Raw genomic sequence first — 57,671 nt, 5'->3', positions numbered from 1 at the left:
ATAGTGAATACAATGATGCGGGTGTAGTTTAGTGGTAAAACCTCAGCCTTCCAAGCTGATGTCGTGGGTTCGATTCCCATCACCCGCTCCATACATACGGGGACAACGCAGTGTTTCGTTTCGAAGATGAACGGGGCATTGCGTTTTTTTATTTCGCTTCGCCCCGTATTTGTTATATGATGAGTTGTGTATGAGCTGTACCCCCATGGATTTGAATAAACATCTCTTTCATCGCTTGCAATATTTGTTCACATTGCGTTTCTGTAAATGAGGGCAGAAAATATACGATTTGAATTGCATTTGTTGTTTGCTCTGTAACCATTGTTCGTTTCGAATCAACGATTGGACTGCCGAACGGGCCTTGAGCGTCTTTTGTGACGAGTTTTCGATCAAAATTTGTCGTCCGATCATTGATGCCGATATATTCATCTGCTTGTGTACCGATCGTGACGGCTATATCTCCTGTTAGATGATCTCGATCATAAATGCCGATCGGTAGTTTATAATATAAGGAAAAAAAGTTATTCACATCGGCCGCCGAGTGAATGGATGGAATAAAACTTTGCTTCTGTACGCGACGAAGCAAACTTTCCGATGAAGGACGATATCGGCTCGGATCTGTGCCAATTTGTTTAAATACAGACCGCCATTCTTTTACTTCTGGCCATTCAGCCAACGGAGTTTGTTCCATATCAAAATATAGCAACTCTTGAAATTGGCGAAGTTTCCCTTTCAGCATGTTGGGGGATGGACCGACGACGATTTGATCGTATGTAAGGACGCCGATTTTAAAATGAGGTACGCGCTGTTTTATTGTGTCACAAATGGTTAACATATCGTTCACTCCTTTTTCTTTACATTGTAACATAAACAACAAAGAAAGGAGGGATTCGGGGATGGACGTTGAAGCATTAAAGGAAGAAATCATTCAATATAGCCGAACGATCGGCATTGATAAAATCGGTTTTGCTCATGCGGATCCGTTTAGCGAATTAAAAGAACGACTGCGTCACCAGCAACAACTCGGATATGAATCAGGATTTGAGGAGCCTGATATTGAAAAGCGGACAACCCCATCTTTATTGCTTCCAGAAGCACGTTCTATTATTGCAATTGCCCTCGCGTATCCGTCGAAGCTAAAAAACGCACCGCGAAGCACGAAAACAGAACGAAGAGGCATTTTTTGTCGCGCATCCTGGGGACAAGATTATCATGTTGTTTTACGCGATCGCTTACAAAAATTAGAACAATTTATTTTAGAACGTGTACCAGATGCAAAAGTAAAATCAATGGTAGATACAGGAGAATTATCGGATCGGGCAGTAGCCGAGCGTGCAGGTATCGGATGGAGTGGGAAAAACTGCTCAATTATTACGCCAGAGTTTGGATCGTACGTATATTTAGGAGAAATGATTACAAATATCCCGTTTCCTCCGGATGCGCCAATTGAAGATCAATGCGGGACATGCACGCGCTGCATTGATGCTTGTCCGACAGGCGCACTTGTGCAAGGGGGACAGTTGAATGCGAAGCGATGTATTGCTTTTTTAACGCAAACGAAAACGTTTATTCCTGATGAGTTTCGCGATAAAATTGGTAATCGATTGTACGGATGTGATACGTGTCAACTTGTTTGTCCGAAAAATAAAGGAAAAGACTTTCATTTCCATCCAGAGATGGAGCCGGATCCAGAAGTGGTGAAACCGCTATTAAAACCAATTCTTCATATGACGAATCGCCAATTTAAAGAGACGTTTGGGCATTTATCGGGGGCATGGCGTGGGAAAAAACCGATTCAACGGAATGCCATTATCGCATTAGCTCATTATAAAGATGAAAGTGCCATCGACGATTTATTGATATTGCTTCAAAAAGATTCACGTCCAGTCATTCGTGGAACCGCGGCGTGGGCGCTTGGGAAAATCGGAAACAGGAAAGTTGTGCCGATGCTCCAGCAAGCAAAAGAAAAAGAACAAGATGAGGACGTTATTCGAGAAATTGATAACGCGTTAGCGATGCTTGAAAATGTGTAGTTGTTTTTCTTTCATCTCTGACATAACGTATTAAAAAACGAAAAAGTGGTGAGCGAGATGAGAAAACAGCTACACGCCCTTCTCGATCAGCGTATTCGTTCCTTTTTTGCGGCTAATGTGACGGATGAGGAAATGGAACGAAAAAAGCAACTGCTGGCGAAGCGACAGGCGAAGCTTGTGAAATGCGAAGGAAAAGGAGTCGTAATAGAAAAGAAACATATTGCCTCTCACACGTTCGTCCGCTACATCGTTCATTTCCGTTTTTTTATTTGGCAAGACGGGTGGATGTATGTTGAAGAGGAACAAGAGATGCGTGAAGCAATATTTGAACGACGTGAGCTTGTGAGTGATCGCCCGCTTTTGCCTAACATGGAGACGGAACAAGTTGAAAAAAAACAAGAACGTCATGAAGATGAACGAGTTCGTTATACGTATGATCGATTAGCCGCAGTACGATATGCTGAAGTATGGTGGAATGATTATAACCCCGCGTTTCATCAATTCCATGTTGATTGCACAAATTTCGTTTCTCAATGTTTGCATGCGGGCGGTATTCCGATGATCGGATATCCAAATAAAACGAAAGGATGGTGGATGCGAGAAAACGATTGGAGCTATACGTGGACGGTTGCACATGCATTTCGTTGGTATTTAAGTGGAACGAAAACAGGTATTCAAGCAGTTGAAAAAAAATCGCCGGAACAGTTGTCTCTTGGTGACGTCATTTGTTATGATTTTCAAGGGGACGGACGATTCGATCACACGACGATCGTTGTCGCGAAAGATAAACAAGGGATGCCTCTCGTCAATGCCCATACGTCCAATAGTAGAATGCGTTATTGGTCATACGAGGATTCAACCGCTTATACGCCGAATATTCAATATAAGTTTTTTCATATTATTGATCGAATATAGGAGTGAAGAATGTGGCTTTACATGTCGTTTTATATCAACCAGAAATTCCAGCAAACACAGGAAATATCGCGCGTACGTGCGCGGCGACAGGAACGTCATTACATTTAATTCGACCGCTCGGATTTTCAACTGATGACAAAATGTTAAAGCGTGCCGGATTAGATTATTGGGAGTATGTTAACGTTCATTATTACGATTCATTACAAGAGCTTTTCGAAAAATATAAGGAAGGTCAATTTTTCTTTATTACGAAGTTTGGAGAAAAATATTACACCTCTTTTGACTATAGCGATCAAACGAAAGACTACTTTTTCGTTTTTGGTCGCGAAACAAGCGGATTGCCGAAAGATTTAATTGAAAATAACATGGAACGTTGTTTGCGTATTCCGATGAATGAATACGTCCGTTCGCTCAATTTATCGAACACAGCTGCTATCCTCGTGTATGAAGCGTTAAGACAACAAAACTTTCCAAACGTATTTTAAGCGACTTTCGAATGAAAGTCGCTTAATTTTTTACTTCTGGCTTATCATTATATCCTGCGGTGAAGATCGCCACCAAAAAGGCAGCGATTACGCCAAGAATGAGAAGCGTCTTCATATACAATCTCCTCCCTTGATGAAGTGACAACAAATGTCCACGTTTTCATTATAGCTTAATTGCATGTCGGGATGAAAGTCATTCTTTCACGAATGATCCCGGACATCCTTGCATACATATGGTATTAATCACAATGCTAGATCACAACGGTGGAGGAGGTCCGTGTATGGACATTTTAAAAAAAATACAAAAATATAGAGAAGAAGAACAGAAGTTAAAGTGGGAAGGGACATTTGCGGAATATTTAGAAATCGTAAAAGAAAAGCCATGGGTAGCTCAGTCTGCTCATTCTCGCGTTTACAATATGATCAAAGATGCGGGCGTAGAAGAAGTGGATGGGAAGAAAAAATACAACTTTTTTAGCGGCCAGTTGTTTGGACTTGAGGAAGCGCTAGAGCGTCTTGTAGAAGAATATTTTCATCCAGCTGCGAAACGATTAGATGTTCGAAAACGTATTTTGTTGTTAATGGGGCCAGTAAGCGGCGGAAAATCGACGCTTGTGACGATGTTAAAGAGAGGGCTTGAGGCGTACTCATATACCGATCGTGGTGCTGTATATGCCATTAAAGGATGTCCGATGCACGAAGATCCGCTTCATTTAATCCCGCACCATTTACGCGACGAGTTTTATAAAGAGTACGGTATTCGTATCGAAGGAAATTTGTCGCCATTAAATATGATGCGGCTTGAAAAAGAATACGGTGGGCGCATTGAAGATGTGATGGTTGAACGCATCTTTTTCTCAGAAGATAAACGTGTCGGAATCGGGACGTTCAGCCCATCCGATCCGAAGTCCCAAGATATTGCTGATTTAACAGGAAGCATTGATTTTTCTACGATTGCTCAATATGGGTCCGAATCGGATCCGCGCGCATATCGCTTTGATGGGGAGTTAAACAAAGCAAATCGCGGCATTATGGAATTTCAAGAGATGCTGAAATGTGATGAAAAATTTTTATGGCATTTACTTTCTTTGACGCAAGAAGGAAATTTTAAAGCGGGACGTTTTGCACTTATTAGTGCTGATGAGCTCATTGTTGCTCATACGAATGAAACAGAGTATCGTTCGTTTATTGCTAATAAGAAAAATGAGGCGCTTCATTCGCGAATTATCGTCATGCCGATTCCATATAACTTAAAAGTGTCAGAAGAAGAGCGTATTTATGAAAAAATGATTCGCGAAAGTGACGTAGAAGATGTGCATATTGCACCGCATACGCTGCGGGTAGCAGCGATGTTTACCATTTTAACGCGATTGAAAGAGCCGAAGCGCGGTGATATCGACCTTGTGAAAAAAATGCGCTTGTATGACGGTGAGTTAGTTGAAGGATTTAATGAAGTGGATGTCGAAGAGCTGAAAAAAGAATATCCAGATGAAGGAATGAGTGGTATTGATCCACGTTATGTTATTAATCGTATTTCGTCTTGTATCATTCGAAAAGAAGTGCCGTCCATTAATGCATTAGATGTATTGCGAGCATTAAAAGAAGGGCTAGAGCATCATCCGTCTATTTCAAAAGAAGATCGGGAACGTTATTTAAATTTCATTTCGATTGCAAGAAAAGAATACGATGAAATTGCAAAACGTGAAGTACAAAAAGCGTTCGTCTATTCGTATGAAGAATCAGCAAAAACGTTAATGGATAACTATTTAGATAATGTAGAAGCGTATTGTAACAGAGCGAAAATTCGGGACCCGCTCACAGGAGAAGAAATGAATCCAGATGAAAAGCTGATGCGTTCGATTGAAGAGCAAATTGGCATTTCGGAGAATGCGAAAAAAGCATTTCGTGAAGAAATTTTAATTCGTATCTCAGCATATGCCCGCAAAGGTCAACGATTCGATTACAATTCGCACGAACGGTTGCGTGAAGCGATCCAGAAAAAGTTGTTTGCAGACTTAAAAGATATTGTCAAAATTACGACGTCTACAAAAACACCTGATGAACAACAACTCAAGAAAATTAATGAAGTTGTTGCGCGGTTAATTGATGAGTATGGTTATAACTCCACTTCAGCAAATGAATTGCTTCGTTACGTCGGAAGCTTGTTAAACCGATAAAGCATGCCGCACTTGGCATGCTTTGTTTTATCATCGTACTGTAGTTGAGCAATTTTCGTTACAATAATTACCATTTAAAAAGAGACAAACAGGGTACCCCTTATGCCACGTGGAGCTGTTTTTTCACGGTATCAATGGGAATATTTTGTTTCGCTGCACGGTAAATGAACTCCACGAGGCTATGTCCTTTTCTCTTGCGCAGGAGATCGAGCCCATCCGAAAAATCACTGTTCGACTCGAACATGCTGTACATATACGCAAGTTGCACCAAGATCCAATACCGTTTCACCGCCCGACGCCCGCGAACGCGGTATCCATCGAGTTTCAGCTGGTCTTTCGCTTGACGGAAAAAACATTCGATCGACCAACGTGCAGCATAGTAGCGCAAGATCTCTTCATCGCTTAGCTCGCGATCGGTGCTCAAGACGCAATGAAGATGTTTCGGCGTCATCGGCTGATCGGCTTTCCATGCGAGCAGCACCACGGCATCCTTGAGACCGTTCAGAGCACCTTCGTAGCGATACACCCGATAACGCTCTTTTCCCACCGTGACGAGGCGGGTATCCCGTGGCTCCATAGATTTGGCAAATTCCTTTGCTTGAATGGCCGTCCCTTTTGGATAGAGAATCCGATTCGTCTTCAGCATCGCGATGACGTGGAACCCTTTTTTCAAGCAGGCTCCCACGAGGGTTTTCGATGGATACCAAGAGTCCATGAGCACATAAACGGGGCGACTCACATCCAACGAAGAAAGCATCTCGATCGCGAGTTCCCCTTTGCTTTTCCCCGCCGTCTTGTCGTAGAGGCGAAAGGCAAAAGGAAACGCTTGGGTCATCGTATGAACCATGAGCCAAACGAGAGAATGTCCCCAGATCGACTTTTTCTCTGCGTGAGAATAGTGCCAATCACACCCTTGAATGGCGTGTGTTGCCCGTGACGAGGGCTTCGTTTTTTGGCAAATCGTATCATCGATCGAAACAAAAATGGGTTGATTCTCTCGTTTCGAGCTGCGTTCGACACGATGAAGCACCCACTGTTGGAGTTTGCGAAGCAGCGTCTCTTCCTCCCATGGGCTTTTCGTGAAAAAATGGCTCAGTGTCGTGCGATGGTTCGGATGAAAACTCCCATGATGTAGATCGGTCAGCGTTCCCGAAAAGCCCTTTGTAATCATCGCATCCACGATATGAACGAGATGCTTCATGACAGGTTTCGAGAAATAAAGGGCCAACCCCAACATCGTCAAAAACTTGTGGATTCCTTGGTGATGTGCTAATCTATTCATGAGACATGAACCTCCTTGTGAATGGTTTGTTGGCACATCTATTCTAACCAAGGAATCGGGTTCATGTCTTCTTTTTTGTTTGGTTGTAAATTTATGTTAGTAAATTTGCTCATCTACAGCATCGTATAAAACAGGCTTGTCCTTCAGAAAGGGATTTGAACAATTTTCGCAATCATTTGTCAATTTTTTTCGGTCGTCGCATAGGATAAAGTAACTAGCCATTCATTTATGATTTTTTATTAGCCAACATAGTGTATGCGAGGAAAAAGAATTTGTGCATGATTATTTCATATGTAGGAGGGGAAAAAATGAGTAGAAACTTCATTGTGTCAAAGGAAGATTGGTCCCTCCATCGAAAAGGCCACGATGATCAAAAACGGCACGAAGAAAAAGTGAAAGAGGCAATTAAAAATAATCTCGGTGACTTAATTACAGAAGAAAGCATCATTATGTCCAACGGTCGCGATGTCATTAAGATTCCGATTCGTTCGTTAGATGAATATAAAATTCGTTACAACTATGACAAAAATAAGCACGTCGGCCAAGGCGATGGGGACAGTCAAGTTGGTGATGTTATTGCGCGCGACGGTTCTGGTGACGGTCAAAAAGGACCCGGAAAAGGGCAAGGGGCAGGTGATTTGGCAGGGCAAGATTATTATGAAGCAGAAGTATCTCTAATGGAACTTGAAGAAGCGTTATTCAGTCAATTAGAACTTCCAGACTTAAGGAAAAAACAACACGCTGATCATGTTGTGCAACATATTGAGTTTAACGATATTCGCCGAACGGGATTGATGGGGAACATCGACAAGAAAAAAACAATGATGGCTGCGTTTAAACGAAATGCATTAAGTGGCAATCCGAGTTTTTATCCAATTTATCCCGAAGATTTAAAATTTAAAACGTGGAATGAAGTCATTAAGCCGGATTCGAAAGCGGTTGTCATCGCAATGATGGACACGAGCGGATCAATGGGCGTATGGGAAAAGTATATGGCTAGAAGCTTCTTCTTTTGGATGACGCGATTTTTACGGACGAAATACGAAACGGTCGATATTGTTTTTATCGCGCATCATACTGAAGCGAAAATTGTAACGGAAGAAGAATTTTTTACAAAAGGGGAAAGTGGCGGGACGATATGTTCATCAGCGTATCGAAAGGCACTTGAAGTCATTGAAACGACCTATTCACCGACGAAGTATAACATTTATCCATTTCACTTTTCCGATGGCGATAATTTAACGTCCGATAACGCCCGCTGTGTCAAGCTTGTGCAAGAATTAATGAAAGTATCGAATATGTTTGGATATGGAGAAGTGAATCAGTACAATCGTCACTCTACCCTTATGTCAGCATATAAACATATTAAGGATGAAAAATTCCGTTACTACATTTTAAAACAAAAATCAGACGTGTTACAGGCAATGAAAAGTTTCTTCCGAAAAGAAGAAAATAAGGCATTTGTATAATGGCACATCTTAAAATAGACGCGGTTTTCTATTCATGACGAGATCGGTTGAAAACTCAGTTCTATGGGTTAGGAAAATATCATGCAAAAGCCAGCCGTATAACCGGCTGGCTTCAGACTGTTGGCAAAATGGTTGTAAGGCAACTGCCTCACAACCATTTTGTTCTATTTTGATATTTGTTTTCCTCGATGAACCGACGAAAATAACGACATACATAAGTGAAAAAGAGGGGAGATGCCCCATACCCGTCAAGTTTAGTGTTAAGGGTCGTTGTGTCCATACGCAATGTTTGTGATCATTAGCTGAAGAAAAAGAATACCACATGTTTTAGGCATGCCAAATAACCCTCTTGGAGAGGGTTATTTGGCGTTTTTATGAATCTAATCAATAAATACCCAATTTAACCAAGAGATCCGATGCCGTTTCTTTTCCTTTCCTTCGATCCTTTCTTCCATGTTTTCTCAATAGAAGGAGGGGAGAAGAAAGGCTGATTTCTTCCTTGGATAGGCGCAAAAGCAGTTGTTGCCAATAGGATTGGAGAACATCTAGTGCTTTCCGTTCGCTGATTTGAATCCCTTCTGTTTGTTGCCAATACGTTCGAGCTTGAAACAGAAAGGTTTGAGTCACCAAAATGGCAATCAACGTCCCATATACATGGCATTCGAACCGTTCTTTCTTCATCTTCTTCACTTTCTCCAAATCAAAAACGGACTTCCACGCTTTAAACAGCAGTTCAATTTGCCACCGCAAAGAATAAAGCCCATAAACCTGTTGCCCATCAAACGACTCTTGTGGTAAATTAGTCAGTAAGATGTGGTATTTCTTTTGTTCGAGGGTTTGGCGTGTCAGCGCCTTCCCTTTTCTTTTTTCCCTTTTTCGCACATACGCCATCCGTTTTTGCCATTCTTCTTCCGTCAAACGTCGAAAAATCAAGCGTGGGATATACAAACGCTCATGCCCGATGTATACATGTTCCATTTCTACTGATTCCCCTTCCTTTAATTGATTCCCAAGAGATTCCCAATCCCATTCCTTCCACTGGCTATTCTCTTTGATATACACTTTCATATCGGAACGGAGCCGAGTAATATAATACGCTCCTCGGGCGTCGATCTCGGTTAGTGCGGCAACGGAGAAAAAGCCCAAATCCCGAATACATAGGTCATTCGGCAAAATCGTGTGCTGGGCATGATAGGCAAAACGGGCGTCCGAGTCATTGGCCGATTGAACGCATAGTTGAAGACAGGCACCAGACAACAAGTCATATTCAAACTGAATTTTCGCTCCTGATGAGACGGAACCTCGGTAGTCCTCCCCGTAGTCGGCAGGAACCAAAAAACTGGTCGAATCCAAAATCCGCAAGCGAGTAAAACACGTCCGGTAGGTTTGGATGGTGGACCAAAGCAATGGGCGTTGTCGTTGGAGGAGAAGGAAAAACACTTCTCGCAAAAACGCCACGGCTCGCTCGGTAAAGCGCTGATTCAATCCTTCGCTGGACAGGGAACAGTCATGGCGGAGCGTGAGAGACGTACATAACCGTTGGAGTGATTGTTGTGCCAGTGAGCCATCTCCCCATGCACAAAGAGTCAAAAATGCTTCTGCCGTTAATGCTCGTTTTCGTTGGATAAATCCTGTTTCTTGAGCAAGATGAGTCAATGTCTCAGGCGAGAAAAGTTGGCGGATGGTTTTCATCCATGCTTGCATTTGATTTTCCATAGAAAAAATCCTTTCTAACGAAGAGTATTCGCTAGAAAGGATACCATGTTTTTAACGGTGTACAAAGGCCCAAATGCTTAACTTGATGGCTATGGGGAGATGCCCATTCTCCATAGGCAGTTTGCTAATTTCTTTAAATTCATCGCAGCACAAACAAGCATCGCCTGCATCTGGTTTCTTTCCAATCCACGGTAATTCGTCCAGCGCAGACCATGCTTCCCTTTCAAATCTGCAAAATTTCGTTCGATTGTCTCTTTTCTCCGCTCATACAATTCTCGATGCTCCGGCACATATCGTAAGTGCTCGGCTTCTTCGTAGTAATCTTGCCAAACATGGCGTGTGACCACTTTCGTGTGGCTTTTGCTTTCTGTGCATTTTTCTAGATAAGGACACGTCTTGCACACAGATGGATTGGATTTATATTCCCGATAGCCTTCCCGATTCGTTGTTGAATAAGATAACACTTGGTTATTGGGACAAAGGTAACAGTCAAAATGTTCGTCATATGCAAATTCAGATTTCCGAAAGAACCCCTCTTTCGTCTTTGGACGCGTATATGGCCAAATCGGATCAATCCCTTGTTCTAATAGGTATTTCGCAATGGCTGGCGTCTTGTATCCTGCATCGATGCACAGCTTCACTTCCTTTTTGACTCGTTCAAACAGTTCAAAAAAGGCTTGACTATCATGCACGTTTGCCGCCGTGACATAGGATTGGAGGATCCAGCCATGGCGATCGCAAGCCGTGTGATAAGAGTAAGCAAATACTCGTTCGCGTTCATTTTTCACAAACATCCCACTCTCGGGATCCGTCTTACTGATCTTTACTTCTCGTTTTTTTTATCTGTTTCTGGCGGTAATGGAGATTTTCCGTGTGCGATCCGGTCTCGTTCAATCTCTTTTTCCAATTCCTCTTGATACGCTTTCGCTTCGACTTCTGCCACTTCGGTGTTGAATTTTCTTTTGTTTGCACTCGCCTTTACATGGGTAGAGTCAACAAATACGACACTTGGATCCACCAGCCCGTGTTGAAAGGCTTCTTCGAGAATTCTTGAAAAAATCTTTTGAAAGACGTCTGTACCTGCAAAACGTCGTGCATAATTTTTGCTTGGAGTCGAATGATGTGGGACAGGATCATGAAGACTCAACCCTAAAAACCACCGATATGCCACGTTGGTTCGAATTTGTTCCACCGTTTCACGCATCGAACGAATGCCGAAGATATAACGGATCAAGTACATTTTGAACAACACAACCGGATCAATACTTGGTCGTCCATGATCGGGTGAGTATGGGTCTTTGACAATGTCGTAAATAAAAGAGAAGTCAATCGCTTTTTCTAGCTTACGCACAAGGTGATCCTCAGGAACAAGGTCATCAATCAGTAGCTACACAATACTATACTCATCCTGCTCTACTTAAAGAATAGGCTTACTCCATGGGAACCCTGCCTTTTGGCAGGGGGTTTTTTTGTTTTTTGCGACATGTTTCGACATTTTTCATGATGGTTGTCTGATATGATAATAAACAAAAAATAACTAGGAGGATCAAAAATGTACGTTGTGGATAGTGTTGGTAGAGTCACTTATCCATCTAACTTTGCAAATAATTTATGGAGTGGGCAAACGCTAAAAAGAGGTGATCGAAATGATTATGTGAAAACGCTGCAATCTTGGCTTTACAAAGCCGGATTTAACCCTGGGGGAATTGATGGAGTTTATGGAGCAAATACAGAGAAGGCTGTGAAGGAATTTCAGAAGAAGGTGGGAATTACAGCCGATGGTATTGCAGGAAAGCAAACATATAATGCCTTGATTCAAATTAAAAATAATGATATCACAGGACAGAAAGATAGAGTGGAAATTTCTCAAGAATCTAGGCAACGTTTTGAGAATCAGTATAATATATATAATACATCAAAAACCTTGTTTACTAGTGCAACTAGTTGGACTAAATCAGCAGTTAGCTGGTTACAGAAAGCTGGAGAGTTTTTGCTTGATGCGGCTAAAGAAGGCCTCGATTTTTTAGTACTTGATGATATCCGTACGCTTTTTGATCCGAATTCAAGCAATCCCGAGAAAATTATCTCCCTCATAGGACTTTTTCCTGCAGGAAAAGTAGTGAAAGCGGGAAAGGTTTTTGATTTACTAAAAAGTAACTATTCAGCCACATCATAAAGTGAGCTGAATATTTTTTGCTTTTCCTGTCCATGATGTGAATATTGATAGACAAGGAGGTGAATCGCATGTTGACGGTACAACAAGCTGTATTTACAGTTGAAAGCTTAATCAGCAAAGTCCAACAACAAAAGCAGCTCATTACTCACCAACAACAAGTCATTGAGCAACTGTTGAAAGAAAACAAACAGCTACGCAAAGAAAATGAACAACTGAAGTACCGTGTTCAAGAGCTGGAAGCACGCACGAAAAAAAACAGCTCCAATAGCCATTTGCCCCCATCTTCTGACCGTTTTGCCAACACACGTTCTTCTCGTCAACCATCTGGCAACAAGCCAGGCGGACAAGAAGGACATCAAGGAACGACGCTCCGTCAAGTGGAACATCCACATCATCGTGTCGTCCACCGTGTGCATACGTGTCAAGGATGTGGGGTTTCTTTGCGTGACGTCAAACCGTTCAAAGTCGATATCCGTCAAGTGTTTGATGTCCCTCCTGTGGCGATCGAGGTGACACAACATGAACGTGAAGTGAAATCGTGTCCGCATTGTCGATGCGTGCAACAAGCCGAATTCCCATCCCATGTCACGAATCATGTGCAATACGGTCCACGCCTTACTGCGCTCGTTGTTTATTTACATCATATCCAATTGATCCCGTACAAGCGTTTAAGTGATACAATCGAAGCGTTATATCAACACTCGATTAGTACAGGAACCCTTGCCAATATGGTGAAACGAGGACGCGAAGCGCTGGAATCAAATATGGACATCATCGAAGACGCCTTACTTGAATCCAACATCCTGCATGTCGATGAAACGAGTTTGCGCATCAATGGGAAACTCGCATGGGTGCATGTCGCGTGTACATCGAGATATACATACTTGGCTTCTCACGCTTCTCGTGGAAAGAAAGCAACGGATGAGATCGGGATTCTTCCACAATACAAAGGGACGATGATGCACGATGGGTTCGGTACGTATCCGAAATACACACATGCCACCCATGCCCTTTGTCATGCCCACCATTTGCGTGAGTTAAAAGGATTCATCGAACAAGGGCATACGTGGGCGATGCGCATGACCACGTTTCTGTTAGCCGCCAAGCAAGCCGTCGAAGCCCATCACGGTGCACTTTCCGAAGAAGAAGCGAGACGGTGGGAACGAGTGTATGATCGCATCCTAGAAAGAGCACAACATCGATTGGAAACGATGACACCTCTTCCGAAAAAAGCACTCGCTTTTGTTCGACGGCTTCAGAAACGAAAGGAAGAAGCGTTGCGTTTCTTACGTGAAGTACATGTTCCCTTTGACAACAACCAAGCCGAACGCGATCTTCGCATGGTTAAAGTCAAAGAGAACATTTCGGGTACGTTTCGCGTAGAAACATTCGCCCAGTCTTTTTGTATCACAAGAAGCATCGTTTCCACACTGACGAAACACGAAAAAAACGTGTGGGATTCGTTATGTCTTCTGTTGACGGGTGACACGCTTGATCGCGTTCTTTCTACCACTTAGGGCATTTTCTATTACGGGGATGCCCTATTTGTGTTGCGCTTCTTTACATACTACTATCGGAGTGAATAGTTACACTAAAAAAATACGGTAAAGGTGAAATAGTAGATGTTGTAGCTGGAATGGGAAAGGTTTTAAAGTACAATAGCAGGGCTATTTTAATGGAAGGGAACTCGAAAGAAGGTTGGAAGCATATTGTTGATGGTCATGTAATTGGAAAGAAAGGAAAGACGTTATTTCCAAAGCATATGGGTGAAGGGGAAATTAAAAACTTAATAATGGAGAGTGTAGAAAAAGGAGGAATTCGGACAAAACATCCAGATGGGACAATGGAATATGTATATAATCCCAATAAATATGGTATTAGTGAAATGATTACCATTGTAAGTAAGGATGGAATCATTCGAACTTCCTATCCAACAAAAGGAATAAGTGTAGTTACGAAACAGTAAAAAACGAGGAGGATATATTATGGGTATCAAAATCTCATTAGAGGACTGGGAAGGAGATTGGAGAGAAACACTCAAAAGTGAAAATCTCAATAGTTTTTTTAGTTGTGAAATGTATATGACTGTTCATAACGGTATCGAACAAATGACGATCAATATTGCGACCCTCTATGGCACAGCTTTGCTAAGTATGGCTGTTGGTATTATGGAGATGATAGCCAACAAAGAGAATAAGCCGTTCCGCATCTCTGGATTTGGTTCTGTTTATGATTATTTTTTCATAGTGAAAGGACAACAAATCAAAATCGAAGCCGTAAATGTTACAAATGATGAGGTGGAATCCTTTCTTTTTTATGATAAAACAAAATTTGCTCATGATTTTGTGAAAGCGCTGAAAAACCATTTACAGGAGATTGCACAAATTAACATACGAATTAAGGAACAAGAAACATATAAGCTTCTAGAACAAAAAATGTATACTCTCAATTCCGTGCTTGAGAGTCATTAATAAGATTTTTGTAACTATTCAGCCACATCATAAAGTGAGCTGAATATTTTCTTCTTTCCTTGTCTATGATGTGAATACTGATAGACAAGGAGGTGAATCGCATGTTGACGGTACAACAAGCTGTATTTACAGTTGAAAGCTTAATCGGCAAAGTTCAACAACAAAAACAGCTCATTCATCAACTCGTTCAAGAAAATGAACATTTGCGTCACGAAAACAAACAACTACGCAAAGAAAATGAACAACTGAAGTACCGTGTTCAAGAGCTGGAAGCACGCACGAAAAAAAACAGCTCTAATAGCCATTTGCCCCCATCTTCTGACCGTTTTGCCAACACACGTTCTTCTCGTCAACCATCTGGCAACAAGCCAGGCGGACAAGAAGGACATCAAGGAACGACGCTCCGTCAAGTGGAACATCCACATCATCGTGTCGTCCACCGTGTGCATACGTGTCAAGGATGTGGGGTTTCTTTGCGTGACGTCAAACCGTTCAAAGTCGATATCCGTCAAGTGTTTGATGTCCCTCCTGTGGCGATCGAGGTGACACAACATGAACGTGAAGTGAAATCGTGTCCGCATTGTCGATGCGTGCAACAAGCCGAATTCCCATCCCATGTCACGAATCATGTGCAATACGGTCCACGCCTTACTGCGCTCGTTGTTTATTTACATCATATCCAATTGATCCCGTACAAGCGTTTAAGTGATACAATCGAAGCGTTATATCAACACTCGATTAGTACGGGAACTCTTGCCAATATGGTGAAACGAGGACGCGAAGCGCTGGAATCAAATATGGACGTCATCGAAGACGCCTTACTTGAATCCAACATCCTGCATGTCGATGAAACGAGTTTGCGCATCAATGGAAAACTCGCATGGGTGCATGTCGCGTGTACATCGAAATATACGTACTTGGCTCCTCACGTTTCTCATGGAAAGAAAGCGACCGATGACATCGGGATTCTTCCGCGATATCAAGGGACGATGATGCACGATGGGTTCGTTACGTATACGAAATACACACAAGCCATCCATGCCCTTTGTCACGCCCATCATTTGCGTGAATTGAAGGGTTTCATCGAACAAGGGCATATATGGGCATCGCGCATGACGACGTTTCTGTTAGCCGCCAAACAGGCCGTCGAAGCTCATCACGGTGCGCTTTCCGAAGAAGAAGCGAAACGATGGGAACGAGTGTATGATCGCATCCTAGAAAGAGCACAACACCGATTGGAAACGGCGACGCCTCTTCCGAAAAAAGCACTCGCTTTTGTTCGACGGCTTCAGAAACGAAAGGAAGAAGCGTTGCGTTTCTTACGTGAAGTGCATGTTCCCTTTGACAACAACCAAGCCGAACGCGATCTTCGCATGGTCAAAGTGAAAGAGAACATTTCGGGTACATTTCGCGAAGAAACATTCGCCCAGTCTTTTTGTATCACAAGAAGTATCGTTTCCACACTGACGAAACACGAAAAAAACGTGTGGGATTCGTTATGTCTTCTGTTGACAGGCGACACGCTCGATCGTGTTCTTTCTACCACTTAGGGCATTTTCTATTACGGGGATGCCCTATTTGTGTTGCGCTTCTTTACATACTACTATCGGGGTGAATAGTTACTATAATAGAAGTGGAGGGCACTCATTCTATTAATAGGGAGGTTAAAATCACTTGAAAAATAACTTACTTAAAAAATACCAACAATTAAATATGCCTCATAAGTTTTTAGTAACTGAGGGATGATGTATAAAATTTTGTGTAAAGCATTTTGCTAGACCAAAAGAAAAAAGGTAGGGTATTCTCTGATTGAACCCAAATATTCCAGAGAAAGGAGAACCCTACCTATGTCCAAAAGTATACCGAATGTCGACTGGGCAAATCAACTGGAAAGTGTCATTCGTCAGTTTGTAAAGGAAAAATTAGAACTGATCATGCGGGAAGAAATCAAACATTTCCTCGAAATCGAACAGGCCGGAACATCGAATATGAGAAACGGCTACTATCAACGAAATCTAGATACGCAATATGGCCGAATTGAAGGCCTTTTGGTCCCAAGGGATCGAAATGGGGAATTTCAAACGCAGCTGTTTGCCCCTTACCAACGTCATACTGGTTGGCTCGAGGAAGCCGTCATCAAAATGTATCAAAGTGGCATGAGTACGAGGGAAATTGGCAAGTTTATCGAACGAATTTTAGGAAATGCCTATTCTCCAACGACAATCAGTCGTATTACCGATGTAGTGAAGGAAGACATCGAGAAATGGCACAATCGTCCTCTACATCAGCGTTATTCGGTTTTATATTTGGATGGTTTATACGTAAAACTTCGTCGCGAAACCGTGGAGAAAGAAGTCATTTATGTGGTGTTAGGGGTGAACGAAGAAGGATATCGCGAAATTCTTGATTTCTTTGTGGGAGGACAAGAAAGCGCCTATGTATGGCAGGAAATCCTTCAACACCTCTATCAAAGAGGCGTCAAGGAAGTGCTTCTGGGCGTATTCGATGGACTACCGGGGTTGGAGGAAGCCTTTAAGGCGGTTTATCCGAAAGCCGATGTGCAGCGTTGTGTCGTTCACAAAGTCCGTAACACCCTCAGCCGTGTTCGAAAAAAAGATCAATTTGAAGTGGCAGAGGATCTCAAACTGATTTATCGCGCGCCGAATAAGGAGATGGCGTTACAAATGTTTCAACAGTTTGAGTCGAAATGGTCAAGCAAGTATCCGAGAGAAGTTCAATCTTGGGCCAATGAGTTGGATGTTCTCCTTACATTTATGGATTATCCAAGCAGTATTCGAAGTGTGATTTATACGACCAATGCCATCGAACGAACGATCAAGGAAATTCGGAAACGCCTAAAACCGATGAACAGTTTGAATAGTTTAGAAGCCGCTGAAAAAATCGTGTATTTGACCATTCAAGATTTTAATGAGAAATGGGCAGGGCGAAAGTTGCGAGGATTTGCCGAAGCGCATGAAGCCCTTCAACGAATGTTTGAAGAACGTTACAATTAACCAAATATTGTAAATAAACAAAATAAGGGGATTCTCCCTTTCCACACAAGAGACTGAATATTCAGTCTCTTGTGTGGAGGAAACCAGTCTCCCCTCTATTCTAAATCTATTTCAGAGATACCCTATCTATTTTACATTACACAAAATTCTTGACGGTACCAACTGAGGTAGACAATATATTAAAAAAGAAATATAAAGCGGTTGAAGTTCCTGTCAATGAGTTTATAGAGTTTAAAAAAGATCCTTTTGTTGATTATTCAACATTTGTGAAAAGTTACTTTATTCAAAATGAGGAGATTTTGAATAGTTTGTATAGTGAGAAAGAGAAAGCGGACATTGATAGAATGAGAGAGTGTATTCAAGAGATGAGGGCGGCTGGTGAACTTCTTCTTCCGCAACCGAGTGATGAAGATTATGATTTGCAGGTTAGATATACTAATTTTGCAGAGGGAAGACTAATAGCAGTTATTTTAGAAAGTATAGATAGACAATATGTCAGTGGTTTTCAAATGCAAGGTGCAATGTGTGAGAAATTATATCATGAACTAAAGGTATTTAAAGGAATTGATCCAGCAGATTGTGTAGAAGGGAACCCTATTTTGGATGAGTATTTGGAAGCTTTGGTGAAAGCAGGTTATTTACAGGAATAAAAAATGGTAAGAAACTTCGCTCATCTAGAAAAATTACGAAGAGCAGGTTATATTACATGGGAACTCGGTAAACCAAGAACACTAAGAATCTTAAAATTACAAGGCATCAATTAATATGATGCCTTTTTTAAATGCTTCCTAAAGATCAATCTGTATTACAGTAGAGGATACATCTCCCACAGTGTATAATATTTATTAGATATTATAAATTAAACCTCACATTTCGCACCCTCTCGACAAAAATCGGGAGGATTTTTTTATCTTCCTGTCGAATAAAACCTTGTAATACAAGGAAAGCAAAGGAGTTTGCTCATCATGGACGTTCAAATTCGGGCCATTTATGAAAGTTCTTATTTGAATATAATAAGCGCCCTGTTCAAAGATCTTGACCTTCCTCAGTTGATTGATCGTCTCGTTCCCGTGGATCCGCAATGCCAAACTCGAGCCAGCGATATCGTCAAACTAATCGTTCTGGATATCTTGAGCGGCCGGCAAGCGCTCGTTCATTTGGAACAATGGGCGCATGACATCGATTTGCCGAAGCTGATTCGGCCAGGGCTGGAGCCGTCTTGGTTCAACGACGATGCCATCGCGCGTCATTTGGATCGCCTGTATGAGGCGAATATCCATCAAGTCCTTTCGTCTTGCCTCGTGCAGATCTACAAGAAAGAAGGCCTCTCTCTTCGCGTCTTCCACGCCGATACGACGGACAAGACCGTTTATGGCGCGTATGAATCGGCCTCGCCGGATGCCTTGCAGATTACGCATGGCTACAACCGGCATCATCGTTGGCAAAAGCAGATCGGATTTGGGCTGATTGGCAACGAGGATGGCATCCCGTTTTATGGCGATGTACACGACGGCAACCTGCCGGATAAGACGTGGAATCCCGAGGTGTTGTCCCGTGTGCAGAAACAGCTGAAGCAGGCGAAGATCGAAGATGAATGGATTTATGTTGCCGATTCTGCCGCCATGACGAAAGACACACTGGCGCAAACGAAGGCCGCCAACGCCTTTTTGATCACAAGAGGCCCTTCTTCGCTCCGGATCGTCAAAACCGCGCTGGCTAAAGCTGATGCCCAAGACACGCCGTGGAGCGATCCGTTCTCCTTAGCGGAGAAAAACGGAGCCACCTACCGGGTGTGGGAAACGACATCGACGTACGAAGGTCATTCGGTCCGGTTGATCGTCGTTGAATCCAGCGCGCTCGACCAACGAAAAGGAAAGACGCTCGAAAAAGAGCGAAACCAAGAAGCAGAGCTTCTTCGGCAGAAACAAACCCAGTGGGAAAGCCGTCTGTTTTCGTGCCGGGAAGACGCCGAACAAGCCCTAGCGTCTCTAAAGGCGTCCCTTCGTCTCCGGTTCCATCGCGTCGAGGCGTCGGTCGAAGCGATCGTGCGTCCGAAAAAACGGCGCGGACGTCCGAAAAAAGGGGCGGAACCGGACATGGAAACGCTGTACGCCCTTCGCTTGAACGTGGAATTCGACCAAGATGCGTGGGAACAGGCGAGACGGAAAGCGTCCCGGTTTGTCCTTGTCACGACAGTTCCGGAGGAATGGAAAGGTCAACCGATGGATGCGAAAGAGATCTTGAAGTTGTATAAAGGCCAAATCTCGGTGGAAATGAACTTCTCTTTCTTGAAAGACCCGTTCTTTACGGATGAGATTTACGTAAAAAAACCGGAACGGGTCGCGGTATTGGGCTATTTGTTTCTGTTGGCCTTGGCGATTTACCGCGTCTTCCAGCGCCGGGTGCGTCAGTTCATCACCCCGGAACACCCATTAAAGGGCGCGGGAGGCCGGAAACTGACCCGACCGACCGGACAAGCGATTTTTCAATTGTTTTGGTATGTCAGAGTCGTCCTGTTGGAACTGCCGGATGGACGAATTCAACGCGCGTTAGGTCAACCGCTCACGTACGAGCAGCGAAGGATTCTGCAAGGATTAGGGATGGACGAGAGCATTTACGTCTAATGGGATAAAGAACGACCAACGATGGTAAAAAAAGGATACCATCGCTTTTGGTGTTGGTTTAAAAGTTATTCTAAAAAACTGAATAAAAAATCCTTTTGTTCCGCCCTACCAAGGTGCGAAATATGAGTTAAACTTTAATACGCAGAAGTGTACAGCGTTTATAGTTGTATCAGTACAATCGGCATTCGACTCTCATGTCCGCATATAAGCATATTAAAGATGAAAAGTTTCGCTACTACATTTTGAAACAAAAGTCGGATGTGTTACAGGCAATGAGGTCGTTTTTCCGGAAAGAAGAATTGAAAACACTCGTTTAAATCCTTGTGTCATGCAAGGTTTTTTTTTGGAGAAAAAACAGTTGACAAACGGGTGGGGGTTTTTGTAATATACTCATAGAGGTAATGGTAATAAATTATTTTTTTGAGATTAAAAATACCCTTATGAGTATAGAGAGGTGATAAAAATGAAGCATATATTGCCACAGGAAGTAGATCAACAGTTAAAAGAAGGGCGTGCGCTAAGCATTATTGATGTCCGCGAGGATGAAGAAGTGGCTCAAGGGAAAATTCCTGGTGCTTGTCACATCCCGCTCGGTCAATTACTTGAGCGGATGAACGAAGTGAATAAAGATCAAGAACATATTCTTGTCTGCCGCTCAGGAAATCGAAGCGGTATGGCTTGCCAATTGTTAGAGAGTTACGGATACCGCGTCGTAAATATGACGGGCGGGATGCTCGAATGGACAGGAGAAGTTGAAAAAGGGGAGGGAGTAAAGTGACAATTCACGTAGATTATGTCGTTGATGCGCGTGGACTAGCGTGTCCGATGCCGATTGTTCGTACGAAAAAGGCGATGGAGCAATTACAACCTGGTCAAGTGCTTGAGGTGCAAGCAACGGATAAAGGATCGCTTGCCGATATTCAAGGTTGGGCAAAAAATACAGGCCATCAATACATCGGAACGATCGAAGAAGGGGAGGTATTGAAGCATTACCTTCGTAAGGCGAATCCTACCGAAGTGAAAGTAGAAACAAAATACCCTCATGTCGTCGCTTTAGATGAATTGCAAAGAAAAGTAGAAAACAATGAACAACCGTTTATTTTAGATGTGCGTGAAGAAGCAGAATATGCGTTTGGTCATATACCAGGGGCGTATCATATTCCGCTTGGACAATTAGAAATACGTATGAATGAATTAAACAAAAATGAGACGATTTACGTCATTTGTCGAACAGGCAATCGCAGTGACCTTGCAGCCCAACAATTAGCTGAAAAAGGATTTGCGCATGTATTTAATGTCATTCCAGGTATGACAGAATGGAAAGGAACAATGGTTAAAGGGGGAAATGAATAATGAAAAAACGTGTAGCAATTATTGCAGCAAACGGCGGTTTATTTGATGCATATAAAGTATTTAACATTGCAACAGCAGCTGCGGCAACAGAAGCGGAAGTAGCGATTTTCTTTACGTTTGAAGGACTGAATTTAATTCATAAGGAAGCGTATAAACAACTGCCGTTGCCAGAAGGAAAAGAACAAATTCAACAAGGATTTGCACAAGCGAACGTCCCATCCATTCCAGAACTTGTGGGAATGGCGCAAGAAATGGGCGTGAAGTTTATCGCATGCCAAATGACGATGGATGTTATGGGATTAACAAAAGAACATTTTGTAGACGGCATTGATGTTGGTGGAGCCGTTACATTCCTTGATTTTGCGAAAGACGCTGACATTACATTGACATTTTAAGGAGGGAAAAACATGAAAGCGGATCTTGTTGTTGATGCAAAAGGGTTAGCGTGTCCAATGCCGATTGTTCGGACAAAAAAAGCGATGGATACGTTACAATCAGGTCAAGTGCTAGAAATTCATGTCACGGATAAAGGAGCAAAAAACGATTTATCTGCATGGGCGAAATCGGCTGGTCATGAGGTGATCGACATGATTGAAGAAGGAGATGTACTAAAATTTTGGGTTCGTAAAGCGTAGTGAACATCGGGAATGTTTCCCGATGTTCAATGTAAGGAGTGAGCTAGCATGAGCATAGGTTTTATCGTGACGATTTTTCTCATCGGCTTCATCGGTTCGTTCATTTCCGGCATGGTTGGGATTGGTGGTTCAATTATTAAATATCCGATGTTGCTATATATCCCTCCATTGTTAGGCTATGCGGCATTCAGCGCACATGAAGTATCAGGTATTAGCGCCATTCAAGTATTATTTGCGACGATTGGCGGTGTTTGGGCGTACCGTAAAGGTGGGTATTTAAACAAGACGTTAATTATTTACATGGGAACGAGCATTTTGATCGGTAGTTTCATTGGCGGTTACGGCTCGAAATTAATGAGCGAAGGCGGCATCAATATCGTTTATGCGGTGTTAGCTACTATCGCGGCAATGATGATGTTCGTTCCGAAAAAAGGAATTGACAACATTTCACTTGATCAAGTAACATTCAACAAATGGCTTGCTGCGGCATTAGCATTCATTGTCGGTGTGAGCGCTGGAATTGTTGGTGCTGCTGGTGCGTTTATTCTCGTACCAATTATGCTCGTCGTATTAAAAATTCCAACGCGCATGACAATTGCGACTTCACTAGCTATTACGTTTATTTCATCGATTGGGGCAACAGTAGGAAAAATTACGACAGGTCAATTTGATTTTTGGACGGCGTTCATTATGGTTGTTGCAAGTTTAATTGCTTCCCCGATTGGAGCGAACGTTGGTAAAAAGGTAAATACAAAAATATTACAGTTTATTTTATCAGCACTTATCGTAGCAACAGCTATTAAAATTTGGTTGGATATTTTGTAAAAAATGTTGAAAAGTTCATCCTTCATGTTATAATACTAGTAGGGGTATATAGAATACCGTAACACAAAGGAGGAGTAGTGAGATGAAACAAGTAACTGTATATACAACAACAACATGTCCATATTGTACATTATTGAAAAACTTTTTAGCTGAACGCGGCATCCCATTTAAAGAAGTGAATTTGCATCAACATCCTGAGGCTATTGATTATGTTGTTCGCTCAACTGGACAAATGGGTGTGCCACAAACTGAAATTAATGGACGTTGGGTGATTGGATTTGATCCGCAACGCATTATGCAATTGTTACAACAATAATTTTTTATCTATAAAAATACCCTATAAGGTATAAAAGAGAGGTGGAGAGTATATGGCAGTACATGCATTAACGGCACAGCAAATAAACGAGATGATTGTAAATAAAGAACCGTTTTTCTTATTTGATGTTCGCAATGAGTCAGACTTTGCGGATTGGAAAATTGAAGGGGAACAAATTGAATATTTAAATATCCCTTATTTTGAACTCATTGATGGTGTGGAGCCTGTGTTAGAGCGTTTACCGAAAGATAAAAAAATCGTCGTCGTTTGTGCAAAAGAAGGGTCTTCTATGATGGTTGCGGAAATGCTCGCCGAAAAAGGATTAGAAGTATTTTATTTAAAAGGCGGCATGAAAGCATGGAGTGAATATTTATATCCGGTTGTCGTATATCAAAATGAAGATATGAAAGTATATCAATTCATCCGAGTCGGCAAAGGTTGTCTTTCTTACATGGTCGTATCAGGAAAAGAAGCTCTTATCATTGACCCTTCTCGTTTTATCGATGTGTATAAACAAGTGGCAGAAAAAGAAAATGTAACGATTACTCATATCGTTGACTCGCATCTGCATGCAGACCATATTTCAGGCGGATATGAATTGGCGAAACAAACAGGAGCAAAGTACTACTTAATGAAAAGTGAAGGAGCCGTATTTGAATTCGAGCCGCTTGAAAACCATGATCGCATTGAATTTGAAAAAGTCAGCTTAGAAGTATTAGCGATTAAAACACCAGGTCATACTCCGGGAAGTGTATCGTTCTTCGTAAACAATAAATTGTTATTCTCAGGCGATACCATTTTCGTCAGCGGTCTTGGTCGACCAGACCTTGGTGGAAAAGCGCGCGAGTGGGCAAAAGACTTATACGACACAGTATATAACAAAGTCGCACAAATTGCAGATGATGTCATTGTCCTGCCAGCACACTATGCAAACTTCGATCAAGAAGTGAATGAGCAAGGATATATTGGCAATACGTTAGGAAACATTCGTCAAATGAATGAAATTATGCAAGGGAAAACGAAAGAGGAGTTCGTTGAACATGTGGCACAATCGGCATCTTCTGAAACACCGCCAAACTTTGAAGACATTATTGCTATTAACCGTGGCGTAAAAGATGCTACACAAGAGCAACAACAAGAACTTGAAATTGGTCCAAACCGTTGTGCTGTTCACCATACACACTAAAACAAAATACCCCAATTTGTTGGGGTATTTTGTTTCTAGAATGAAAGGAGATGAACAAATGGAAAAGAAGGAGAAAACAACAATTATTTTATTTAGTGGTGATTTAGATAAAGCGATGGCAGCGTTTATTATTGCCAACGGTGCTGCGGCTTATGATCATGATGTGACGATTTTCTTTACCTTTTGGGGATTAAATACGTTACGAAAAGAAGAAAGCGTGTCTGTAAAAAAAGGATGGCTTGAAAAAATGTTTGGCTGGATGATGCCAAAAGGAGCGAATCGACTAGGATTATCGAAAATGAACATGGGCGGACTCGGTCCAAAAATGATTAAACATGTGATGAAAAAACATAACGCGATGACGCTTCCGCAATTAATTGAAATGGCACAAGAGCAAGGAGTGAAACTTGTCGCTTGCACGATGACAATGGATTTATTAGGCATTAAGAAAGAAGAATTAATTGATGGTGTTGAACTTGGAGGGGTCGCTGCTTATTTAGGAGATGCGACAGAAGGAAAAGTAAATTTATTTATTTAACCTCGCTTATGGTGAGGTTTTTTTTCGGTTTTATGAAACTTTTTGGACACAATAGTCGTATATAACATATGTAAAGGGTATTCTCTTTCATTTTCGATCATTTTTCACTAAAATAAATGTATGGAGGGATGATGTGATGTTTTTTCATCCAATGGATTTTCTCATTTTAATTGCCTTCGGGGTATCGATTTGGGCGCAATTCAAAGTAAGAGGAAACTTTAGCAAATGGTCGGATGTTCCAGCTTCATCTGGTTTAACAGGAGCGGAAGTTGCGCGACTCATTTTAGACAGAAATGGGTTATATGATGTGCCAGTTGAGCTTGTTCCAGGCACATTAACGGATCACTACGATCCAATTGCGCGTGCGGTTCGTTTATCAGAGCCTGTGTACTACGGTCGTTCGATTGCTGCTGTATCGGTGGCTGCCCATGAAGTTGGCCACGCAGTGCAACATCAACAAGCGTATGGTGCGCTCGTTTTACGGCACCGTATGTTCCCGCTCGTGAATTTTACATCAGGAATTGCTCCATTCCTTCTTCTTGGCGGGTTTTTGATGCAACAATTTTCGTTAATTGGTTTAGGGATCATTTTATTCTCGTTTGCCGTTGCATTCCAAGTTATTACATTGCCAGTTGAGTTTAATGCAAGCTCACGCGCCAAAGACTTTATGATTGCGGAAGGTATTATTCGCAATGAAGAAGAACGTGGAGTCAGTAAAGTATTAAACGCCGCAGCGTTAACATATGTTGCTGCAGCGCTTATTTCGGTGTTAGAATTAATTAAGTATGTGCTTATTTTTGTACAAGGAAACGATGAAGATTAATCAATAGGAGGTCAACAACCCAACGGTTAAAGCCGTGGGCTTGTAAGCCCCGTGTTGACTAGACCAAGGCTTGAAACAGAGCCTACGTTATAGATGTCATGACACGGTGGGGTGCTTCTCCAGCCCTACCCTCTGTCGTGCAAGATTAAACAAGCGTGGTGGGTAGCGCTAGTGTCTTGCATATAACAAGCATCTATAACATGGTCGAGGAGAATATGACCTGCTTTATGCAGAGGAAAGGGGAGAACCCTATGGTTTTTGTATTAGATACAAATAAGCGTCCACTCGCCCCTTGTCATGAGGCGGTCGCAAGAAAGTTATTAAAGCAAGGAAAAGCAGCGATCTACAAACGCTATCCATTTACGATTATTTTAAAAGAAATTGTCGATAATTTTCGACCGAAAACACCGTATCGGCTCAAAATCGATTACGGAAGTAAACACACAGGACTTGCGATTGTGCGAGGACGAGAAGTGGTATGGTTAGGGCAACTTGACCATCGCACAGACATCAAAGAGCGATTAGACAAAAGACGGGCGTTTCGTCGTGCAAGAAGAAAGCGAAAAACTCGATACAGAAAACCACGTTTTCTTAATCGTAGGAGAAAAGACGGGTGGTTGCCACCATCGTTAGAGAGTCGTGTGCAAAATATTCAAACATGGGTGGAGCGTTTAAGGAAGATATGTCCGATTGAGCATATATCGTACGAGAACGCAAAGTTTGACACGCAACTCATGCGAAATCCTGAAATCAATGGTGTAGAGTATCAACAAGGTACGCTACAAGGATATGAAGTACGGGAGTATTTGCTCGAAAAGTTTGGACGAAAATGCTGTTATTGTGGAAAAGAAGGCGTTCCGCTTGAAATCGAGCATATCATTCCAAAATCGAGAGGTGGAACAGATCGAGTGGATAACCTATGTCTTGCCTGTCATGACTGTAATCAGCGCAAAGGAAGTAAGACAGCAGAAGAATTCGGGTATCCACATATTCAAGAAATGGTCAAAAAAACGCTAAAAGACGCAAGTGTAGTGAATGCCACTCGATGGAAAGTGTATGAAGTGTTAAAACAAAGCGGATGCGAAGTAGAGTGTGGAACAGGCGCACGAACGAAAATGAATCGAATACGATTAGGACTACCGAAAATTCACTATTTTGATGCTTGTTGTGTAGGCGAAAGCACGCCACTCCAATTGCATTTCAAAACAAAAGAAGCATTATTTATCAAGGCAAAAGGACGCGGAAGTCGCTCTCGTACAAATCTTGATAAGTATGGCTTTCCAAGAGGATTTTTGGCAAGACAAAAATACTTCTTTTGCTTCCAAACAGGCGACATAGTCAAAGCCAATGTACCAAAAGGGAAATATCAAGGCGTTTGGTTTGGCGAAGTCGCATGTAGGAAAAATGGAAGTTTTGATATGAAAGACAAAGACGGAAAACGAATCGCACAAGGAATCAGCTACAAATATTTTAATATCATTCAGCGATTCGACGGATACACATATCGAAGGGAGGGAATGAACATTGCGTAAGGCGCAATTCCTCCCCGTGCCTTAAGGCAGGGGCTTCCTTGCGCAAGTGTTCGTGAAAAAAATTGAAGTGACACGTCTTCCCCATAACGTAGATGTAGTGACAGATATGAATGAAGAGGCAGCGTTATAATAACGTGCCTCTTTTTATGTGACCGAAAGTGGTTTCATCAGGCAAAGCGGAACAAGTGATACGTTCCCCAGTAAACGGATGTAGGAACGATAAAGAGAACGCATGTAACGCTTGTCGATCGATCCACGGTTTTCCTCCATATAACGTATCACCAACTAATGGATGGCCAATATAGCTCATGTGGACACGAATTTGGTGCGTTCGTCCTGTATCAAGCGTGAGACGAACAAGTGATACGTGCTTTTGTTTGTCATATTGGAGACGTTCATAGTGCGTGATAGCTGTATCTCCTGTTTTTGATACGCGGCGTCTTGTTGGATGATGGCGATCACGGCCGATCGGTGCTTCGATCGTTCCCTTTTTTTGTTTGACATATCCGTGAACAAGTGCAATATATGTGCGATGAATCGTTCGTTTCGCTAAATATTGATCCAGAATAGCCCCAGCCAGTGCATGCTTGGCGAATAAAATAACGCCGCTTGTATCGCGATCGAGTCGATGAATATGACGAACTTTACTATAAATGCCTTCACATTGAAAGTGGAAGGCTACAGCGTTTGCTAACGTATTTGTTTGACTCGGTTGCGTCGGATGGACGTCTATATGCGCTCGTTTGTTAACGACGAGCACATGATCGTCTTCAAATACAATATGAAGCGGGAGCGGTGTTGGAGTCGGTTCAATCGTTTCTTCTTTCATATGAATGCGAATGCGATCATGCGGTGAAATGATTGTTCGAAAAGAAACGATTTTGTCATTTATAGCCACTGCCTTTGTCATTCGCCATTCATGCAACATCTTTTTCGGAACGAACCATTTCGTTTGAAATGCTTGTTCGAGCGATAAACCGCTCCATGATTTTGGCGCTTCAAACAGAAGCCAATTTCCTTTCTTTTGCACATTCATTCGTCTCACTCTTTCTGTACAATAAATTACCAACACCATAAAGTGCGTTGATATGTTACAATTTCGTTATACATTAGGAAGTGAAATGGAATAAGGTGAGGCCAATTGAAAACCGTCTATGCTGCTACGGAAGAACAAAAGCAATATATTCATTCGCTTATTGAACAGTTTTATACATGTATTTTTCCAAAATATTTTACAGACGATGAAATTGAAACGTTTCAATCGCTCGGTGTATTACAATTTGAAGCGTCCACATATGACGGAACGTTGAAAGAGGCATTTACGATTATTTCTGCATTGCAATCACTACAAGCCATCATTGAGTTTGTTTCGTTCCATCATCGTTCCGCCCATTATGAACAGCTGTTTCAGCGAAATATTGAGCAGCTAGAACAGCATGGGATTAGTTTTCCACTCACTCTTGAACATTTTTTGCATCAAAGAGATGAGTATGTAAGCATGTATATGAAGCCTATTCATGCTTGGGTGATGTAAAAAAAGCCTTCGTGATGAAGGCTTTTTATTCCATTTGTTCAAACCATTTTCGAAATACGTCTTCCTCGTAATATCCTTCAATACGCGCGACTTCTTGTCCATTTTTAAAGTGAACAATGGTCGGTGTTGCCTCGATATGATACTCATCCCAACCTTCTTCAAATTCAAGCAGGTTAAATTGCTTCAAGTCGATTCCCATTTCTTTCGCTAATGGTACGACGATTGGTGTCGTTTTTTTACAAAACTCACATGTTGAACTGTAAAAATAAATCGTCATCGTTTCTTTATTGTTTAATGCTTCTCTTAATTCATCAGGCAAAATAATGTTTTTGTAATTCGGATCATCGAGAAGATCGATCGTGGCAGGATGTAGCTCTTCTTTCCCGAACGGGTTCCCTTCTGCTTTTTGTTTTTGGGTATATGATGTAATCCAAGCTAGCGCCCCGAATAAAATGATAATGATCCCACCGAAAATAAGCAACTTTTTCATATGTATTTCCCTTCTTTCTCCATTTGAATTACTCGGTAACTAATTACACTAATGGAAATAAAGGCAATCAATGCTAGTAGTGGGATGGTAATAAACCCAAGCCAGTTTAAATAATCTCCTGTGCAAGGCACAATGCTACATGATGGAGCGGTATTACGGAAAAATGGAACTTTTTGAATGAAATAATGGTATAAAGAAATCGTTCCACCGATGATGGACAACATCAGTGTATAACGTGCGATAATAAATTGTTTTCGTACGAAAGCCATACCGAGCAAAAATACTTGTGGATACATAAAAATACGCTGGTACCAACAAAGTTCACACGGAATAAATTTTAGTACCTCGGAAAAGTAAAGGCTGCCAAGTGTAGCGACCAGCGCGACGCTCCAAGCGGCTAATAAGTAATTTTCTTTATGCATCATCGTCCCACCTTTTTATATTTCGCTCTTCGTTCATTATAGTACATAGAAAGAAATGATGTAAATTCCGACGATATTTTACTTACATAATGAACGGTTGAACGTACACAATAAAAAGCGAAAGGGGAGGATGATATTGAGTCATACTGTTGAATCGATTATGACGCGCCAAGTGGCAACGGTTACACCAGAACAATCTGTTCAAGAGGCCGCGCAATTAATGAAGGAACATAATGTTGGTGCCATTCCTGTCGTTGAAAATGGAAAGGTCAAAGGGATGGTTACTGACCGCGATATTACCCTTCGCACAACAGCGAAAGGGCTAACTCCTTCGACAGCTGTTTCGCAAGTGATGTCAAGCGATGTTATTACAGGCACACCAAATATGAGCGTTAACGAAGCAGCGAAAGTGATGGCGAAAAATCAAATTCGTCGTTTACCGATCGTACAAAATAACGAGCTTTGCGGCATTGTTGCGCTTGGAGATATTGCCACAAATCATACGTATGATGAAGCGGCAGGACAAGCGCTATCCGAGATTTCTGAACCTTCATACCATTAAGCGACAAGGGGCTTCTTTTAAAGAAGCTCCTTTTTAACTACGAAAAAGGAATTTGTATAAAAAAGCGAGAATTTTAACTACGAAAAAGGAATTTGTATAAAGAAGCGAGAATAAGTTACAATAGACAACGGGTATGGAGGGATAAACATGACGTGGAAAATCATATATGAGCGTTGGAAAGAAGCACAGTTAGATGAAGAATTGCGCTCACACTTGCAACAACTAGAAAAAGACGAAAAGCTGTTAGAAGATTGCTTTTACAAAACGTTAGAATTTGGCACAGGAGGCATGCGGGGAGAAATTGGACCAGGAACGAACCGCATGAACATTTATACCGTACGAAAAGCATCGGCAGGATTAGCACGATACATCGCATCGTTTGGGGAGGAGGCGAAGAAACGGGGAGTTGTGATCGCATACGACTCGCGTCACAAGTCGCAACAGTTTGCGATGGAAGCAGCCAAAACGCTTGCCACCCATGGTATTCAGACGTACGTATTCGATGAGCTTCGCCCGACACCGGAGCTTTCATTTGCCGTCCGTCATTTACGTGCTTTTTCGGGTATTGTCATTACCGCAAGCCACAACCCACCAGAGTACAACGGGTATAAAGTATACGGAGAAGACGGGGCGCAATTGCCGCCACACATTGCGGATGTTGTCATTGAATATGTCAATGCGATTGAAAACGAATGGGAACTCGTGGTTGAACGAGAAGAGGTATTAAAAGAAAAAGGACTTATTCAAATGATTGGCACAGAGATTGACGATGCATACATACAAAAATTAAAAACGATTTCGCTACATCCAGAACTCTCTCACGAAGTTGATGTCAAAGTCGTATTTACACCGCTTCATGGCACAGCAAATAAACTCGTTCAACGTGGATTAAAGGAATTCGGCTATGAACACGTGTTTGTTGTAAAGGAACAAGAACAACCGGACCCGAATTTTTCAACGGTAAAATCACCGAACCCAGAAGAACATGCTGCGTTTGAATTAGCGATTCAGCTTGGAAAACAAGTCGATGCAGACGTGTTAATTGCAACAGACCCGGATGCGGATCGTTTAGGCATTGCAGTTAAAAACGATGAAGGGGAATACGTTGTTTTAACGGGCAACCAAACAGGTGGATTGTTACTTCATTACATTCTTTCACAAAAGAAAGAAAAAGGGATATTGCCAAAAAACGGGATTGTATTTAAAACGATCGTCACATCTGAATTTGGGCGTGCGATTGCCAAGTCGTTTGGAATCGAAACGATGGATACATTGACAGGGTTTAAGTTTATTGGTGAAAAAATTAAACAGTACGAACAAACAGGCGAGTATGTTTTTCAATTTGGTTACGAAGAAAGCTACGGCTATTTAATTGGTGATTTTGCCCGTGATAAAGACGCGATTCAAGCGGCTGTGTTAGTTGTTGAAGTGTGCGCGTTTTATAAAAAGCAGGGCTTATCTTTATACGAGGCACTTATGCGATTATTTGAACAATATGGATATTATCAAGAAGGACTTCGCACATTAACGCTCAAAGGAAAAGAGGGAGCGGAGCGCATTGAATCGTTATTAGCTACGTTTCGCTCGGAGCCACCGACTATTGTTGCCAATCAGCGTGTAGTCATTCGCGAAGACTATAAGACGAGCGAACGAGTGCATATGGAAACAGGAGAAAGAGAGAACATCGATTTGCCGAAGTCGAACGTATTAAAATACGTATTGGAGGACGGCTCGTGGTTTTGCGTGCGTCCGTCTGGAACGGAGCCAAAGATGAAGTTTTATTTTGGGGTGAAAGGGCAAACATTGACGGAGGCGAAAACGAAGCTAGAACAGTTAGAAACGGCAGTCATGGAGCGTGTATATGCATTAACAGCTGATAAGGTGTAATACCTTATCGGTTGTTTTTTTGTATAGGGTGAGGGTAACATAAAAGCGACAACATAGAAAGGGTGTGTTCAACATGTTACAAGGGCAGGTTGCGATTGTGACGGGGGCGTCACGCGGCATCGGTTTGGCAATCGCACATGCGTTGGCTAAGCAAGGAATGAAACTTGTATTAATTGGGAGTTCATCCGATATTCACCGTGTTGGCGAACAATTGAAAGGGTCGAAAACATTTCAAGCGGACGTATGTAATGAACAACAAATGAACGAGGTCGTCGCGGAAACTGTTGCCACATTTGGTCGCATTGATTTGCTTGTAAACAATGCAGGCATTGGTGTATTTAAGCCTGTGGAAGAAACGACAGTCGAAGAATGGAAGCGGTTGTTTGAAGTAAATGTACAAGGTGTATTTATCGGGACGAAAGCCGTTCTCCCACAAATGAAAAAGCAACGTTCTGGTACGATTATTACCGTTTCATCGGACGTTGGACGATACACCATCGCAAACGGTTCGGCATATACAGCGACGAAATATGCGGTTCAAGGATTTTCAGGAAGTGTGGCTCAAGAAGTGCGCCCATACGGCATTCGTGTCGGTACGATCAATCCAGGGATGGTTGATACATACTTCGCTAACTCGACGCAAGGATTGCCTGAAAAAGCAGAATGGTTAAAGGCAGAAGACGTCGCCGAAGCTGTTGTCTATATGGCAAGCGCACCGAAACATATGTTGGTCGATGAAATCGTATTACATCCGCTTATTCAAACGTATCCGGTCGTATAAAAAGCGAAAGGAGATCGTTCCTTTCGCTCTAATAATCATATTGCATCGTAAGTGTTGGCTCTTGTTCGTACACATCCAACGCGTGGTCGATGTAACGCAACAATGCATTTAATCGCTTTTGGACGACGGTATAATCTTTTTCGAAGTTGTATGCATGAAGAAACTGTTCAATTTTTTTTGAAAGTAAATCGTCTTTTGTGCGTACCATAAGAATGAGTAAATGATCCCATTCCGATCGGTACGTATAGTAAAGCGCTTTGTCGTAATCGGCTGTATGCACCGCAAACCCTCCTTGTCGTGAGGAGCTATATGTAGTTTATGAAAAAACGGTCATTTTTCTCGCTGTAAATGTTGTGCGATTTGGCAGAGGAGAGTTGGACATGGAGAAACACGTTGTGTATTATGAATCACCGATCGGTTGGTTACAAATCGTTAGAACGAATGAAGGAATCGAGCGGATTGATGTCGTTGAACGAGGTGAAGATCAGAACGAAAAAGTGGCGGAGCCTCTCATGCAATCGCTAGAAGAACTTGAACAATACTTCCAAAAGAAACGGACGTCGTTTTCGATGCCCTTAAAGCTCGTGGGCACTCCGTTTCAACTGCGTGTATGGGAAGCATTACAAACGATTCCTTATGGACAAACGGTTTCATATGCCGATATTGCCAAACAAATTGGGCAACCGAAAGCGGTACGGGCGGTTGGCAACGCTGTCGGCAACAATCCCATAACGATCGTTGTTCCTTGTCATCGCGTCGTTCGTACGGGTGGGGGACTTGGTGGATATGCGTGGGGAATCGAAAGAAAAAAATGGTTACTTACACATGAAACGCGCTGAAAGCTCAGCGCGTTTGTCCTAATAGCCATTTCGCATACGGTGAGTTGGCTGGTAAAATGACAACCGTATCTTCGCCGATCGTTGTCTTATACGATTCGAGCGTACGGTAAAATGAGTAAAATTCAGGATCTTTTGCGAATGTTTCGTTATAAATGCGTGCTGCTTCTTGTTCACCTGCTGCGCGAATGCGCTCCGCATCTGCTTGCGCTTTAGCGAGCATTTCTTTCACTTCGCGGTCTGTTTGCGCGATAATACGTTGTTTTTGGGCATCCCCCATTGATAAATATTCTTGTGCTTTCGATTCACGCTCGGAAATCATACGTTTATAAACGGACTGTTCGTTTTCTTTCGGTAAGTCAATACGTTTTAAGCGCACATCTACAACGCGAATGCCGTAGCTGTCTTTTTGTAGTAGGTCGTTTACTTTCGCTGTTACTTCGTCATTTAAACTACCGCGTGATGATTTTTCGTCGTTAATAATTTCATCGTAATTTAACTGTCCAAGCTCGGTGCGGACAATCGAGAAAATAAATTCGTCCATTTTCGATTCTGCATTTTCTAACGTGCGCGCGTTTTGAATCATCTCTTTTGGGTTTGTAATTTCCCAAATGGCGTAATGGTTGACGAGAATGCGTTTTTTATCTTTTGTATTAATTTCTGCTTCGGCGACGTCATAAAAAATTTGGGCTTTTGGCAACGATGTTACGCTTTGAATAAAAGGAATTTTAAAGCGTAATCCTGGCGTTTGATCAATGCGAACAATTTCACCAAATTGACGTACAACTTTATATTCATTTTCATGAACAATGTAGACGTTTGTTAAAGCGATAACGAGTAAAACAAGTCCGATGACTCCCCCGATAAAAAAACGAAACCATTTCGTTGGCAGTTTATCTTTCAAGCTAATGACGTTTTGATCATCTTGGAAGTTTGTCATTCGTTACCACTCCCTTGCTCTTTCTTTTTCTCTGTCGTTTGTTTTTCTAGTGGTTGGATTGGTAAATATTTTAACGTATTGCCATCGTCGTTCATAATGTAAATGCGTGTGTACGGTAGGACTTGTTCAAGCGTTTCAATCATTAACCTCTGTTTTGTAATGTCTTTTGCGTTTTTATATTCTTCGTATAAGGCATTAAATTTAGCGACATCTCCATACGCTTTTTCGATGCGTGCCACTTTGTCAGCCTCCGCTTGGGAGATGAGGGCGTCTTTTTCCCCTTCGGCTTCTTTCGTTCGTTTGTTGCGATATTTATTCGCTTCGTTAATTTTTGTGTTCATTGTTTCGCGCGCATCTGTGACATTTGTAAATGCTTTGCGCACTTCGTCGTTCGGTAAGTCAACGTCCTGTAATTTCACAGCTAAAATGGAAATGCCGATATCATATTTTTTCATTAATGCGGTGAGCAATTCGCGCACATCCGCTTCAATTTTTGCTTTACCTGATGTTAACGCATCATCAATTTTTGAACTGCCGATGACGCTACGCAAAGAAGCAGACGTCGCATTATATAAAATTTGTTCCGGTTCGTATGAGCGATAAAGAAATTTTGCAGGATCAGTAATTTTCCATTGAACAACCATATCGGCAAGAACAATATTTTCATCACCTGTAATCATTTTCGTATCGCCTTGGTTTGTAGCGACAACTTTTCCGTTTTCTTCTTTGTAGCCAAACTGTAAACTAAACGTTTCTCGCGACAACGTTTCGACCGTTTGAATCGGCCAAGGAAGTTTAAAATGTAGTCCGGGTGTTGTCACTTCTTCATCAATTTTACCAAATGTTAAAATAATGGCTTGTTCTGACTCATCGACGGTGTACCATGATGTTAGTGCGGCAACAAGAAGAAAAATACCAGCAATCGACCCGATGACGATGCCTGTAATAGAGCGCTTACCCATATAAATCCACCTTTCTTGTTATTTATATGTATGTACGGAAAAAACAGAAAAAAGTTTCAATAAAAAAGCAAGCTACTGATGTGCTCAGTAGCTCATATATATTTTCTTTGTACGTTTCTTCCGTCGTATGTGAATAGCGTCGGTTTGTTTTCAATGATCGTTTCCATATGAACCGCTCGGCCCCAAAGTTGATAAATATACGGAAGCACTTTTTCTAAATATTTGACGTCTAGTTCAATGCCTTCGTACGAATGTTTTAAATACAACTCCCCATTGCGCATGTAATCGCCGTCATTGACTGTAATGTATGGAAAGCCACCGTTGACGCGCATGTTCACAAGTTGATCGCGCACATGTTCCCAATGTTTATCAACAATTTTATAGTCTTTTCCTTGTTTTTGGAATAAATACATATCTTCACGCATAACGAGTTCTTTCGTTAAATAGTTGCGTAAAAACGAAATGTCCGATTCTAGCTCGCGCACTTCAAATATTTTTGCACGCCCTGAACCTGGTTTGACTCCGAGCTTTTTCATTTCTTCCGTCGGATTGTCCCACCGTTTTTCAATATCTTCAAAAATTTTTAATCCTAAGTAATATGGATTAATGCTGGTGCGAGAAGGTTGGACAACACCTGCGTTTAATTTGGCAAATTCGATCGCTTCATCACTCGTTAAATCCATTTCGCGTAAAATGCGTTGATGCCAATACGTTGCCCAGCCCTCATTCATAATTTTCGTTTCAAGTTGAGGCCAAAAATAAAGCATCTCTTCACGCATCATCGTTAAAATGTCGCGTTGCCATTCATCAAGCTCGCGGCTATATTCCTCAATAAAAAGCAACAAATCTTTTTCAGGTTGAGGAGGAAATTTTCTTCTTTTTTTTCGATTCGATGGTGTTTTCCTTTTTTCATCAAGCGACCATAAATCGTCATATGGGGACGGTTTCTGTGCTTCATCATCTTCTTCGTATACCTCTGTATCTGCTAACGTCCACGCTAGCTTTGGACGAAGAAGTGAAGGATCAATATGCTCTTGAATAGCTAAAACAGCATCTAAAAATTTTTCAACTTCTTGCTTCCCATATTCATGTTCGTAATGTTTAATTCGTTCCGCTGTCGCCGCCATGCTTTCAACCATATCCCGTTTCGTATTGCTGAAGCGAACGTTATTTTTAAAAAAGTCGCTATGGGCAAGGACATGCGCGACAATTAATTTATTTTGAATAAGGGTGTTTGTGTTTAATAAAAAGGCATAGCACGGATCGGAGTTAATGACAAGCTCGTAAATTTTACTTAATCCGAGATCATAATGAAGTTTCATTTTATGAAATTGTTTCCCAAAACTCCAATGCGAAAAGCGTGTCGGCATGCCGTACGCTCCGAACGTGTAAATAATATCAGCTGGGCAAATTTCATAGCGTATTTCATAAAAATCAAGCCCAAATCCTTCGGCAATTTCTGTAATTTCCGCAATCGCTTTTTCTAATGCTTTTTGCTCATCACGTTTCATCACATTCCCTCCTCGTATAGTATGTTTAGAAAGATTTTTAAATCGAATTTCCAGTTGGATATGCTCCTTGACAATCGCATATGTGTAAGTGATTTGCCCACGGGGGAGGGGCGCGCCCCTCCCCCGTGGATGGCACTACATCGGGGTTGGACTTTTCGCGATGTTCTTGGATAATGGTCTTAGGATCATCGGGGACACTCTTCTCTCTCCTGTAGCTTTGACTACTTAGAAAGTCTGTCTCCCCGGCTCCTGTTCGGACTTCTAACCCGCAGGCTGTTCCCGTTGGTTTCCCATGCTGGAAGGAGCAGCTTCCAGGCAGCCCATGGCCCAACGTGAGTTCTCATATGCGAGGGTGACTGGTCAACAGGCGCGGTCCGGGGGCATCCCGAAGAGTCCCAACCCCACGATCCTACTACGATTGGAGGTGATCTCATGAAACTCTACGTCGGGATTGACGTGAGCTCAACGGACTTATACACGTGTATCATGGATCAAGAAGGAAACACGTGCGCCCAATTCAAGGTGGACAATCATCTCCTTGGCGCGACCTTCCTTCGCGATCAAATCCTCCTGTGGGCCAACAAGCTCCAACCATCCGAAATTCTCATCGGGATGGAAGCCACTTCGGTCTACAGCTGGCATCCAGCGATGTTTTTCCACCAACAGGAGGAGCTGAAGTCTTGGAATGTCAAGGTGTTTACCATCAATCCAAAGCTCATTCGCAAATTTAAAGAAGCGTACACTGACTTGGATAAAACGGACGGCATCGATGCGTGGATCATCGCCGATCGGCTTCGCTTTGGCCGTTTGAAAGTGACAGCTGTCATGCAAGAACAGTTTATCGCCCTTCAACGGCTCACGCGCATGCGCTATCATCTCGTCCATCAGCTGACTCGGGAAAAGCAGTACTTCCTCCAACACTTGTTTTACAAGTGCAGTTCCTTTACCCAAGAGGTGGACAGCTCCGTGTTCGGACATGCCATCTTAGAGCTTCTTCTCGAGTCGTTTAGCTTAGACGAAATCAGTCAGATGGACGTGCAACAGCTCGCTGACTTCTTGCGCCAAAAAGGACGCAATCGCTTTGCCGATCCGGAATGCATCGCCAAGTCCATTCAAAAGGCGGCTCGTTCGTCGTATCGGCTTTCCAAATGTGTCGAGGATTCCATCGACTTGCTTTTAGGGCTATCGATTCAATCCATCCGTAGCCTTCAAGCGCAAATTAAAGAGCTAGATAAAGCGATTACTCGCCATTTGGAAGGCATCCCAAATACGTTACAAACGATTCCCGGCATTGGTCCGGTCTACGCCGCTGGCATCTTAGCCGAAATTGGACAAATCGAGCGCTTTGACAACCAAGCCGCCTTAGCAAAGTATGCAGGTTTGACTTGGTCTAAGCACCAGTCCGGTCGGTTCCAAGCCGAGGAGACTTCCCTCATTCGTTCCGGCAATCGCTATCTCCGTTACTACCTAGTGGAGGCTGCCAACTCGGTACAACGGCATGATGCGTCGTTTCGCACCTATTACCGGAAGAAGTATGAGGAAGTACCAAAGCACCAACACAAACGAGCCCTCGTCCTCACCGCTCGAAAACTCGTGCGTGTGATCGATGCGCTGCTACGCAACGGTCAAATCTACACGCCAAGAAAGGGGGAAGATCGATAGGGGTATCGATCTAACTGATTTTGCATTAAAACCCAGTTAATGACATAAGACAAGACTGGGCTTCTTAAGTATTGCCTTTTTTCGGGTCATCGGACAATCGAATTTCCAATTTCGATGATTTTTCACCTTGACATATTACCGCAGGACTTATGACAATGTATGAGCGAGTGCATCATTTGATACGTCAGGAATAATTGATTGGCTTTATATTTTCTTTCGTTTATATTTAACTATGTTAAATATTTATATCGTTAAAAAGGTGGGGTGTGTATGGAGCGGACGCCGTTTACTGTACTCGTTGAGCGATTAGAGCATGCGTTTTCGTTAGCCCTTCGCAAATTGGCCGCGGATTTAGCAAAGGAGGAAATCGGCTTAACGAAACCGCAGTTTTTTATTTTAAATTTGCTTTCAAAGCGCGGGAAATGTACAGTAAGTGAATTAGCGGACGAAATGTTTGTTAAACCGAGCGCCATTACTACGATGATCGATCGCTTATATAAAAGTGGGTTTGTATTGCGTGATCGAGATGAAGAGGATCGGCGTGTCGTGTATGTGCAATTGTCTGAAAAGGGGAAAGAAATGCTTCAGCATGCACGAGCGGAGCGAAGAAAAATTATTGAGCGTTATTTAAGCCGATTACAATTTGATGAGCTTGAACAGTTTGTCTATATTATCGAAAAAATTGCTGCGATAAACGAAAAAGAGGAGAAGTGAGACGTATGAAAGAACAAGCAGCGATACAAACAAGTGTTGCGAATATACAACAAAAACGAGGTATTTTAATTACGGGGCTTCTTGTTGCCATGTTGTTTGGTGCACTCGATGGAACGATCGTTGGCACAGCGTTGCCGCGCATTGTCGGAGAACTTGGGGGACTGAGCATGATGGCATGGCTAACAACGGCATACATGCTCACATCAACAACGATTGTTCCCATTGCGGGAAAACTTGCCGATTTGTTTGGTCGAAAGTCGATTTATATTTCGGGACTAGCGATTTTTATCATTGGTTCTGCGCTATGCGGCATGGCGGATACGATGACCCAACTCATTATTTTCCGTGCTATTCAAGGAATTGGCGCGGGATTATGATGCCAATGGCGATGATTGTCATTGGTGATTTGTTTACAGGAGCAGAGCGTGCGAAATGGCAAGGCGTGTTCGGCGGCGTATTTGGATTAGCATCTATTCTTGGGCCACAAGTGGGTGGATGGATTGTCGATTCGTTAAATTGGCGTTGGGTATTTTACATTAATCTTCCTGTTGGTATATTAGCCATTGTTCTCATTTCGCTCGGTTTGCATAATCATCGCGTCGCTGAGCGAGTAAAGCTTGATTTGGCAGGCATGTTTACGATGGTTGTAGCCGTTGTTTCGTTGTTGCTTGCCTTAACGTTCGGTGGCGATAAATACGATTGGCTATCGTGGCAAATTATTTCTTTACTAGCTGGCTCGGTCGTTTTCTTTAGTTTATTTGTATTTGTAGAGCGAAAAGCAGAAGAGCCGATTATGCCGATTCATTTATTAAAAAATAAAACGTTTGTTGTGCTTAATAGCGTCGGGTTTTTTATGTCTGTCGGCATGTTTGGAGCGATTATGTTTGTACCGCTCTTTATGCAAGGCATCATTGGCATGAGCCCATCAGAATCAGGAACGATGATGTTTCCGATGATGTTTGCGCTTATTATCGCAAGTATGATCGGTGGACGACTTGTACAAAAAATCGGTGTTCGCCCGCAAGTGATTGTTGGGATGGTGCTTGTGGCGCTTGGCTTTTTCTTATTGTCAACGATGGATGTCAATACGAATAAATGGACAGCGATGTCATTTATGGCGACGCTCGGTTTTGGGTTAGGATTCGTCAACCCAGTTATCACGCTCGCGTTGCAAGAAGTATTTCCGAAGTCGCAGCTTGGCATTGTAACATCATCAAGCCAGTTTTTCCGACAAATTGGTGGAACGTTTGGAGCGACGTTGTTAGGAGCGATTATGAATCATCGTTCGAAAGATTTATTAGAAGCGAAGTTTCTTCCGTTGTTAGAACAATTGCCAGCGCAAGCGCAAGCGATGACAGATTCATTTAAGCAACTTGTTGAATCGAACCCGCAAAGCGTATATTCCGTCATTTTAAATCCGGATACGTTAAAAAAAATTCCTGAACAAATGCAACAAATGTTTGTGCCTATATTAAAACAAACGCTTGTTGATGCGTTGAGCGATGTATTTTTATATGGATTGATCTTCGTTGGCATCGGCTTTATTTTTGCGATGTTTATCGGTCGCATTACAATTTCAAATCGGACGAATAAAGTGAATGAAATGGAATAAAATTATAAGTATATAACAGGCAACGATGATCAATCGTTGCTTATTTTTGTTCGTATGTAAACCGTTTGCACACATAAAATGAAATTTTTTATGAAAAAGTGCAACTTCCTCTTTTAACGAGAGCGTTTGTGTATTAACATGAAAGAGTAGAGATTATTGAAAGCGATTTAGTTTGAATGGATTGAGGAGGTTTTTACGTGAAAAGAGCTTGGTGGAAAGAAGCGGTTGCATATCAAATATATCCGAGAAGCTTCATGGACTCGAACGGAGACGGGATCGGAGACTTACAAGGAATCATTCAGAAGCTTGATTATTTAAAAGACCTTGGAATCGATGTCATATGGATTTGCCCGATTTATAAATCGCCGAATGCCGACAACGGCTACGATATTAGCGATTATCAAGATATTATGGAGCAGTTTGGCACGATGGAAGATTTCAATCAACTGCTTGAAGAAATTCATAAGCGCGACATGAAAGTCATTTTAGATCTCGTTATTAACCATACGAGCGATGAACATCCTTGGTTTATTGAATCGCGTTCGTCACGCGACAATCCAAAACGCGATTGGTACATTTGGCGCGATGGAAAAAACGGCAAAGAACCGAACAATTGGGAAAGCATTTTTGGTGGCTCGGCATGGGAATATGACGAGGCGACGGATCAATATTATTTGCATGTGTTTGCAACGAAGCAACCGGATTTAAATTGGGAAAATGAAGATGTTCGTCGTGCGTTATATGATATGATTAATTGGTGGCTCGATAAAGGCATTGATGGGTTTCGTGTTGATGCGATTTCACACATTAAGAAAAAAGAAGGTCTCCCTGATTTACCAAATCCCAAAGGGCTTGACTATGTCCCTTCATTTGACGGACATATGAATCAAGAAGGGATTATGGACTATCTTCGTGAGTTGAAAATGCAAACGTTTGCGCGTTATGACATCATGACAGTTGGAGAAGCGAACGGAGTAACGGTCGAGGAGGCAAAAGATTGGGTCGGTGAAGAAAACGGCATTTTTAATATGATTTTTCAGTTTGAGCATCTTGGACTTTGGCAAAAAGGAACAGATGGCGGTGTTGATGTTCGGAAATTAAAACGTGTATTAACGAAATGGCAAAAAGGATTAGAAGGTGTTGGCTGGAACGCACTATTCCTTGAAAACCATGACCAGCCTCGTTCCGTGTCGACGTGGGGAAATGACGAAAAATATCTTGTTGAAAGTGCCAAAGCATTAGGAGCATTATATTTCCTTATGCAAGGAACGCCGTTTATTTATCAAGGGCAAGAAATTGGCATGACGAACGTCCGATTTGAAACGATTGATGAATATGACGATGTCGCCATCAAAAATTATTATCGTATTGAACGTGCTAAAGGGCGTTCACATGAAGAAGTGATGCAATGGATTTGGAAAAACGGCCGCGACAATTCACGCACGCCGATGCAATGGTCGGATGAAGAAAACGCCGGATTTACGACAGGAACACCGTGGATTGGTGTGAATGAAAATTATAAACAAATTAATGTCAAAAAACAGTTGCACGACCCGAACTCTGTGTTAAACTTTTACAAACGCATGATTCAACTAAGAAAACAGCATGACGTATTTGTTTACGGAACATACGATTTAATATTAGAAAACCATAAAGCAATTTATGCGTATACGCGCACGTTAGGTGATGAAAAAGCGATCGTCATCGTGAACTTAACAGACCGAAAAACAATGTATCGTTACGATTCATTGAAATTAAATAGCGAGCAACTTGTGTTAACAAACTACGATGTAAAACCGCATAAACATGCGACACGCTTTACATTGCGTCCGTATGAAGCGCGTGTATATTTGGTGAAATAATGAAAATCCCCTTTTCCGACATGGAAAAGGGGATTTTCACGTTTATTTGCGTGAATGCACTTCGTAAATGGCAAATTTCAAATAATCGCCTTCATCGGCGGCAAGTAGTTTTGGATGGTCATATCCTGCACCGCTCCAATGAATTTGACGTAAAATTTTCTTCGCATCAAACGCTGCTTCCGTAACCATCGCTTGGAACATATCAGGGTGCACATGGTACGAGCAGCTTGCGGTCACGAAAAAGCCGCCGTCTTTCACTAGCTTTAAGCCGTTTAAATTAATATCTTTATAGCCAGCAAGCGCCTTTGGCACCGCATGAGCGGATTTTGCAAACGCTGGTGGGGCAATAATGACGACATCCCATTTTTTCCCCTGTTGTACGCATTCGCGTAAGTAGTCAAACGCGTTCGCAACGACGAAATCCACATTTGTAAATCCGTTTAACTCTGCGTTTCGCTTTGCTGTTTCAATCGCATGTTCAGAAATATCGACAGCGGTCACATGTTTTGCTCCGTATAAGCAGGCGTTTAACATAAATGAACCTGTATGCGTAAAACAATCGAGCACGGTTGATTCGCTTGTAATCAGCGGCTTGATGGCAGCACGATTTTGACGTTGATCGAAGAAAAATCCTGTTTTTTGTCCGTTTTCGATATCGACAATGTATTTCACGCCGTTTTCTTCAATTTGTACGTTCGTATCGCACGTGCCGTACCAAAATCCTTTTTCTTGTTTTAATCCTTCTAATTCGCGCACGTGAACGTCGTTGCGCAAATAAATCGCTTTCGGTTGAAAAACGTCAAGAAGCGCTTGTAAAATCCATTCTTTTCTTTTTTCCATGCCGAGCGATAAAATTTGCACAACGAGCACATCTTCGTACTTATCAACGATGAGCCCAGGTAAAAAATCGGCTTCTCCATAAACGGCGCGACATGAACGAACGCCCGGAATCATCCGTTCGCGATACGCCCATGCTTGACGAATACGGTTCATAAAAAATTGCGCGTTTAATTCGTCGTTTGGATTTTGCGTTAACACGCGCACGATCATTTGTGATTTTGGATTAATGTATCCTTTCGCTAAAAAGTGACGTTGATGGTTATATACGTTGACGAAATCCCCCGGTTCAAAATCTCCTTCAATATAATCGACTTCGCTTTGAAACACCCACGGATGTCCAAGCTCGAGCCGCTTTTTTCTTTTTCGTTTTAAAAATACATTTGCCATACATCCCACTCCTGACTATATATTCGCTACTTTAGCATACAGGAAGAACACGATGCGCGCAAATGGTGGAGAAAAATATTTGACAATTCCATGAAATATGCTAATATTAGTGACAAAGTGAATGATGCAAATGTATTCCACTAGGGGGGCCTTTAGATAGGCTGAGATCAAAGTGTGCCTTTGAGACCCTTAGAACCTGATCTGGATCATACCAGCGTAGGGAAGTGGAAACGGTGCGAAGTGTGTCTTTTATTAATTTCCATCGTTTACAACCACTTTCTTTGCGCAAAGAAAGTGGTTTTTTATTTTTCTTAAGGGGGAGAGGTTATGTTGTTTTCAGAGCAGTTGCGCAAGGCTGTCGATCCGATTTGGGAAGCGAGCTTTCATCATCCGTTCGTGAAGGAGATCGGGGAAGGAACACTTGATTTACGTTGTTTTCGCTATTATGTATTACAAGATTCATATTATTTGACACACTTTGCAAAAGTGCAAGCGCTTGGCGGGGCGATGGCTGATGATTTACAAACGACCGCAAGCATGGCGCATCATGCGCAAAGTACGTATGAGGCTGAGCTTCGTTTACATGAAACGTTTATGAAAGAGCTCGGCATTACAGAAGAAGAAAAGGCTTCGTTTGTTCCTGCTCCAACTGCGTATGCGTACACGTCCCACATGTATCGCGCGTCGTTTGCAGGACGTTTTGGCGATGTATTAGCTGCCATTTTACCGTGCTATTGGTTGTATTACGAAATTGGTGAGCGGTTAAAACATTGTAAGCCGAATCATCCAATTTATGCACAATGGATTGAAGCGTACGGCTCTGACTGGTTCAAACAGCTTGTCGAACAACAAATTGCGCGTTTAAACGACATCGCAAAAACAGCTAGCGAAAAAGAGTTAGTGCGGATGAAGCAACACTTTGTGATCAGCAGTCAATATGAATATTTATTTTGGGAAATGGCGTACAAATTAGAACGTTGGCCAATTGAAGAGGAGGATGTTTATGCAAACGAAAGGGCTTAAATTAACAGACGTATTAACGACCGTTGTGGTGGCGATTGTGTTTGGGATTGTGTATAAAGTGTGGGGACCGCTTTACTATGCGGTGAAACCGCTTGGACTTCATCTTGATCAACTCATTTATGGCATGTGGTTTATTGCGGCAACTGTTGCCTATTTATTAATTCGTAAACCAGGAGTGGCGCTACTTGCGGAGGTGGCTGCGGCATCAGGAGAGTTTTTAGCTGGTTCTGAATGGGGGCTTGAGGTGCTATTTTACGGCTTTGTGCAAGGGTTACTCGCCGAGCTTGTTTTCGCTGCTTTCCGCTATAAACGTTTTGATGTGGCGGTTGTGTCGCTTGCAGCGGTTGGTTCAACGATCGCTTCATTAGTGCTTGATTTTTACAAAGGATATATCGACCAATTAGCATGGTGGAATTTAACGTTATTTATCGGTGCGCGTTTCATTGGAGCGATCATCATTGCTGGTGTATTTGCTTATTCGCTTGTGAAAGCGCTCGAAGCGACAGGTGTGACGCAATTGTTGCGTCCGACGACAAAAGAAGATTACGACTCACTTGATAAATAGGATGTGACATCATTGATCCATATCGAACAATTGCGCTTAAAATTTCCGGGGGCAGAAAAGCGGTTATTTACCGATGTATCGCTTTCGATTAAAAAAGGAGAAAAAGTGTTGCTTTTAGGCCCATCGGGATGCGGAAAATCCACGCTTTTGCAAGTGATGGCGGGCATTATTCCGCGCTCGATCGATGTGCCGATGAAAGCGAGTAAACTGCACATTCCAAATCGTGTAGGCTATGTGTTTCAAGATCCCGATGCCCAGTTTTGTATGCCGTATGTTGATGAAGAAATGGCTTTTGTTCTCGAAAATCTCGGTGTGCCACGTGCAGAGATGGAAGAAAAAATCGCGCGCATGCTTCGTCTTGTGCGCCTCCGTCTCCCGCACGTTCATGTACCGATTCAAACATTATCTGGAGGAATGAAACAGCGGTTAGCGATTGCGTCAGTTTTAGCGCTTGAACCTGATGTGTTATGTTTAGACGAACCGACAGCACTTCTTGATGAAGAAGGAACAAAAGCGGTGTGGGAAACGTTAAAAGAAGTGGTGGAGGATCGAACCGTTGTCATTGTTGAACATAAAATTGATCACATTCTCGACTTTGTCGAGCGCATCATTTTATTTAACGAACATGGTGAGATCATCGCTGACGGCGGAACGAATGAAATTTTTTCAACGTATCGTTCGTTTATTACAGAACAAGGGATTTGGCATCCAGACGTGTGGGAAACGTATAAAAAGCCAAAAACAGCGCAACAACCGTATGCACATGGGGATGTTCTTTTACATGTACAGTCGCTTCGCGGCTTTCGACAAAAAGAAGAAAAAATAGCGGTCGAAGAGTTAGTGATTCATTCGGGTGAATGGATTGCGGTTACAGGGGAAAACGGTGCAGGGAAAAGTACGTTGTTGCAAAGCTTAATGAAACTTATTCGAACAGAAGGTGATATGTATTGGCAAGGAGAGCTTGTCAAACATGAAGAATTGTTATATGACAACATTGCTTTTGTGTTCCAAAACCCCGAGTTTCAATTTGTTACAAATCGTGTAGATGATGAGTTAGCGTACTCTTTCCGTCTTGAAAAACGTCCAGAACATGAAGTAGCCGAGGAAGTCGAAAGATTGCTTAAACGGTTTCATTTGAGCGCGCAGCGTCATTTGCACCCGTATCAATTGTCGATGGGGCAAAAACGGAGGTTGAGTGTTGCTGCGTCGGTGACGGAGCAACATCGCCTATTGCTTCTTGATGAACCGACGTTCGGGCAAGATGCAAAAAATACGTTTGCGCTGCTCGAATGGCTTGAAGCATACCGGCAACAAGGAAAGGCAATTGTCATGGTAACACACGATGAACGTATCGTGTCTGAATTCGCGACAAGACGATGGATCATTGAAAGCGGAAAGCTTGTCGCTGATGAAATGATTGCACCGCGGATGCTTGTACGAGGTGAAATAGGATGAGATGGAGCATTGACCATCGCGAAACATGGTTGCATCAAACGAATCCGACAGCGAAATTGCTTTTCTTTTTGCCGATGTTTGTTGTGATTGTTTTTGTCCATAATCCGAACGTACTCATCAACTGGACAATCGGATTTACCGCCTTATTTATGTTGTTTAGCGGTTATCGGATGAAGCATATGCTTCTATTTTTTGCTCCGTTTTTGTTCATTTTCATTTCTACGTCGTCGTCGATGATTTTGTTTGGAAAAGGGGAGACGACGTGGTTTCATTGGGGGCTGATTCATATTACCGAAGAAAGTTTTTACCGCGGCGTTCACCTCGGCTTTCGTACGCTTTTGTTTGCGATTTTCGGATTAATGTTTGCGCTCACGACAAAGCCGGTGCTTTTATTTTACTCGCTTATGCAACAAGCGAAAGTGAAACCGAAATATGCGTATAGTTTTTTAGCAGCTATTCGTTTATTGCCGATCATGTTAGAAGAATTTCAAACGGTTCATCAAGCGCTAAAGGTGCGACGGGCTGCCAAAGCGAAAGGATTTCGCGGTAAACTTGAACTCATGAAACGATATGCCATTCCGCTTTTATCGCAAAGCATTCGCCGCGCTCAACGCATTGCGGTGGCGATGGAAGCGAAAGGGTTTACGAATGAGCGGACACGGACGTTTTATTATGAAGTGACGCTCGGAAGATATGATGTGTATTTATTTGTTGCCATGTGTGTCATTGTTGCTGTTGGCTACTACATGGCAGATGTGTTCCCATACGTTGCGATCAAGGATGTGCGGTAAGATGAAAGAACTTCATCTCATCTCAACAGGCAATCAGTCGATGGACACGTTTGTTCATATTTCATCGCTCGTCCATTCATATGTCGATTACATTCATATTCGTGAAAAGCATCGCTCAGCGAAAGAAATTAGCATGATTGTGGAAAAGTTGCTTGAAGCAAATGTGCCAACACAAAAAATTATCGTCAATGATCGAGTGGACGTCGCAGTCGTTTATGGCGTTGGCGGCGTTCAGCTCGCTCATCATAGTTTGGCGCCTAAACGAATAAAAGAGAAGTTTCCATTTTTGCGTGTCGGCCGATCTGTTCATACGTTGGAAGAAGCAAAACAAGCGGAAGACGAAGGAGCGGACTACGTCGTTTTCGGACATATATACGAAACGAATTGTAAAGAAGGCTTGAAGCCGCGCGGGCTTTCATCGTTGCAGCAGTTGGCGAGTTACATATGCATTCCTGTTGTTGCCATTGGAGGCATTAAACCTTATCATGTTCGTGATGTGTTCATGGCGGGGGCAAAAGGGATTGCGGTGATGTCTACTGTATTTGACGCGGATGATCCGCTGTATATGGTTCAACTATATCGGAAACAAATGGGGGCGAATACATGGACGTTTTAATTATTGGGGGAGGCATTATTGGCAGTAGCATCGCTTTTGAGCTAGCAAAAAGAGGAGCGCGTGTTGTCGTCATTGAACGAGGGGAATTGGCACAAGAAGCATCATCGGCGGCAGCTGGTATGCTCGGTGCGCACTCTGAGTTTGCGACAGATCATCCCATCATTCCGCTTGCTTTAGCGAGTCAGGCGTTATTTCCGAGCGTCATCGCTGAGTTGCAAGAGTTAACAAATATAACCGTTGGATGGAATGAAGCGGGAATGTTAAAAATGGCAACCACATCGGAAGAGTATAGCGAATTAACGAAACATTATGAATTTTGGAGGCGAATTCAACCGCAACACGTTCGCTGGCTAACCTCCGATGAAGTGACGCAACTCGAACCGCACGTACGAAGTGAATATGGGGCGATGTATACGATCGATCAACAAGTGGACGCAAAACAGCTTTCGCTTGCTTTCGCTCGGGCAGCGATGGCAAAAGGGACAAAGTTTTTACCGTATACGGAAGCGTACGATTTTATTGTTGAACAAGAACGTGTTGTAGGGGTAAAAACAACGAGTGGTTCGCTATATGCAAAGCGTATCATTATTGCGTGCGGGGCATGGACGCCAATGTTAGCTGAAAAGTTGCGGTTATCGCTACATATGTATCCGGTCAAAGGAGAATGTGTTTCGGTGATGACAGAAACCCCTCTTTTACAAGCTACTGTATTTGCGAAAAACGGCTGCTACATCGTGCCGAAAGCGAATAATCGACTTGTCATCGGAGCTAGTGCGATTGCACATTCATTTACGAAAAACGTGCAAACATGTAGTGTGCATCAATTGTTAACACGCGCAATGCAAATCGTTCCGGCTATTGCCCATTGCACATTCGAGAAAACTTGGGCAGGCATTCGTCCACAGACAAAAGACGGAAACCCTTATATCGGGGCTCATCCGCAGTATTCAAACGTGTTTGTTGTGACAGGGCATTATCGAAACGGCATTTTGTTAAGCGCCATCACAGGCCGATGCGTGGGCGATATGCTAGAAGGAAAAGAAGTTCCATTTGATATGACGCCGTTTTCGCTTACAAGAAAAGGGGGGGCTCATGCATTGCATCATTAATGGCGAGACAATCCATTTGCCGTCTCATGTGCGTACGGTCGCCCAATTGTTACGCCATTTTCACATTCATGAAAAGATTGCGATTGTTGAAATCAACATGGATATCGTTCCGAAAGAGGCCTATGAGAAAACAACAATTGCAGATGGTGATCGCATTGAAATCGTTCATTTTGTAGGGGGAGGATAATATGTTATAAATCGGGCCATATACATTTCAATCTCGCTTATTGCTTGGTACAGGGAAATATCCAAATATCGACATTCAAAAAGAAGCGGTTGAAGCGTCGGGGGCAGAAATTTTAACGTTTGCGGTAAGACGGATGAACATTTTCGCACCCGATCAACCGAATTTTTTAGAAAAAATAGATGTAACGAAATATAAACTGCTACCGAATACGGCAGGAGCAAAAACAGCAGAGGAAGCGGTGCGCATCGCTCGTTTAGCGAAAGCTTCTGGGCTTTGTGATATGGTGAAAGTAGAAGTGATTGGGTGCGATCAAACGTTGTTGCCTGATCCTGTCGAGACGTTAAAAGCGACAGAAGTGTTATTAGAAGAAGGATTTATCGTTTTGCCGTACACGTCAGATGATGTTGTGCTAGCGAAGCGACTGCAACAACTCGGTTGCCATGCGATCATGCCCGGCGCCTCACCGATCGGATCAGGACAAGGAATTATCAATCCGTTAAACATTCAATTCATTATTGAACAAGCAACCGTCCCTGTGATTATTGACGCAGGCATTGGCGGACCGGCAGATGCGGCATTGGCAATGGAATTAGGGGCGGATGGAGTATTGCTAAATACAGCTGTTGCTTCTGCGAAAGATCCGGTAAAAATGGCGAAGGCGATGAAGCTTGCGATTGAGGCAGGGAGACTTGGATATGAAGCAGGGCGCATTCCAAAAAAGAAATATGCTACAGCGAGTAGCCCGAGCGAAGGGATGAGCATCGTCTAATGGATCGTTATTCACGCCAACAACTGTTTGCTCCCATTGGGGAAAAAGGACAACAACACATTCGTGAAAAACATGTGCTCATTATCGGTGCTGGGGCGCTTGGAGCGGCAAACGCGGAGACGCTTGTACGAGCAGGGGTTGGAAAAATAACGATTGTTGATCGCGACTATGTGGAATGGAGCAATTTACAGCGTCAGCAGCTATATACGGAAGAAGATGCAATCAAACGCCTGCCAAAAGCGATGGCGGCCGCTACGCATTTGCGCGCGATAAATAGCGACGTTGTTATCGAGCCGATCGTGGCGGATGCAGATGCGCGGTTGCTTGAGTATCTTGTGGCACACGATCGCCCTCATGTTATCATCGATAGTACCGATAATTTCGATGTGCGGATGATCATTAACGATGTTTCACAAAAGTATGCTGTGCCATGGATTTATGGGGCGTGTGTAGGTAGTTATGGATTAAGTTATGTGATTATCCCAAATGAAACGCCATGTTTACGTTGCTTTCTCGAAGATGTGCCACTTGGTGCTGCTACGTGTGATACAGTCGGAATCATTAGCCCTGTCGTCCATATGGTTGTTGCACATCAAACGGCTGAAGCATTAAAAATTTTAGTAGGTGATAAACGTATAAACCGCAAGCTCGTTTCGTTTGATGTATGGCACGGACAATATCGGATGATCGATGTGCACAAGTTAAAAAAAGACGCTTGTTCGTCGTGTGGTGAAAAACGAATATATCCAGCCCTCCAATATGAAAATGAAACGAAATTTGCGGTATTGTGCGGACGTGAGACGGTACAAATTCGCCCTGCGCAACGAGGGGAGCGCGAATGGACAACACTCATTTCTTTTTTACAGCAACAAGGCATTCGTATTGAACAAAATGAATATTTACTTGCGTTTACCATTCATCCTTATCGTTTTGTCGTCTTTTCCGATGGGCGTGTATTCATTCATGGGACAAATGATATTCAGGAAGCGAAGAGACTATATTATCAATATTTGGGGTGAAAGAATGGTATATAAAGCATTGACGATTGCCGGTTCCGATAGTGGAGGCGGAGCGGGCATTCAAGCGGATTTAAAAACATTTCATCAATTACACGTGTTTGGCATGTCAGCCATCACAGCTGTAACGGCGCAAAATACGCTCGGTGTACAAGGAGTGTACCCGCTCCCTCTTGAAGCGATTGAAAAACAAATGGATTCGGTTGCTGTCGATTTGCCGCCAGATGCAGTGAAAACAGGCATGTTATTTAATGAAGAAATTATTGAGCTAGTTGCTCGTAAAATAAAACAGTATGGCTGGGTTCGTGTCGTTGTCGATCCGGTGATGATTGCAAAAGGTGGTGCCCCATTGTTAAAGGAAGAAGCGATTGAAGCGTTCAAACGTCATATGTTGCCACTTGCTTATGTGTTAACGCCAAACATTCCAGAAGCGGAAGTGTTAACGAATATGCGAATTGAAACGTTAGAGGATCGAAAAGAGGCAGCAAAAAAGCTTCATGACATGGGCGTTCGGCACGTTGTCATGAAGGGTGGACATGGGGAAGGCAACGAACTTGTCGACATCTTATACGACGGTGAACAATTTTATGAATGGAAAAGCAAGCGGATCGATACAAAACATACGCATGGAACCGGCTGCACATTTGCCGCAGCGATTACAGCACAACTTGCAAAAGGAAAAACAATATATGAAGCAGTAGATGTGGCGAAACGATTTATCCACGCAGCTGTTGAACAAACGTTACAAATTGGCAGCGGGCATGGTCCGACGAACCATTGGGCGTTTCATGAATCAGAAAAATGTTCACATCATTGACAAACAAAATCGTTCCTACCATTGTTAAAATAAAAATGGGGAATATATTGATGGAGGGGACGAACAAGTGGAAGAACTTTCAATTACACTAAATATTACGTACGTATTGCTTTTAACTTTTTTTATCGGTACAATGTTGATCGAGTCATAATGAACGACTGCGCGTATGTGTGGTCGTTTTCTTTTTCAGTTAAATTTGGTATGATAAACGTATATATTTATAGTGAATCCATTTTTTTCATTAGGAGCGTGAATGTTCGTTGGGAGATCTGCCTCTGAGTTTAATTTTTTTACTCATTGTTTTAATTTTATTATCCGCTTTTTTTTCAGCTTCAGAAACAGCGTTTTCAAGCGTCAATAAAATTCGTTTAAAAAATTATGTCGATGAAAAACGACGCGGCAGTAAAAAAGCACTATATATTGCAGAAAACTTCGATCAAGCGCTCTCTACTATTTTAGTCGGGAACAATATCGTGAACATTGCCGCAGCATCTATCTCAGCTAAAGTGGCAACCGATTTGTTTGGTGGCAGCACAGGACTTGTCATTAGCACGGTTGGTATGACGATTTTAATTTTAATTTTCGGGGAAGTGTTGCCAAAGTCATTGGCGAAAGAACATGCCGAGTCGTTTTCGCTTCTTATTTCTGACGTGCTGTATATGTTAATCCAACTGTTTACTCCCGTTACAGCGCTACTTGTTATGTTGAAAAAAGTTGTATCGAAACTTGTTGGTCAGCGAACAGATGTACCTTCTGTGACAGAAGAAGAAATTAAAGTGATGGTGAACTTAAGTGAAGAAGAAGGAGTAATCGACAATAAAGAGAAAGAACTTGTTCATCGTTCGCTCGATTTTAACGACATTTTAGTTGGCGAAATTTTCACGCCACGTATCGATATGGTTGCAGTAGAAGTGAATCAACCAGTTGAAGAAATTCGCGATATTTTTTTACGCGAACGATATTCGCGCGTTCCTGTATATGAAGGAGACATTGATAACGTCATCGGAATTTTATCGGAAAGCGACTTTTTCAGTCAACTCGTACAAGGAAAAGAAGTAAACGTGCGCCAATTGTTGCGCACGCCGCTATTTGTCGTGGAGTCGATGCGCATTTCCACTTTGTTGCCGGAATTGCAAAAAAGTAAAGTGCATATGGCAATCGTCATCGACGAGTTTGGCGGTACGTCCGGACTCATTACGTTGGAAGACATTTTGGAACAAATTGTCGGCGAAATATGGGATGAACATGACGAAGCAGTGAAAACGTTTCAAAAAATTAATGATTACGAATATGAATTTAATGCAGAATTGCCGCTTGATGAGTTTTGCGACATTTTGGGCATTGATGAGTTAGAAAGTTCTTCCCATACGCTCGGCGGCTGGGTGTTTGAAATGTTTGAACGCATCCCTACCGTCGGCGAATCATTTGAATATGAGTCATTAACGGTCACTGTCCGTCAAGTTGAAAATCGGCGCATCCGAAAAGTGCTCGTCCGCATTCGTGAACCGATTGTGGAAAACGTGTAAAAAGGGAGCAATTTGCTCCTTTTTTTATGGGAAAATCGAACAACGGTTAATACGTCGTGCGATAAACGGATAAGGAGAGCTACAATGTTAGTTGTTGAAGGGTTGCGTAAAACGTTTGGAGATCGTCAAGTATTAAAAGTGATGAAAGATTTAGCGAATGAAGGGATGACGATGGTCGTTGTGACCCATGAAATGCGCTTTGCTCGTGAAGTGGCTGATGAAGTCATCTTTTTTGACGAAGGAATGATTATTGAGCGTGGTCATCCGGAGCAACTATTTACACATCCGAAACACGAGCGGACGCAACAATTTTTGCGACGTATTCAGTAAAACCCCCAAGCGAAGTGCTTGGGGGTTTTCAGCCATGTTATTTAGTTGTGTAAGATCCACCTAATTGTTGTTGCGCCATTGCAACAAGACGTTTTGTAATTTCGCCACCAACTGAACCGTTTGCGCGTGATGTTGCATCTGGTCCAAGGTTTACACCAAATTCTTGAGCGATTTCGTACTTCATTTGATCAATTGCCTGTTGTGCACCGTATACTAATAATTGGTTTGTTTTTGTGTTTGCCATGTTCAATCATCTCCTCGTTACATTTTTTTATGGTTGGGTTAGCTGGATTTGCACCAGCAACGCGTGATCGTTTTTCACGCTGCCAAGCTTGGCTTAACCCATCGAATGTTGTTTGCTTGCTTGTACTACTATTTTGGGGAAAAAACATGTTATTATTCTTTTTTTTATGTGGTAATTTTTTGTGTAGCGGGAAAGATAATGGAAAATAGCGAAGCGAGGGATGAAAATGAACATTTGTCCGTTATGTAATGCCTTGCGGACAATCGTTTTTTATTGTGATCAATGTGGGGAAAAATTAAAAGACGAAGGGAAATTAACAGATTATTTTGATGATTATAGTCCGTATATGGATGCAGATGTGATGAAAATGGTCGATGGATACGCACATACGAGAAAAAGACACGTATGTGTTCATTTGTTTCATTGTCGCCATTGCGATGATGATGTTGTTCGGTTTATTCAAGAATAAAAGCCCGCTCAAGCGAACGGGCTTTCCATTTATTTTTCACTATTTGAACGAATGCGCAATTCTGTATTGACATCGAAGAAATGTGCTTTATTCATATCTAACGCAAGGTCGATCGTTTGACCTGCTTTTACGTCTGTGCGCGCATCAACGCGTGCAACGAATTCTTGGCCGCTAATTTGTGAATATACCATAATTTCTGCGCCAAGCAATTCTGCGACTTCGACATGAGCGCTTACCTTTGTGTTTTGTGATGCTTCAAGAAATACAGGCTCATCATGGAAGTCTTCCGGACGAATACCTAAAATAACTTCTTTGCCCACGTAACCTTGCTCACGAAGCACTTTCATTTTTCCTTCTGGCACGGCAATTTTTACGTCACCGATCACGAATACGCCGTCTTGTAGGACGCCACGCAAGAAGTTCATCGCTGGTGAGCCGATAAATCCGCCGACGAAAATATTTTCCGGCTTTTCATACACTTCTTTTGGTGTACCGACTTGTTGAATGACGCCATCTTTCATAACGACAAGGCGCGTCGCCATCGTCATCGCTTCTGTTTGGTCGTGTGTGACATAAATAGTCGTTGTGCCTAAACGTTGATGAAGTTTTGCGATTTCTGCGCGCATTTGTACACGCAACTTTGCATCTAAGTTAGAGAGGGGTTCGTCCATTAAAAATACTTTCGCATCACGTACAATCGCACGTCCTAATGCCACGCGTTGGCGCTGACCGCCAGATAACGCTTTCGGCTTGCGGTCCAAATATTGCTCAAGACCGAGAATGCGTGCAGCTTCGCGAACGCGACGATCGATTTCATCTTTTGGGAACTTGCGTAATTTTAATCCAAACGCCATGTTGTCATATACGCTCATATGCGGATAAAGCGCATAGTTTTGGAATACCATCGCGATGTCACGATCTTTTGGTGCTACATCGTTCATCCGTTTTCCATCGATGTAAAAATCACCTTTTGAAATTTCCTCAAGTCCCGCAATCATCCGAAGCGTTGTTGATTTTCCGCAACCGGATGGACCGACGAATACGATAAATTCTTTATCTTGAATGTGTAAGTTAAAGTCTTTTACAGCTGTGACGTTGTTGTCATAAATTTTATACACATGTTCTAAACGAAGCTCAGCCATATGTATGCCTCCTTATGCAATCGATTTCATTTGATTTAAGCATATAGAAAAACGAACGAAGCGTAAATGGACAACGTGCACAAAAAAAGAAAACGTTTTCGGGCAATGTGCCTAATGGTGTTCGTGAAGCAAAATCGCTAAATATACAGTCAGTGCCCCTTTAAACTGTTTGATATCAATACTTGTTTTTTCGATAAACTTATCGATACGATATTGCAAACTATTGCGGTGCATATGAAGTTTTTTCGCTGCGAGCGAAACGTTTAAATTGCATTCAAAAAACGTCTTTATTGTTTTCAACATGTCGTGCTCTCGTTTTACCGCCTGTAAAAACATCGTCGCATATGTCATCTCCTCACCGCTAATAAGCAGAAGAGGAAAGATGTCTTCAATACAGTAAACACGTTGAGCGGGATTGTGTTTCAGCCCGACGTGAAAATATCGTTTTTCCGCTGCGAATATACGAGCAAGTTCAACGGAATGGAGGCATTTTTGTCCAATATATGCTCGCAATTGAATGTAAAAATCACTGCATAGCGTGTCGATCCATTCGTGAAGGGTAGAGGCAACGCTTTCTTCTTTTTGTTCAATCACGATCCATTGTTGTTCTGTTTCTGAAATAATCGTCACATCGTAAGGGAAAAGCGACTGGATCGCTTCCGTAAAATCACGTGTGTCAACTGTTCCTTTTTGTATGTAAAAGTAAATAAATCGTGTATGTGTCGAGGGAGGTAATTGTTCAAAAGCATGTTCCGCACCATGAATTAAAAAACGATACCATGCTTGTTGTTGTTTGTTCATCTGAGCAGTTACGGCTTCATACGGTGTAAACAATGTGGCTAATAGTGCACGTTCTTTTTGCGTGAGCATTTCTTTTTTGATACCGAAAAGCTCACCATGTTCTGTAGAAAACCACTCGTACGCATGTCGTTCATTCACTTGTCCATATTCAACAAGCGCATCTCGATAATATGCTCGTAATTTTTCTAACATGTATGTCCATTCCTTTCGTCTCTCCTCACGACTATTATACAAAAAGC

57 protein-coding genes, 1 tRNA gene, 4 pseudogenes and 1 riboswitch are annotated in these 57,671 nt (G+C 42.4%); of the genes and pseudogenes, 47 read left to right on the top strand and 15 right to left on the bottom strand.

The window, feature by feature from the left end; all coding sequences use genetic code 11:
• The first annotated feature begins 17 nt into the window (after positions 1-17).
• Positions 18-91, top strand: a tRNA-Gly gene (locus NSS60_RS12400).
• An 81-nt stretch (positions 92-172) separates the two neighbouring features.
• On the opposite strand, the gene NSS60_RS12395 is transcribed toward NSS60_RS12400, so the two are convergent.
• Complete coding sequence (locus tag NSS60_RS12395; RefSeq protein WP_340720885.1) at positions 173-835, bottom strand: B3/B4 domain-containing protein; 663 nt, start codon at positions 833-835, stop codon at positions 173-175.
• Between the two features lie 61 nt (positions 836-896).
• On the opposite strand from NSS60_RS12395, the gene queG reads away from it, so the two are divergent.
• From queG to NSS60_RS12375, 4 genes are all read left to right on the top strand, one after another.
• A complete protein-coding gene (gene queG, locus NSS60_RS12390) occupies positions 897-2,033 on the top strand; it encodes a tRNA epoxyqueuosine(34) reductase QueG (RefSeq protein WP_340720884.1) in 1,137 nt (378 codons plus the stop codon).
• A gap of 57 nt (positions 2,034-2,090) precedes the next feature.
• Complete coding sequence (locus NSS60_RS12385; protein WP_004892266.1) at positions 2,091-2,948, top strand: amidase domain-containing protein; 858 nt, start codon at positions 2,091-2,093, stop codon at positions 2,946-2,948.
• Between the two features lie 11 nt (positions 2,949-2,959).
• A complete protein-coding gene (gene trmL, locus NSS60_RS12380) occupies positions 2,960-3,433 on the top strand; it encodes a tRNA (uridine(34)/cytosine(34)/5-carboxymethylaminomethyluridine(34)-2'-O)-methyltransferase TrmL (protein ID WP_004892264.1) in 474 nt (157 codons plus the stop codon).
• Positions 3,434-3,714: 281 nt separating this feature from the next.
• The gene (locus NSS60_RS12375) at positions 3,715-5,610 is read left to right on the top strand and encodes a PrkA family serine protein kinase (protein ID WP_004892261.1); all 1,896 of its coding nucleotides are present in this window, start codon (positions 3,715-3,717) and stop codon (positions 5,608-5,610) included.
• A 100-nt stretch (positions 5,611-5,710) separates the two neighbouring features.
• On the opposite strand, the gene NSS60_RS12370 is transcribed toward NSS60_RS12375, so the two are convergent.
• Positions 5,711-6,892 (bottom strand): IS701 family transposase, encoded by a 1,182-nt coding sequence (locus NSS60_RS12370; protein WP_088223650.1) that lies wholly within the window; start codon positions 6,890-6,892, stop codon positions 5,711-5,713.
• Positions 6,893-7,200: 308 nt separating this feature from the next.
• Between NSS60_RS12370 and yhbH the strand changes: the two genes are divergently transcribed.
• Positions 7,201-8,361: a sporulation protein YhbH gene (yhbH, locus tag NSS60_RS12365; protein WP_004892258.1), complete on the top strand. Its 1,161-nt coding sequence runs from the start codon at positions 7,201-7,203 to the stop codon at positions 8,359-8,361.
• 384 nt (positions 8,362-8,745) lie between these two features.
• Here the strand turns inward: yhbH and NSS60_RS12360 are convergent, their stop codons facing one another.
• Positions 8,746-10,077 carry an IS4 family transposase gene (locus tag NSS60_RS12360; protein ID WP_340720650.1) on the bottom strand — a complete coding sequence of 444 codons (1,332 nt, stop codon included), beginning with the start codon at positions 10,075-10,077 and terminating at the stop codon, positions 8,746-8,748.
• Between the two features lie 89 nt (positions 10,078-10,166).
• Positions 10,167-11,461: pseudogene (locus NSS60_RS12355) on the bottom strand (IS1182 family transposase).
• A gap of 168 nt (positions 11,462-11,629) precedes the next feature.
• On the opposite strand from NSS60_RS12355, the gene NSS60_RS12350 reads away from it, so the two are divergent.
• The 19 genes and pseudogenes from NSS60_RS12350 (at position 11,630) to iscB (ending at position 27,570) form a co-directional block, all read left to right on the top strand.
• Positions 11,630-12,253, top strand: a complete 624-nt coding sequence (locus NSS60_RS12350) for a peptidoglycan-binding domain-containing protein (RefSeq protein WP_004892256.1) — start codon at positions 11,630-11,632, stop codon at positions 12,251-12,253.
• Between the two features lie 68 nt (positions 12,254-12,321).
• Positions 12,322-13,770 carry an IS66 family transposase gene (gene tnpC / locus NSS60_RS12345; protein ID WP_088223283.1) on the top strand — a complete coding sequence of 483 codons (1,449 nt, stop codon included), beginning with the start codon at positions 12,322-12,324 and terminating at the stop codon, positions 13,768-13,770.
• A 119-nt stretch (positions 13,771-13,889) separates the two neighbouring features.
• Positions 13,890-14,219, top strand: coding sequence for a hypothetical protein (locus NSS60_RS12340; RefSeq protein ID WP_035018890.1), 330 nt, complete (start codon positions 13,890-13,892; stop codon positions 14,217-14,219).
• A 19-nt stretch (positions 14,220-14,238) separates the two neighbouring features.
• On the top strand, positions 14,239-14,724 hold the full coding sequence (locus NSS60_RS12335) for a hypothetical protein (protein WP_035018887.1): 486 nt from the start codon (positions 14,239-14,241) through the stop codon (positions 14,722-14,724).
• A 101-nt stretch (positions 14,725-14,825) separates the two neighbouring features.
• A complete protein-coding gene (tnpC, locus tag NSS60_RS12330) occupies positions 14,826-16,274 on the top strand; it encodes an IS66 family transposase (RefSeq protein ID WP_340720647.1) in 1,449 nt (482 codons plus the stop codon).
• A gap of 297 nt (positions 16,275-16,571) precedes the next feature.
• Complete coding sequence (locus tag NSS60_RS12325; RefSeq protein WP_340720588.1) at positions 16,572-17,738, top strand: IS256 family transposase; 1,167 nt, start codon at positions 16,572-16,574, stop codon at positions 17,736-17,738.
• Positions 17,739-17,887: 149 nt separating this feature from the next.
• Positions 17,888-18,388: a hypothetical protein gene (locus NSS60_RS12320; RefSeq protein ID WP_340720883.1), complete on the top strand. Its 501-nt coding sequence runs from the start codon at positions 17,888-17,890 to the stop codon at positions 18,386-18,388.
• Between the two features lie 315 nt (positions 18,389-18,703).
• Entirely contained in the window at positions 18,704-20,362 is a 1,659-nt protein-coding gene (locus tag NSS60_RS12315) for an IS1634 family transposase (protein ID WP_088223227.1), read from the top strand.
• Between the two features lie 170 nt (positions 20,363-20,532).
• Positions 20,533-20,679: pseudogene (locus NSS60_RS12310) on the top strand (sporulation protein YhbH); the annotation flags it as partial.
• A gap of 146 nt (positions 20,680-20,825) precedes the next feature.
• Entirely contained in the window at positions 20,826-21,140 is a 315-nt protein-coding gene (locus NSS60_RS12305) for a rhodanese-like domain-containing protein (RefSeq protein WP_004892241.1), read from the top strand.
• Positions 21,137-21,715 carry a sulfurtransferase TusA family protein gene (locus tag NSS60_RS12300; RefSeq protein ID WP_004892239.1) on the top strand — a complete coding sequence of 193 codons (579 nt, stop codon included), beginning with the start codon at positions 21,137-21,139 and terminating at the stop codon, positions 21,713-21,715. Before NSS60_RS12305 ends, NSS60_RS12300 begins: the two co-directional genes overlap by 4 nt.
• Positions 21,715-22,110 carry a DsrE/DsrF/DrsH-like family protein gene (locus NSS60_RS12295; RefSeq protein WP_003399177.1) on the top strand — a complete coding sequence of 132 codons (396 nt, stop codon included), beginning with the start codon at positions 21,715-21,717 and terminating at the stop codon, positions 22,108-22,110. The genes NSS60_RS12300 and NSS60_RS12295 overlap by 1 nt, the downstream gene beginning before the upstream one ends.
• A 12-nt stretch (positions 22,111-22,122) precedes the next feature.
• Positions 22,123-22,350 carry a sulfurtransferase TusA family protein gene (locus NSS60_RS12290; RefSeq protein WP_004892237.1) on the top strand — a complete coding sequence of 76 codons (228 nt, stop codon included), beginning with the start codon at positions 22,123-22,125 and terminating at the stop codon, positions 22,348-22,350.
• 48 nt (positions 22,351-22,398) lie between these two features.
• Positions 22,399-23,175: a sulfite exporter TauE/SafE family protein gene (locus NSS60_RS12285; protein WP_004892235.1), complete on the top strand. Its 777-nt coding sequence runs from the start codon at positions 22,399-22,401 to the stop codon at positions 23,173-23,175.
• Between the two features lie 82 nt (positions 23,176-23,257).
• A complete protein-coding gene (locus tag NSS60_RS12280) occupies positions 23,258-23,491 on the top strand; it encodes a glutaredoxin family protein (protein WP_004892233.1) in 234 nt (77 codons plus the stop codon).
• Positions 23,492-23,543: 52 nt separating this feature from the next.
• Positions 23,544-24,677, top strand: a complete 1,134-nt coding sequence (locus NSS60_RS12275; RefSeq protein WP_004892231.1) for an MBL fold metallo-hydrolase — start codon at positions 23,544-23,546, stop codon at positions 24,675-24,677.
• 58 nt (positions 24,678-24,735) lie between these two features.
• On the top strand, positions 24,736-25,215 hold the full coding sequence (locus NSS60_RS12270; protein ID WP_003399194.1) for a DsrE/DsrF/DrsH-like family protein: 480 nt from the start codon (positions 24,736-24,738) through the stop codon (positions 25,213-25,215).
• A gap of 136 nt (positions 25,216-25,351) precedes the next feature.
• Positions 25,352-26,038, top strand: a complete 687-nt coding sequence (locus tag NSS60_RS12265) for a zinc metallopeptidase (protein ID WP_004892229.1) — start codon at positions 25,352-25,354, stop codon at positions 26,036-26,038.
• A gap of 251 nt (positions 26,039-26,289) precedes the next feature.
• Positions 26,290-27,570, top strand: coding sequence for an RNA-guided endonuclease IscB (iscB, locus tag NSS60_RS12260; RefSeq protein ID WP_340720882.1), 1,281 nt, complete (start codon positions 26,290-26,292; stop codon positions 27,568-27,570).
• A gap of 124 nt (positions 27,571-27,694) precedes the next feature.
• On the opposite strand, the gene NSS60_RS12255 is transcribed toward iscB, so the two are convergent.
• Positions 27,695-28,606, bottom strand: coding sequence for an RluA family pseudouridine synthase (locus NSS60_RS12255; protein WP_004892224.1), 912 nt, complete (start codon positions 28,604-28,606; stop codon positions 27,695-27,697).
• Between the two features lie 105 nt (positions 28,607-28,711).
• Here NSS60_RS12255 and NSS60_RS12250 point away from each other — a divergent pair, with 105 nt between their 5' ends.
• The gene (locus tag NSS60_RS12250) at positions 28,712-29,104 is read left to right on the top strand and encodes a YhcU family protein (protein ID WP_004892222.1); all 393 of its coding nucleotides are present in this window, start codon (positions 28,712-28,714) and stop codon (positions 29,102-29,104) included.
• Positions 29,105-29,129: 25 nt separating this feature from the next.
• Here NSS60_RS12250 and NSS60_RS12245 read toward each other — a convergent pair whose 3' ends face one another.
• Both NSS60_RS12245 and NSS60_RS12240 read right to left on the bottom strand, forming a co-directional pair.
• Entirely contained in the window at positions 29,130-29,594 is a 465-nt protein-coding gene (locus NSS60_RS12245; protein WP_004892220.1) for a thioredoxin family protein, read from the bottom strand.
• Positions 29,591-30,019, bottom strand: a complete 429-nt coding sequence (locus tag NSS60_RS12240) for a disulfide oxidoreductase (RefSeq protein ID WP_004892216.1) — start codon at positions 30,017-30,019, stop codon at positions 29,591-29,593. Before NSS60_RS12240 ends, NSS60_RS12245 begins: the two co-directional genes overlap by 4 nt.
• Before the next feature lie 127 nt (positions 30,020-30,146).
• On the opposite strand from NSS60_RS12240, the gene NSS60_RS12235 reads away from it, so the two are divergent.
• The 3 genes from NSS60_RS12235 to NSS60_RS12225 all read left to right on the top strand — a co-directional run bounded on the left by NSS60_RS12235 (position 30,147) and on the right by NSS60_RS12225 (position 33,246).
• The gene (locus tag NSS60_RS12235; RefSeq protein WP_004892214.1) at positions 30,147-30,578 is read left to right on the top strand and encodes a CBS domain-containing protein; all 432 of its coding nucleotides are present in this window, start codon (positions 30,147-30,149) and stop codon (positions 30,576-30,578) included.
• Positions 30,579-30,725: 147 nt separating this feature from the next.
• Entirely contained in the window at positions 30,726-32,465 is a 1,740-nt protein-coding gene (locus NSS60_RS12230) for a phospho-sugar mutase (RefSeq protein ID WP_004892212.1), read from the top strand.
• Between the two features lie 73 nt (positions 32,466-32,538).
• The gene (locus NSS60_RS12225) at positions 32,539-33,246 is read left to right on the top strand and encodes an SDR family oxidoreductase (protein ID WP_004892209.1); all 708 of its coding nucleotides are present in this window, start codon (positions 32,539-32,541) and stop codon (positions 33,244-33,246) included.
• 28 nt (positions 33,247-33,274) lie between these two features.
• Here NSS60_RS12225 and NSS60_RS12220 read toward each other — a convergent pair whose 3' ends face one another.
• Positions 33,275-33,526, bottom strand: a complete 252-nt coding sequence (locus tag NSS60_RS12220) for a YhdB family protein (protein ID WP_004892205.1) — start codon at positions 33,524-33,526, stop codon at positions 33,275-33,277.
• A 100-nt stretch (positions 33,527-33,626) separates the two neighbouring features.
• On the opposite strand from NSS60_RS12220, the gene NSS60_RS12215 reads away from it, so the two are divergent.
• The gene (locus NSS60_RS12215; protein ID WP_340720881.1) at positions 33,627-34,085 is read left to right on the top strand and encodes a methylated-DNA--[protein]-cysteine S-methyltransferase; all 459 of its coding nucleotides are present in this window, start codon (positions 33,627-33,629) and stop codon (positions 34,083-34,085) included.
• A 4-nt stretch (positions 34,086-34,089) separates the two neighbouring features.
• On the opposite strand, the gene hflC is transcribed toward NSS60_RS12215, so the two are convergent.
• The 3 genes from hflC to NSS60_RS12200 form a co-directional block, all read right to left on the bottom strand.
• The gene (hflC, locus tag NSS60_RS12210; protein WP_004892198.1) at positions 34,090-35,022 is read right to left on the bottom strand and encodes a protease modulator HflC; all 933 of its coding nucleotides are present in this window, start codon (positions 35,020-35,022) and stop codon (positions 34,090-34,092) included.
• A complete protein-coding gene (gene hflK / locus NSS60_RS12205) occupies positions 35,019-35,984 on the bottom strand; it encodes an FtsH protease activity modulator HflK (protein WP_004892196.1) in 966 nt (321 codons plus the stop codon). Before hflK ends, hflC begins: the two co-directional genes overlap by 4 nt.
• 92 nt (positions 35,985-36,076) lie before the next feature.
• Positions 36,077-37,495 (bottom strand): SpoVR family protein, encoded by a 1,419-nt coding sequence (locus NSS60_RS12200; protein ID WP_004892194.1) that lies wholly within the window; start codon positions 37,493-37,495, stop codon positions 36,077-36,079.
• Between the two features lie 432 nt (positions 37,496-37,927).
• On the opposite strand from NSS60_RS12200, the gene NSS60_RS12195 reads away from it, so the two are divergent.
• From NSS60_RS12195 to NSS60_RS12180, 4 genes and pseudogenes are all read left to right on the top strand, one after another.
• Positions 37,928-39,157, top strand: a complete 1,230-nt coding sequence (locus NSS60_RS12195; RefSeq protein WP_064214420.1) for an IS110 family transposase — start codon at positions 37,928-37,930, stop codon at positions 39,155-39,157.
• 270 nt (positions 39,158-39,427) lie between these two features.
• Complete coding sequence (locus NSS60_RS12190) at positions 39,428-39,871, top strand: MarR family winged helix-turn-helix transcriptional regulator (protein WP_004892190.1); 444 nt, start codon at positions 39,428-39,430, stop codon at positions 39,869-39,871.
• Between the two features lie 5 nt (positions 39,872-39,876).
• Positions 39,877-41,483 (top strand): annotated as a pseudogene (locus NSS60_RS12185) (MDR family MFS transporter).
• A gap of 197 nt (positions 41,484-41,680) precedes the next feature.
• On the top strand, positions 41,681-43,345 hold the full coding sequence (locus NSS60_RS12180; RefSeq protein ID WP_004892189.1) for a glycoside hydrolase family 13 protein: 1,665 nt from the start codon (positions 41,681-41,683) through the stop codon (positions 43,343-43,345).
• Positions 43,346-43,387: 42 nt separating this feature from the next.
• Here the strand turns inward: NSS60_RS12180 and NSS60_RS12175 are convergent, their stop codons facing one another.
• Complete coding sequence (locus tag NSS60_RS12175; RefSeq protein WP_340720880.1) at positions 43,388-44,572, bottom strand: class I SAM-dependent rRNA methyltransferase; 1,185 nt, start codon at positions 44,570-44,572, stop codon at positions 43,388-43,390.
• A gap of 132 nt (positions 44,573-44,704) precedes the next feature.
• Positions 44,705-44,812: riboswitch (TPP riboswitch) on the top strand.
• An 87-nt stretch (positions 44,813-44,899) separates the two neighbouring features.
• On the opposite strand from NSS60_RS12175, the gene tenA reads away from it, so the two are divergent.
• The 12 genes and pseudogenes from tenA to NSS60_RS12115 form a co-directional block, all read left to right on the top strand.
• Positions 44,900-45,595: a thiaminase II gene (tenA, locus tag NSS60_RS12170; protein WP_004892183.1), complete on the top strand. Its 696-nt coding sequence runs from the start codon at positions 44,900-44,902 to the stop codon at positions 45,593-45,595.
• The gene (locus NSS60_RS12165; RefSeq protein ID WP_012575849.1) at positions 45,570-46,160 is read left to right on the top strand and encodes an ECF transporter S component; all 591 of its coding nucleotides are present in this window, start codon (positions 45,570-45,572) and stop codon (positions 46,158-46,160) included. Before tenA ends, NSS60_RS12165 begins: the two co-directional genes overlap by 26 nt.
• A gap of 3 nt (positions 46,161-46,163) precedes the next feature.
• Positions 46,164-47,615, top strand: a complete 1,452-nt coding sequence (locus NSS60_RS12160; RefSeq protein ID WP_004892178.1) for an ABC transporter ATP-binding protein — start codon at positions 46,164-46,166, stop codon at positions 47,613-47,615.
• Positions 47,612-48,406, top strand: coding sequence for an energy-coupling factor transporter transmembrane component T family protein (locus NSS60_RS12155; RefSeq protein WP_004892175.1), 795 nt, complete (start codon positions 47,612-47,614; stop codon positions 48,404-48,406). The genes NSS60_RS12160 and NSS60_RS12155 overlap by 4 nt, the downstream gene beginning before the upstream one ends.
• A 1-nt stretch (position 48,407) precedes the next feature.
• The gene (gene tenI, locus NSS60_RS12150) at positions 48,408-49,022 is read left to right on the top strand and encodes a thiazole tautomerase TenI (RefSeq protein ID WP_004892172.1); all 615 of its coding nucleotides are present in this window, start codon (positions 48,408-48,410) and stop codon (positions 49,020-49,022) included.
• Positions 49,010-50,131: a glycine oxidase ThiO gene (gene thiO, locus NSS60_RS12145; protein WP_004892170.1), complete on the top strand. Its 1,122-nt coding sequence runs from the start codon at positions 49,010-49,012 to the stop codon at positions 50,129-50,131. The genes tenI and thiO overlap by 13 nt, the downstream gene beginning before the upstream one ends.
• Positions 50,115-50,318, top strand: a complete 204-nt coding sequence (gene thiS / locus NSS60_RS12140; protein WP_004892168.1) for a sulfur carrier protein ThiS — start codon at positions 50,115-50,117, stop codon at positions 50,316-50,318. Before thiO ends, thiS begins: the two co-directional genes overlap by 17 nt.
• A 10-nt stretch (positions 50,319-50,328) precedes the next feature.
• Positions 50,329-51,087: a thiazole synthase gene (locus NSS60_RS12135; protein ID WP_230456260.1), complete on the top strand. Its 759-nt coding sequence runs from the start codon at positions 50,329-50,331 to the stop codon at positions 51,085-51,087.
• Positions 51,087-52,106: a MoeB/ThiF family adenylyltransferase gene (locus tag NSS60_RS12130; protein ID WP_004892164.1), complete on the top strand. Its 1,020-nt coding sequence runs from the start codon at positions 51,087-51,089 to the stop codon at positions 52,104-52,106. The genes NSS60_RS12135 and NSS60_RS12130 overlap by 1 nt, the downstream gene beginning before the upstream one ends.
• 4 nt (positions 52,107-52,110) lie before the next feature.
• The gene (gene thiD / locus NSS60_RS12125; protein ID WP_064214225.1) at positions 52,111-52,920 is read left to right on the top strand and encodes a bifunctional hydroxymethylpyrimidine kinase/phosphomethylpyrimidine kinase; all 810 of its coding nucleotides are present in this window, start codon (positions 52,111-52,113) and stop codon (positions 52,918-52,920) included.
• Between the two features lie 260 nt (positions 52,921-53,180).
• Entirely contained in the window at positions 53,181-54,446 is a 1,266-nt protein-coding gene (locus NSS60_RS12120) for a hemolysin family protein (protein ID WP_004892161.1), read from the top strand.
• A 126-nt stretch (positions 54,447-54,572) separates the two neighbouring features.
• A pseudogene (locus NSS60_RS12115) lies at positions 54,573-54,776 on the top strand (amino acid ABC transporter ATP-binding protein); the annotation flags it as partial.
• Between the two features lie 37 nt (positions 54,777-54,813).
• On the opposite strand, the gene NSS60_RS12110 reads toward NSS60_RS12115, so the two are convergent.
• Positions 54,814-55,020 carry an alpha/beta-type small acid-soluble spore protein gene (locus tag NSS60_RS12110; RefSeq protein ID WP_004892158.1) on the bottom strand — a complete coding sequence of 69 codons (207 nt, stop codon included), beginning with the start codon at positions 55,018-55,020 and terminating at the stop codon, positions 54,814-54,816.
• A gap of 226 nt (positions 55,021-55,246) precedes the next feature.
• Between NSS60_RS12110 and NSS60_RS12105 the strand changes: the two genes are divergently transcribed.
• The gene (locus NSS60_RS12105; RefSeq protein ID WP_035018872.1) at positions 55,247-55,489 is read left to right on the top strand and encodes a hypothetical protein; all 243 of its coding nucleotides are present in this window, start codon (positions 55,247-55,249) and stop codon (positions 55,487-55,489) included.
• A gap of 29 nt (positions 55,490-55,518) precedes the next feature.
• Here the strand turns inward: NSS60_RS12105 and NSS60_RS12100 are convergent, their stop codons facing one another.
• Together NSS60_RS12100 and NSS60_RS12095 are read right to left on the bottom strand one after the other, a co-directional pair.
• A complete protein-coding gene (locus NSS60_RS12100; RefSeq protein ID WP_004892155.1) occupies positions 55,519-56,631 on the bottom strand; it encodes an ABC transporter ATP-binding protein in 1,113 nt (370 codons plus the stop codon).
• A gap of 111 nt (positions 56,632-56,742) precedes the next feature.
• A complete protein-coding gene (locus tag NSS60_RS12095) occupies positions 56,743-57,624 on the bottom strand; it encodes a PucR family transcriptional regulator (RefSeq protein ID WP_064214226.1) in 882 nt (293 codons plus the stop codon).
• Positions 57,625-57,671: the final 47 nt, after the last annotated feature.

This window comes from Anoxybacillus sp. FSL W8-0382 (assembly GCF_038003845.1).
In the GTDB taxonomy this organism is placed as follows: domain Bacteria; phylum Bacillota; class Bacilli; order Bacillales; family Anoxybacillaceae; genus Anoxybacillus; species Anoxybacillus flavithermus_G.
The sequence above is the reverse complement of the archived record's forward strand: the minus strand, read 5'-3'. Positions and strand labels throughout refer to the sequence as shown.

Coding starts and splice junctions, on each gene's coding strand:
- NSS60_RS12395 (WP_340720885.1), bottom strand. CDS start 835: ATGTTAACCATTTGTGACACAATAAAACAGCGCGTACCTCATTTTAAA.
- queG (WP_340720884.1), top strand. CDS start 897: ATGGACGTTGAAGCATTAAAGGAAGAAATCATTCAATATAGCCGAACG.
- NSS60_RS12385 (WP_004892266.1), top strand. CDS start 2,091: ATGAGAAAACAGCTACACGCCCTTCTCGATCAGCGTATTCGTTCCTTT.
- NSS60_RS12375 (WP_004892261.1), top strand. CDS start 3,715: ATGGACATTTTAAAAAAAATACAAAAATATAGAGAAGAAGAACAGAAG.
- NSS60_RS12370 (WP_088223650.1), bottom strand. CDS start 6,892: ATGAATAGATTAGCACATCACCAAGGAATCCACAAGTTTTTGACGATG.
- yhbH (WP_004892258.1), top strand. CDS start 7,201: ATGAGTAGAAACTTCATTGTGTCAAAGGAAGATTGGTCCCTCCATCGA.
- NSS60_RS12360 (WP_340720650.1), bottom strand. CDS start 10,077: ATGGAAAATCAAATGCAAGCATGGATGAAAACCATCCGCCAACTTTTC.
- NSS60_RS12350 (WP_004892256.1), top strand. CDS start 11,630: ATGTACGTTGTGGATAGTGTTGGTAGAGTCACTTATCCATCTAACTTT.
- tnpC (WP_088223283.1), top strand. CDS start 12,322: ATGTTGACGGTACAACAAGCTGTATTTACAGTTGAAAGCTTAATCAGC.
- NSS60_RS12340 (WP_035018890.1), top strand. CDS start 13,890: ATGGGAAAGGTTTTAAAGTACAATAGCAGGGCTATTTTAATGGAAGGG.
- NSS60_RS12335 (WP_035018887.1), top strand. CDS start 14,239: ATGGGTATCAAAATCTCATTAGAGGACTGGGAAGGAGATTGGAGAGAA.
- tnpC (WP_340720647.1), top strand. CDS start 14,826: ATGTTGACGGTACAACAAGCTGTATTTACAGTTGAAAGCTTAATCGGC.
- NSS60_RS12325 (WP_340720588.1), top strand. CDS start 16,572: ATGTCCAAAAGTATACCGAATGTCGACTGGGCAAATCAACTGGAAAGT.
- NSS60_RS12315 (WP_088223227.1), top strand. CDS start 18,704: ATGGACGTTCAAATTCGGGCCATTTATGAAAGTTCTTATTTGAATATA.
- NSS60_RS12305 (WP_004892241.1), top strand. CDS start 20,826: ATGAAGCATATATTGCCACAGGAAGTAGATCAACAGTTAAAAGAAGGG.
- NSS60_RS12295 (WP_003399177.1), top strand. CDS start 21,715: ATGAAAAAACGTGTAGCAATTATTGCAGCAAACGGCGGTTTATTTGAT.
- NSS60_RS12290 (WP_004892237.1), top strand. CDS start 22,123: ATGAAAGCGGATCTTGTTGTTGATGCAAAAGGGTTAGCGTGTCCAATG.
- NSS60_RS12285 (WP_004892235.1), top strand. CDS start 22,399: ATGAGCATAGGTTTTATCGTGACGATTTTTCTCATCGGCTTCATCGGT.
- NSS60_RS12280 (WP_004892233.1), top strand. CDS start 23,258: ATGAAACAAGTAACTGTATATACAACAACAACATGTCCATATTGTACA.
- NSS60_RS12275 (WP_004892231.1), top strand. CDS start 23,544: ATGGCAGTACATGCATTAACGGCACAGCAAATAAACGAGATGATTGTA.
- NSS60_RS12270 (WP_003399194.1), top strand. CDS start 24,736: ATGGAAAAGAAGGAGAAAACAACAATTATTTTATTTAGTGGTGATTTA.
- NSS60_RS12265 (WP_004892229.1), top strand. CDS start 25,352: ATGTTTTTTCATCCAATGGATTTTCTCATTTTAATTGCCTTCGGGGTA.
- iscB (WP_340720882.1), top strand. CDS start 26,290: ATGGTTTTTGTATTAGATACAAATAAGCGTCCACTCGCCCCTTGTCAT.
- NSS60_RS12255 (WP_004892224.1), bottom strand. CDS start 28,606: ATGAATGTGCAAAAGAAAGGAAATTGGCTTCTGTTTGAAGCGCCAAAA.
- NSS60_RS12245 (WP_004892220.1), bottom strand. CDS start 29,594: ATGAAAAAGTTGCTTATTTTCGGTGGGATCATTATCATTTTATTCGGG.
- NSS60_RS12240 (WP_004892216.1), bottom strand. CDS start 30,019: ATGATGCATAAAGAAAATTACTTATTAGCCGCTTGGAGCGTCGCGCTG.
- NSS60_RS12235 (WP_004892214.1), top strand. CDS start 30,147: ATGATATTGAGTCATACTGTTGAATCGATTATGACGCGCCAAGTGGCA.
- NSS60_RS12230 (WP_004892212.1), top strand. CDS start 30,726: ATGACGTGGAAAATCATATATGAGCGTTGGAAAGAAGCACAGTTAGAT.
- NSS60_RS12225 (WP_004892209.1), top strand. CDS start 32,539: ATGTTACAAGGGCAGGTTGCGATTGTGACGGGGGCGTCACGCGGCATC.
- NSS60_RS12215 (WP_340720881.1), top strand. CDS start 33,627: ATGGAGAAACACGTTGTGTATTATGAATCACCGATCGGTTGGTTACAA.
- hflC (WP_004892198.1), bottom strand. CDS start 35,022: ATGACAAACTTCCAAGATGATCAAAACGTCATTAGCTTGAAAGATAAA.
- hflK (WP_004892196.1), bottom strand. CDS start 35,984: ATGGGTAAGCGCTCTATTACAGGCATCGTCATCGGGTCGATTGCTGGT.
- NSS60_RS12200 (WP_004892194.1), bottom strand. CDS start 37,495: ATGAAACGTGATGAGCAAAAAGCATTAGAAAAAGCGATTGCGGAAATT.
- NSS60_RS12195 (WP_064214420.1), top strand. CDS start 37,928: ATGAAACTCTACGTCGGGATTGACGTGAGCTCAACGGACTTATACACG.
- NSS60_RS12190 (WP_004892190.1), top strand. CDS start 39,428: ATGGAGCGGACGCCGTTTACTGTACTCGTTGAGCGATTAGAGCATGCG.
- NSS60_RS12175 (WP_340720880.1), bottom strand. CDS start 44,572: ATGGCAAATGTATTTTTAAAACGAAAAAGAAAAAAGCGGCTCGAGCTT.
- tenA (WP_004892183.1), top strand. CDS start 44,900: ATGTTGTTTTCAGAGCAGTTGCGCAAGGCTGTCGATCCGATTTGGGAA.
- NSS60_RS12165 (WP_012575849.1), top strand. CDS start 45,570: ATGTTTATGCAAACGAAAGGGCTTAAATTAACAGACGTATTAACGACC.
- NSS60_RS12155 (WP_004892175.1), top strand. CDS start 47,612: ATGAGATGGAGCATTGACCATCGCGAAACATGGTTGCATCAAACGAAT.
- tenI (WP_004892172.1), top strand. CDS start 48,408: ATGAAAGAACTTCATCTCATCTCAACAGGCAATCAGTCGATGGACACG.
- thiO (WP_004892170.1), top strand. CDS start 49,010: ATGGACGTTTTAATTATTGGGGGAGGCATTATTGGCAGTAGCATCGCT.
- thiS (WP_004892168.1), top strand. CDS start 50,115: ATGCATTGCATCATTAATGGCGAGACAATCCATTTGCCGTCTCATGTG.
- NSS60_RS12130 (WP_004892164.1), top strand. CDS start 51,087: ATGGATCGTTATTCACGCCAACAACTGTTTGCTCCCATTGGGGAAAAA.
- thiD (WP_064214225.1), top strand. CDS start 52,111: ATGGTATATAAAGCATTGACGATTGCCGGTTCCGATAGTGGAGGCGGA.
- NSS60_RS12110 (WP_004892158.1), bottom strand. CDS start 55,020: ATGGCAAACACAAAAACAAACCAATTATTAGTATACGGTGCACAACAG.
- NSS60_RS12105 (WP_035018872.1), top strand. CDS start 55,247: ATGAACATTTGTCCGTTATGTAATGCCTTGCGGACAATCGTTTTTTAT.
- NSS60_RS12100 (WP_004892155.1), bottom strand. CDS start 56,631: ATGGCTGAGCTTCGTTTAGAACATGTGTATAAAATTTATGACAACAAC.
- NSS60_RS12095 (WP_064214226.1), bottom strand. CDS start 57,624: ATGTTAGAAAAATTACGAGCATATTATCGAGATGCGCTTGTTGAATAT.